The organism is Streptomyces sp. NPDC024687, from assembly GCF_055559055.1.
Genome location: NZ_JBVHLJ010000002.1, coordinates 816406 through 872575 on the forward strand (window position 1 = coordinate 816406; position 56170 = coordinate 872575).

A 56170-nucleotide genomic window follows, 5' to 3' on the forward strand; every position below is an offset into this window, starting at 1 on the left:
GTCAGCACGGTGATGATCGTGACGAGCAGGCCGGTGCTGACGTCGTCCATCCAGTCCAGCTCCTGGAAACCGGAGCCGATCTGGAGGGCGCCGAGGCCCAGGGAGGCCGCGGAGCCGAAGACGGTGGCGATGATCGCGAGGATGTCGATCACCCGGCCGACGGTGCCGTTGGCGTGCTTCTCCCCGATGAGCGGGGTGAACACGGCGCTGATGGTCTGGCGCCGGCGCTTGCGGAAGGTGCTGTAGGCGATGCCGAGGCCGACGACCGCGTAGATCGCCCAGGGGTGCAGGGTCCAGTGGAAGAGGGTGGTGGCCATCGCCGTCTCCATGCGTTCACCGGAGTTGGCGGGGTTCGTGCCCGGGGGCGGGGTCGTGTAGTGCGAGAGGGGCTCGCTGACGCCGTAGAACATCAGGCCGATGCCCATGCCGGCGCTGAACATCATCGCGACCCAGGACACCGTCTTGAACTCGGGCTCCTCGCCCTCGGCGCCCAGGTGGATGCGGCCGTAGCGGCTCATCGCGAGCCACAGGGCGAACACCACGAAGCACGAGGCGGCCAGCATGAAGGCCCAACCGCCGTTGTGGATCAGCCCTTTGAGCAGGGTGGTGGAGACGTCCTCCAGGGAGTCCGTCGCCGCCCAGCCCCAGATCACGAAGGCCAGGGTGATGACGGCGGTGACACCGAACACCACCCGGTCGGTCTCGTGGCCGAGGATGCCCGCGGCACCTTCCCGGCCACCTCTCTTCTTCAGGTCTTCAGTCATCTGCGGCACCTTCCCCTGGAGCGGTGGATACGCCGGTTTTCACACAGTTCCCCAGGACCTACCACAGGTGCCGCAGATCTCGACCGATTCAGCAGCCGGTGTCGGGCTCCCCGGCGGTGACGGATCCGATCACCGGCCCGCCTCCGGGACACGCTGGCTGGCGCGCGGAGCGCGGACACCGTCGAGGGCTCGCGCCGCATCCGGTACGACCGTCTCGGCGCCCTTCGTCGCGTGCGCGAAGGCGGCGGCGCCGCCGACCAGCGGGACGCGGGCCGAGGTGCGGGTCAGGTCGATCGTGAGGGTGGGCTTGGTGGACGGCGGGTCGATGAGGTCCTTGTCGGTGCCCGCGACGATCAGGGCGAGGCGGTGGCCCGCCGGGACGACGTGGTCCGTGGCGCCGAGGTCGAGGGTGATGGTGTACGCCTTGCCCGGGGTGAGCGGGACGCCCTTGCGGGCCGAGGCGTAGTTGCCCAGGTCGGCCCAACCGCGGCTGACCACGGTGTAGTCGACCGCGGTGGTCTTCGCCTGCGTCTGCTTGAAGCAGGCGCTGTCGCCGGTCGTGCTCGCGCCCCAGCAGGTGCGGTCGGTGAGGGTGGTGATGCCCTCGCCGCCGGCCGCGTAGTCGCGGATGGTGTCGGGGCCGAGGTCCACGAGTACGGCGGAGAGGTGGGCCGTGGTGGTGGTCGGGGTCGCCGTGACCGTGACCTTGGAGGATCCGGACAGGCGGAGGTCCTTGGTGAGGGTTCCGGTGGTGAATCCCGCCTTGTCGGGGGTCGACGTGTCGATCCGGGCGGCCCAGTCCGTCTCGCTCAGCGCGGGGTCGTCGGTGAAGGTCTCGGTGCCCTTGGCCTTGGTGAGGCCGAGGGTGCCGACGGCCGGCTGTGCGCCCTTCGCGGGGCGCAGAGTGGTCGCCGAAGTGCCGCGCGGGGGCCAGGACTTGGAGGTGACCCACTGGTCGGGGTGGCGTTCGATGTCGGCCATGGGCTCGCGGTCGATGCCGTTGTCGTAGCCGAGGAGTTCGTGGTCGAACCAGCGGTGCAGGGTGTCGACCCACTCCGCGCGCCGGAAGTCGAAGGGGTCGACGTGGCCGGTCTGGGAGAGCCAGATCTTGCGCTCGACGCCGTTCTTCGCGAGGGCGTCCCACCACGGACCGACGTGCTGGAGACGGACGTTGAGGTCCTGCATCCCGTGGACGAGGAAGACGCTGGCCTTGACCTTGCGCGCGTCCTTCACGTAGTCGCGCTCGGTCCACAGCGGGGTCCGGTCGCCGGTGCGGGGCGCCTGGTCGACGAGTTTCTGCTGGACGGCGGCGCACTTGGTGCGGGCGTCGGGGCTGTCGACGTAGTCGGAGAGCCAGTCGGGCCCGGAGTCGTAGAGCGGGGCGCCCTGGGAGAAGTAGTAGTCGTACCAGGTGGAGATGGCGCTGATCGGGACGATGGTCTTCAGCCCCTTGACGCCGGTGGCGGCGACGCCGTTGGCGATGGTGCCGTCCCAGCTCTTGCCGATCATGCCGGTCCTGCCGTTGGTCCAGCCGGCTCTGGCCTTCGCGGTGCCCGTGCGGCTGGTGTACGCGGTGGCCCGGCCGTTGAGCCAGTCGACCACCGCCTTGGCTGACTGGATGTCGGAGCGGCCGCCGACGTCCACACAGCCGTCGGAGCGGTTGGTGCCGGCGAGGTCGACCCCGACGAAGGCGTAGCCGCGGGGCACGAAGTAGTTGTCGTAGAACAGCGGCATCCGGACGACGTTCCCCTGGGCGTCGTACGTCTTCAGCTGGCTCTCGTTGCCGCGTCCGCAGCAGGAGTAGTACGGGCTGGCGTCCATGATGACCGGGACCTTGCGGCCCCGCTGGGCGGGTTCGCGGGGCCGGACGATGTCGACGGCGACACGGTCGGTCTTTCCGTCACCGTCGCCGTCGAGCCGGGTGTCCACCCAGACGGCCTCGCGGACGGCGTTCTCGTACGAGTAGATCGGTTGGCTCTCGCGCGGGGCCGTACGGGTCTGGGCCTGTGCGGTCGCGGGCGCGAGGAAGGTCGCCAGCAGGGCGGCGGTGGCCGCGGCGGCTGTCGCGAGCGGTCTCCAGGTCGTGAAGCGCGTGCGTATCGACATGGGCGGACGGTACTGCGGTCAACTCCCGTATAAAAGGGGGCCCTTCGAGTCCGTGACGGCCGAATGGCGATCGTGTGACAGGAGGGACCGTGGACACTTCCGGCTCACAGGTGGTGAATAGGCTGCGAACAGACTTCATCTCCCCACGACTTGGAGCTTTCGTGCACCGCAGACTCATCGCACCGGGCGCATTCGCGGCGGCCTCCCTGATGCTGGCGATCCCGGCGTCGGCGGCGGGCTTCTCCCCCGGCGCTCCGGGCATCGGCGACCCCTACTACCCGGACTACGGCAACGGCGGATACGACGTCTCCCACTACGACCTGCGGCTGAAGTACCAGCCGGCGACGGACGAGTTGGAGGGCACGGCCACCCTTCTGGTGCGCACCACGCAGGACCTGTCCCGCTTCGATCTGGACTTTCTCCTCGACGTGAGCGAGGTGCGGGTCAACGGCGCCAAGGCGTCGTTCACCACCTCCGGTGAGCACGAGCTGGAGATCACGCCGCAGTCGCCGCTGGCCAAGGGAACGTCCGTGACGGTGGTGGTCCGCTACAGCGGGGTGCCGTCGTCGAAGCAGGCGTACGGCTTCACGAGCTGGCACCGCACCCCTGACGGCGGGGTCGGGGCGAACGAACCCGAGGCGGCCTGGTGGTGGTTCCCCAGCAACGACCACCCGCTCGACAAGGCCACCTACGACGTGTCGGTCCTCGTGCCCGACGGCAACCAGGCCATCTCCAACGGCACGCTCCAGTCCACGAGTTCACGTCTCGGCTGGACCCGCTGGAACTGGCGCTCCGACAAGCCGCAGGCCACGTATCTCGCGACGCTCGCCGTCGGGAAGTTCGACCTCACCACCGGGACGACAGACGGTGGCATTCCGGTCGTCAACGCCTACAGCAAGGACCTCGGGGCCAACTACGGCGCGGCGCGGGCCAGTGTCGAGCGGACCGGGGAGATCGCCGACTGGCTGAGCGGGTACTTCGGGCCCTACCCCTTCGACGCGCTCGGCGGCTATGTGCCGAACACGAACACCGGGTACGCGCTGGAGACACAGACCCGGCCCTTCTACAGCCCGCGCCAGTTCGCGAACGGGTCCAACACCTCCGTGGTCGTGCACGAGTTGGCCCACCAGTGGTACGGCGACCTGGTGTCCGTGCACGGCTGGAAGGACATCTGGATCAACGAGGGCTTCGCGCGGTACGCGCAGTGGCTGTGGTCCGAGCACGAGGACGAGGGGACCGCGCAGGAACTCGCCGACTACGTGTACGCCTCGCACCCGGCCGACGACGCGTTCTGGACGGTGAAGCCGGGTGACCCCGGGCCGGAGAACCAGTTCGACATCGCCGTCTACGACCGGGGCGCGCTGGCCCTGCAGGCGCTGCGGAACGAGATCGGCGACGACGCGTTCTTCGCGATGCTGAAGGGCTGGCCGCAGAAGTACGCGTACGGCAACGCCTCCGTCGCCGAGTTCCAGAAGTACGCCGAGGAGGTGTCGGGGCAGTCGCTGGCCGCGCTGTTCGACACGTGGCTGTTCCAGCCGTCGAAGCCGGGGGCGCCCGCGGCGCGGGGTGCGTCGATCGCGAGGACCGCGCAGGCTCCTGTGCGGCCCAAGTCGTGGAAGCAGATCGCGGCGACGAACGACGTGCACACCGACTAGGGGTCGGGCGGCCCGTCCTTCGACTCCCGTCGAGGTGCGGGCCGCTCCGACGGCGTCCTCACCCGGTCCGGATGAGCAGTGCGTCCCGGGTGATCGCGTCCGCCCCGGTCGACGGCACCGTGCAGGCGTGGGCGCCGGCCACCGCGCCGTACAGGGCGCACCGGTGCGGGGGCTCGCCGGTCAGGCGGCCGAAGAGGAAGGCGGCGGCGAAGGCGTCCCCCGCGCCGTTGGGGTCGATCACGGGGACGGGCGGGCTGCCCGGCGGGATGTGGGTCAGTTCGTCGTCGGTCAGGAGGTAGGCGCCCTCGGCTCCCGCGGTGGCGACGACCACCTCGGCACGGCCGCGCCCGGCGATGTCGCGCAGGGTGTGCTCGGGGTCGAGGAGGGCGGCCGCGGACAGGAAGACCACGTCGGCGGCGAGGGCGAAGGGCTCCGGTGCCCCGTCAGTCCGTGAGGTCGGTCAGCTCGCGGTCCGATGTCTGGTCGACCCTGCGGCGGACGCCGAACCAGCCGCCCACCAGGAGTACCGCGATCACCGGGATGAGCAGGAGCGTCCTGCGGCCGACCTCGGGGTCGTTCCACATCATGCCCAGGCAGGCCAGGAGGAAGGCGATCGTGGTGATCTCGGTGGCCGGGCTGAAGGGCAGGCGGAAGGAAGGGCGGGTGAGCAGGCCCGACCGCGCGCGGCGGACGAAGACCAGGTGGCAGACCATGATGATCACCCAGGTGCTGATGACGCCGAGGGAGGCGACGTTCAGCACGATCTCGAAGGCCTGGCTCGGCATCAGGTAGTTCAGGCCCACGCCGAGGACGCAGACCGCGCAGGTGAGCAGGATGCCGCCGTAGGGGACCTGGCTGCGGTTCATGCGGGCCGTGAACTTCGGGGCCGAACCCGCCGTCGCCATCGAGCGCAGGATGCGGCCCGTGGAGTACAGGCCCGAGTTCAGCGAGGACATCGCCGCCGTCAGGACCACCAGGTTCATCACGTCACCGGCCGCCGGAACCCCGATCTTCGACAGGACGGTGACGAACGGGCTCTCGTCGGCCGAGTAGACCGAGGCCGGCAGGAGCAGGGCCAGCAGGACGACCGAGCCGACGTAGAACAGGGCCACCCGCCACATGATCGAGTTCACCGCGCGCGGGACGACCTTCTCCGGCTCCGCCGTCTCCCCCGCTGCGACACCGACCAGCTCCAGCGCGGCGTACGCGAAGATCACGCCCTGCATGACGAGGACGACCGGCATCACGCCGTACGGGAAGGCGCCGCCGTTGTCGGTGATCACGCTCGTGCCGGGCGTCCCGCCGCCCACCTCGTGCTGGGTGGCCAGCAGGAAGATGCCGATCAGCATGAAGCCGACGAGGGTGGCGACCTTGATGATCGCGAACCAGAACTCCATCTCGCCGAAGATCTTCACCGAGATCAGGTTCACGGTCAGCACCACCGCGAGGGCGATGAGCGCCAGCGTCCACTGCGGGATGTCGGTGAACAGGCTCCAGTAGTGGGTGTAGAGCGCGATCGCGGTGATGTCGGCGATGCCGGTCGTCGACCAGTTCAGGAAGTACATCCAGCCGGCGACGTAGGCGCCCTTCTCGCCGAGGAACTCGCGCGCGTACGACACGAAGGAACCCGAGGAGGGGCGGTAGAGGACCAGCTCGCCCAGGGCGCGGACGACGAAGAAGGCGAAGATGCCGCAGATCAGGTAGGCCAGCGCCAGCGCCGGGCCCGCGGTGTGCAGTCGTCCTCCGGCGCCCAGGAAGAGGCCGGTGCCGATCGCGCCGCCGATGGCGATCATGTTGACGTGGCGGGCCTTGAGGTCCTTGCTGTAGCCGGCGTCGCCCGCGTCGGCGGGCGCCTGGGCCACGTCGGTGCGGGAGGCGGCCTGTGCCGATTGCACGGCGTCCTTGCTCACAGGTGGTTCCACTCTCTGGTGCGCCCCGGCAGGTCTCGCCCGGGTCTCCGGACGTGCGTCGGCCCCTGCCTCCTGGCACAAGCCGAGGGCTCGCCTTCCCTCGAAACGCCCCCGCACTCGGTGGCGGACATCACAGCGGGAGGCACCTCACATGATCGGAGAGGAGACGCCGAGCGGGTGTCACAGCAGTGGTGAGACAGCGATACTGCTGCACATGACGACCGACCCCTCCCCCGACGCCGATCCCGAGGAGCCGGCCCTCACCGTCGACGAGCTCGCCGCGCGGGCGGGGGTCACGGTCCGCACCATCCGCTTCTACGGCACCCGAGGACTGCTGCCGCCGCCGGTGATCGGTCCGCGCAGGGTCGGTCACTACGGCCGCGAGCACCTCGCGCGCCTCGCACTGATCGAGGAGCTGCAGCACCAGGGGATGACGCTGGCGGCGATCGAGCGGTACATGCAGCAGCTCCCGGCCGACCTGAGCGCCCACGACCTCGCGATCCACCGGGCGGTCGTGGCCTCCTGGGCCCCGGACGTGGTGGAGCGGGTGACGCGCGAGGAACTCCAGCGGCGGGCGGGGCGAGCGCTGAGCGACGACGACCTGGAGCGGCTCGCCGCGATGGACGTCGTACGGCGGGACGGTGACGGCTACCGCGTCGACCTGGGGCTGCTCCGGCTCGGCGTCGGACTGCTCGACGTCCCCCTGTCGCAGGAGGCGATCCTCGCCTCGCGGAAGGTGCTCATCGAGCACTCCCGGGCCGCCGCGCACGAGTTGTCGCAGCTGTTCCGGGGCGAGGTGGCACAGCGGGACGCGCAGGACGTGAGGTCGCTGTCCGCGCACATGGAACCCCTGGTCGTGCAGGCCCTGTTGACGACGTTCCAGCGGTCCCTGAAGGAGGAACTGCGAGAGTGGACGTCAGAGGTGGGCGGGGCCTCCTGAGACGGTGAAGGGTGCCCCGCGCGCCGGGCGAGCCGAGTTCGCCCGCCCGGCGTGCGCGGCGTCCGTCTCACTCGTCCGCGAAACGGCCCCCGTTCTCCGCCTTCTCGACCAGCAGCGCCGGAGGCGTGAAGCGCTCGCCGTACCGGTCCGCCAGTTCACGCGCGCGTGCCACGAAACCCGGCAGGCCGCCCTCGTAGCCGTTGATGTACTGGAGGACACCGCCCGTCCAGCCGGGGAAGCCGATGCCGAAGACGGAGCCGATGTTGGCGTCGGCGACCGAGGTCAGGACGCCCTCCTCCAGGAGCTTGACCGTGTCCAGGGCCTCGGAGAAGAGCATGCGTTCCTGCATGTCCCGGAAGGGGATCTCCGAACCCGCGCGGGTGAAGTGTTCGCGCAGGCCCGGCCACAGGGAGGTGCGCCTGCCGTCGTCGCCGTAGTCGTAGAAGCCGCCGCCTCCGCTGCGGCCGGTGCGGCCGAACTCGTCGACCATGCGGTCGATGACCGCCTCGGCGGGGTGGGGTGTCCAGGTGCCGCCCGCCTCCTCGACCGCCTGCCTGGTCTCCTTGCGGATCTTGCGCGGGAGCGTCAGCGTCAGTTCGTCCATCAGCGACAGGACCTTCGCCGGGTAGCCCGCCTGCGCCGCCGCCTGTTCGACCGACGCGGGCTCGATGCCCTCGCCGACCATGGCCACGCCCTCGTTGAGGAAGTGGCCGATCACGCGGGAGGTGAAGAAGCCGCGGGAGTCGTTGACGACGATCGGGGTCTTCCTGATCTGCCGCACCAGGTCGAAGGCGCGCGCCAGGGCTTCCTCGCCGGTGCGCTCGCCCTTGATGATCTCGACCAACGGCATCTTGTCGACCGGTGAGAAGAAGTGCAGGCCGATGAAGTCGTCCTGGCGCTCCACGCCCTCGGCCAGCGCGGTGATCGGGAGGGTCGAGGTGTTGGAGCAGAGCAGTGCGTCGGGCTCGACGATGTGCTGGATCTCCTGGAAGACCTTGTGCTTCAGCGCCGTGTCCTCGAACACCGCCTCGATGACCGCGTCGCAGCCCGCGAGGTCCTGCGGGTCCGCCGTCGGCGTGATGCGGGCCAGGAGCGCGTCCGCCTTCTCCTGCGTCGTACGGCCGCGGGAGACCGCCTTCGCGCAGAGCTTCTCCGAGTAGGCCTTGCCCTTGGCCGCCGCCTGCGGTGACACGTCCTTGAGGACCACGTCGATGCCCGCGCGGGCGCACGAGTACGCGATGCCCGCGCCCATCATCCCGGCGCCGAGCACGGCCACCTTGCGGACCTGGCGGGGTGAAACGCCCTTGGGGCGGTTGGCGCCGGAGTTCACCGCCTGGAGGTCGAAGAAGAACGCCTGGATCATGTTCTTGGAGGTCTGACCGGCGGCCAGCTCGACGAAGTAGCGCGCCTCGATGACCTGCGCGGTCTCGAAATCGACCTGGGCGCCTTCCACCGCGGCCGCGAGGATGTTGCGCGGGGCCGGGTAGGGCGCGCCGTTGGTCTGCTTGCGCAGGCTCGCCGGGAAGGCGGGCAGGTTCGCCGCGAACTTCGGGTGGGCGGGGGTGCCGCCGGGGATGCGGTAGCCCGGCTTGTCCCAGGGCTGCTGGGACTCGGGGTTGGCCTCGATGAACGCGCGGGCCTTGGCGAGGAGTTCGTCCTGGGTGGTGGCCACGTCGTCGACCAGGCCGTTCTGCAGGGCGCGCTGCGGGGCGTACTGCGTACCCTGGAGCAACACCTTCAGCAGGGCGTCGGCGATGCCCAGGAGACGGACGGTGCGGACCACACCGCCGCCGCCCGGGAGCAGGCCCAGGGTGACCTCGGGGCAGCCGATCTTGGAGCCGGGCGCGTCGAGGGCGATGCGGTGGTGGCAGGCCAGGGCGATCTCGTAACCGCCGCCCAGGGCCGCTCCGTTGATGGCGGCGACGACCGGCTTGCCCAGCGTCTCGATGCGGCGCAGGTTGCGCTTGATCGCGAGGCCGCCGTCGAGGAGTTCCTGCGCGGTCTCGGGTGTGACCCGGATCAGGTCACGCAGGTCGCCGCCGGCGAAGAAGGTCTTCTTGGCGGAGGTGATGATGACACCGCGGATGGTGTCCTTCTCGGCCTCCAGGCGGTCGGTGATCACCGCGAGGGAGTCGCGGAACGCCTGGTTCATGGTGTTGGCGGACTGGTTCGGGTCGTCGAGGACGAGGGTGACGACGCCCGTGCGGTCCTGTTCCCAGCGGATGGTCGTGGGCTGAGTGCTCATGTGGAAGTGCTCCGTGTGATCCGTCGTATCCGTGGGAGGGGGTCAGACGCGCTCGACGATGGTGGCGATGCCCATGCCGCCGCCCACACAGAGCGTCGCGAGGCCGTACTGCTTGTCCTGGCGTTCCAGTTCGTCGATCAGGCTGCCCAGGATCATGGCGCCGGTGGCGCCGAGAGGGTGGCCGAGCGCGATCGCGCCGCCGTTGACGTTGACCTTGTCCAGCGACAGGCCCATGTCCCGCACGAAGCGCAGGACGACCGCCGCGAAGGCCTCGTTGATCTCGACCAGGTCGATGTCGTCGATGCTCAGCCCGGCCTTGGCGAGCGCCTTGCGGGTGGCGGGCGCGGGGCCGGTGAGCATGATGGTGGGCTCGGAGCCGGAGACCGCGGCGGAGACGATCCGCGCGCGCGGGGTGAGGCCGTAGCGCTCGCCGACCTCCCGGGAGCCGATCGCGACCAGCGAGGCGCCGTCCACGATGCCGGAGGAGTTGCCCGCGTGGTGGACGTGGTCGATCTTCTCGACCCAGTGGTACTTCTGCAGGGCCACGGCGTCGAAGCCGCCCAGGTCGCCGATGTCCGCGAAGGACGGCTTGAGCCCCGCGAGGGAGTCGGCGGTGGTGCCGGGGCGCAGGTGCTCGTCGTGGTCGAGGACGGTCAGGCCGGCGCGGTCCCTCACCGGGACGACGGAACGGTCGAAGCGGCCCTCCTTCCAGGCCGTCGCCGCACGCTCCTGGCTCAGAGCGGCATATTCGTCGACGTCACGCCGCGAGAATCCCTCGATCGTGGCGATCAGGTCGGCGCCGATGCCCTGCGGCACGAAGTTGACGGCGAGGTTGGTCATCGGGTCGTTGAACCAGGCGCCGCCGTCGGAGGCCATCGGCACCCGGGACATCGACTCGACACCGCCCGCCAGGATCAGGTCCTCCCAGCCCGAACGCACCTTGGCGGCGGCCAGGTTGACGGCCTCCAGGCCTGAGGCACAGAAGCGGTTCTCCTGCACGCCCGCGACCGTGTCCGGGAGGCCCGCGGCGATCGCGGCGGTGCGGGCGATGTCGGAGCCCTGGTCGCCGACCGGGCTGACGACGCCGAGCACGATGTCGTCGACCGCCGCCGGGTCCAGATCCGGGAAGCGGGCGCGGATCTCGTGGATGAGTCCGACGACCAGGTCGATGGGCTTGGTGCCGTGCAGGGCGCCGTTCGCCTTGCCGCGGCCGCGCGGGGTGCGGATCGCGTCGTACACGTACGCTTCGGTGCTCACGAGGAAGCCTTTCAATGAGGGTCAGCTCAGCAGGGAACGGCCGATGATCTCCTTCATGATCTCGGTCGTGCCGCCGTAGATGGTCTGGATCCGGCCGTCGGTGAAAGCCCGCGCGACCGGGTACTCGCTCATGTAGCCGTAGCCGCCGTGCAGTTGCAGGCAGCGGTCCGCGACCCGCTTCTGGAGCTCGGTCGCCCACCACTTGGCCATGGAGGCGTGGACGGCGTCCAGTCCCCCGTCGTAGTGGTCCTCGACGCAGCGGTCGACGAAGGTCCGCGTGACGGCGCACTCGGTGGCCATCTCGGCTATCTCGAACCGGATGTGCTGCTTGGTGGCGAGCGGCCGCCCGAAGGCCTCGCGCTCCTTGACGTACTCGGTGGTGATCTCCAGGAGGTGCTCGGCGGCGGCGATCGCGGCGACGGCGATGCTCAGGCGTTCCTGCGCGAGGTTGGTCATCAGGTGCCCGAAGGCGCCGTCGCGCTCGCCGAGGAGGTTCTCCTTGGGCACGCGCACGTCATGGAAGAACAGCTCGGCCGTGTCCTGGGCCTTCTGGCCGATCTTGTCGAGGTTGCGGCCGCGCTCGAAGCCGTCCATGCCGCGCTCGACGACCAGCAGCGACAGTCCGCGGGCCCCGCCCTCGGGGGTGGTCTTCGCGACGACGATCACCAGGTCGGCGATGATCCCGTTGGAGATGAACGTCTTGGAGCCGTTCAGCACCCAGTGGTCACCGCGGTCCTCCGCATGCGTGCGGATGCCCTGGAGGTCGGAGCCCGCGCCGGGTTCGGTCATGGCGATGGCGGTGACGAGCGAGCCGTCGCAGAAGCCGGGCAGCCAGCGGCGCTTCTGCTCCTCGGTGGCGAGGCCGGTGAGGTAGGGCCCGATGACGTCGTTGTGCAGGCCCAGGGCGAGCCCGGGAGTGCCCGCGCGCGTGAACTCCTCGGCCAGGACGGTGGCGTAGCGGAAGTCGGTGGTGCCGCCGCCCCCGAACTCCTCGGGCACGGCGAGCCCGAGGAGGCCCTGCTTGCCGGCCGCCCGCCAGACCTCGCGGGAGACGATGCCGTCCGTCTCCCACTGCGCGTAGTACGGCAGGACCTCCCTGGCCAGGAAGGCGCGCACGGTCGCGCGGAACGCGTCGTGCTCGGGCGCGAAGAGCTGCCGCTTCATTCGAGGCCTTTCATTCGGGGCCTTCATCAGGGCCTGCAATCGGGCCTTTCAGAAGATCCGGTACGTCCCAGTCGCGTGCCACGTCCGCGCTGTGGGCGCCGGCCCGGGCGGGCCCGGTGCGGACGGCCGTGGGGGTCGCGGAGAAGCGGGGCGCGGGGGCGGGCTGGGTGATGCCGCCGTGGTCGGTGAAGGTGCCGCGGGCGGCGAGGTGCGGGTGGTGCGGGGCCTCGCGCAGCGACAGCACGGGCGCCACGCACGCGTCGGTGCCCTCGAAGACGGCCGTCCACTCGTCCCTCGTACGGCTGCGGAAGCGGGCCGTGACCGCCTCGCGCAGGTCGCCCCAGCGGGTCCAGTCCTTGCGGGCGTCCGCGAAGTCCGGCAGACCGAGCAGGTCCAGGAAGAGGTCGTAGAACTGCGGCTCCAGCGCGCCCACCGCCATGTACTTGCCGTCGGCGGTCTCGTAGGTGCCGTAGTACGGGCAGCCGCCGTCGAGGAGGTTGGCGCCGCGCCGGTCCTGCCAGCCGCCGGCCGCGGCCATGCCGTGGAGCATCGCGGAGAGGTGGGAGGTGCCGTCGACGATGGCGGTGTCCACGACCTGGCCGGTGCCGGTCGCGCGCGCGTGGTGCAGGGCGGCGAGGACACCGACGACGAGGTAGAGGGAGCCGCCCGCGTAGTCGCCGAGGAGGTTGGCGGGCACGGCCGGAGGACGGCCCGGTTCACCGATCAGGCCGAGGGTGCCGGTGAGGGCGATGTAGGCGATGTCGTGCCCGGCGCGCTGGGCCAGCGGCCCCTCCTGGCCCCAGCCGGTCATGCGGCCGTAGACGAGGGCGGGGTTGCGCGCGTGACAGTCCTCGGGGCCGACGCCGAGGCGTTCCGCCACTCCGGGGCGGTTGCCCTCGATGAGGATGTCGGCACGGGCGACGAGGTCGAGGACGCGGGCGGGGCCGTCCGGGGACTTCAGGTCGACCACCACGGAACGCTTGTTGCGGTTGGTGACGTCGTACTCCGGCTTGATCGCCAGGCCGACTCCGCCGGGTCGGTCGACGCGCACGACGTCGGCGCCCAGGTCGGCCAGGAGCATCGCGGCGAACGGCCCCGGGCCGATCCCGGCCAGCTCGACGACGCGCACGCCGGTGAGCGGCCCCTGTCCTGGCGTCGTCGCCATTCGGCCCCCAAGTCCCACAGGTATGACACAAGTGATGTAACACCAGTGATGCTAAGAACGTGTTCCACCGAGCACAAGAGCTGAGCGAGCAAGCGCTTAGCCAATTGTCGGGGATCGGCGTCCGTCCAGCTCGGCTGTCAGCCGCTTCGGCGCGATCGCGCGGTAGCTCTCCTCCACCCAGTCGCACAGCAGCTCCGCGGCCGGGACGCCCTCGCCCTCCAGCGGGACGCGCACCCAGCCGGCCCTGCCCAGGCCGTACCCGGACGGTGCCGCGCCGGGACAGGCCAGTGCGTGCGCGTGCACGGCCTCGTCGGTGAGCTTCACCGTCATGCCCGGCGGGTGGCTGCCGTCGTCGACGCCGAGGAAGACGAACACCTTCCCCTTGACCTTCGCCACGGACTCACCCCACGGGAACTCCTCGACGGCACCCGGCAGCCCGAGGGCGAATTCACGCACTTTCTCCCTCTTCCTCAGGGCGTTTTCGGGCACGGTCACCTTCCACCTCCGGGCTCGTCGTCGGGCTCCGCACTCCTCACGCTAGCCTCGGCCACCGACAACGGCGCGTGGTGCGGACCGAGGAGTGTCATGAGCAGGCTGAACGGAACGGACCGTCCCTACGACATCGTGCTCTTCGGAGCCACCGGCTTCGTCGGCACGCTGACCGCGGAGTATCTCGCCGCGCACGCCCCCGAGGGGCTGCGCTGGGCCGTCGCGGGCCGCAGCGAGCGAAAGCTGGAACGGCTGCGCGAACGGCTGCCGGGCGGCGAGAGCGTCGGAGTCCTGCGCGCCGACGTGGCCGAGCCGGGCTCCGTGCGTGAACTCGCCGAGCACGCGCGCGTGGTGGCCACGACCGTGGGGCCGTACGTGAACTACGGCGAGGACCTCGTCGCGGCCTGCGCGGACACCGGCGCCGACTACCTGGATCTGACCGGCGAGCCGGAGTTCGTGGACCTGACGTACGTCCGGCACGACGCACGCGCGCGGGAGACCGGCGCACGCCTTGTGCACGCCTGCGGGTTCGACTCGGTCCCGCACGACCTGGGTGCCTACTTCACCGTCCAGCAGCTGCCCGAGGGGGTACCGCTGACGGTCGACGGGTTCGTCACCGCCGACGCCACGTTCTCGGGCGGTACGTTCGCGTCCGCGCTGAACCAGTTCTCGCGGCTGCGGCCGATGCTGGCCGCCGAGCGGGACCGGCGGCGGCACGAGCCGCGCCTGGTGGGCCGGCGTGCCGCCGCGCCGACGGGCGCGCCCCGGTTCGCAAAGGAGATCGGCGCGTGGGCGCTGCCGCTGCCGACGATCGACCCGCAGATCGTGCGCCGGTCGGCGAAGGCGCTCGATCGCTACGGCCCCGACTTCCGCTACCGCCACTACGCGGCCGTACGACGTCTGCCCGTCGCGCTGGGCGGTGTGGCGGCGATGGGCGCGCTCGTCACGGCGGCCCAGCTGCCGCCCGCGCGGCACTGGCTGTCCGACCGGCTCAAGCCGGGGGACGGGCCGAGCGCGGAGAAGCGCGCGAAGAGCTGGTTCTCGGTGCGCTTCGTCGGCGAGGGCGGTGGCCGACGGGTGTTCACGGAGGTCGCGGGCGGCGACCCGGGGTACGACGAGACGGCGAAGATGTTCGCCGAGTCGGCCCTGTCCCTGGCCCTCGACGACCTTCCGGAGACGTCCGGCCAGGTCACCACGGCGGTCGCGATGGGTGACGCCCTGATCGAGCGGCTGCGACGGGCCGGGATCACCTTCCGGGTGGCGTCGAGCCGGTGAGGGCGGACCGTGCACGCGGGCCTCGCACACCGGTGAACCGGGCCTAGAAGGACCAGCCCGCCACCGTGTAGATCATCCCCACGATCCAGCCGAGCCCGGCGAGCACGCCGAGGACCAGCGCGGCGGTCACGGCGCGCTCGACGGGCCGGTTCGGGTCGGCGAGGGGCTTGGGAGAACGGTGGGTCACGCGGTGCGTCGTCATGCGGGACAGCCTGCCGAGCACACCGGGGCACCCACATCCGTACAGATACTCAGACGACGTACTCAGTCCCCCTCAGACCCCCTGCCGGGACGTCGCCTCGCGCAGCGCCCGTCGGCACAGTGCGTCCGCCCTGCGCGTCGTCTCCGGCAGGCGATACGCCGGTGTGAGCGCGAGGGTGTGGGCGCAGGCGTTGTCCAGGCTCACGCGGTGGCCGACCGAGACGAAGACCGGTTTCACCGCCTCGCGCGTGCGCAGGGCCCGGCCGACCTCCTCCGAGGCCGCCAGCAGCGGCGTCCACGCGCCGCGTCGGGCGCCGGGATCGTCGTACGTGAAGGTGAACGGGTTCTTGGCGACCCCGATCGTCGGCAGGCCGGTGAGGACGCCGAGGTGGCTCGCGAGGCCGAAGCGGCGGGGGTGGGCGAGGCCGTAGCCGTCGCAGACGACCAGTCCGGGCGGGCACGGCAGAGCGTCGAGGGCGGCGAGCACCGTGGGGATCTCCCGGAAGGCGAGCAGGCCTGGGACGTACGGGAAGGAGATCCGGCCCACCGCGGTCGCCTCGGCCACGACCTCCGAAGTGGCCGCGTCCAGCACCACGGCCGCCGCCGCGACGACATCCCGTTCGTCGTCGTAGGCCACGTCGACCCCGGTGACATGCCCGGTGCCCGGCGGCGGGCCCGTCTCGTCGAGGACCGTGCTCGCCCTCAACTCGTCCTGGATGGCGCGGGCCTGCTCCTCGGTCGCGGGCCAGCCCGCGGGAATGTCCACTGTCGTCATGGTGGGGACGAGCGTACGGCTCGGCGGCGTAGGCTCGCGATCATGTTCGTACTGGAACTCAGCTACACCGCCGCGCTCGATGCCGTGGACGCCGTTCTGCCGGCGCATGTCCTCTGGCTGGACGAGCAGTACGCGAAGGGCCTGTTCCTGGCGTCCGGGCCCAAGGACCCCCGCGACGGCGGGGTGATCATCGCCGTCGCGGAGGACCGTGCGCGGATCGAGGAGATCGCCGCGGGCGACCCGTTCGTCGCGGCCGGGGTATGCGCGTACCGCGTCACCGAGTTCGCCGCGACGAAGACGGCTCCGGCGTTGGAGCCGTACCGGGAGACGCCCGGCTGACGGGTCAGCCCTTGTTGCCGAGGGCGCGCTGGAGCTGGCTCTTGTTCATGTCCGAGCGGCCCTTGACGCCCTTGCGCTTGGCCTCCTCGTAGAGCTGGTCGTACGTCGGGCCCTGGGAGCCCTTGCCGGACCGCTGGCCGCCCCGCTTGCCGGACGACATGTCCTGGGTCGAGGTGCGGCTGGCGGTCTTGGACTCGCCGGAACGGGCACGCTCCTTGTTGACCGTCCGCGCCGCGATCTCCTTGGCCCGTCCGGTGCTCTCGCCCCGGTCCTGGGCGCTCTCCTTGATGTGCTCGTACTGGCGTTCGCGCTTCGAGCTGGAGCCGGCTGGCATGGGGGATCACTCCTTTCGCCGTCGGCGACCGGGTACCCACATTCCGCCACTCATTTCTCCAGACGAGCCACTCGCCCCTTCTCCCCGGCCGCCCAGCAGCCGCCGTCGACCGTGCAGTCCACGGTGTCGTACGAGCCGGTGTCCACGGTCCGCCAGGTCCTGCCCCCGTCCCCGGTGAGGTCCGTGCCGGTGGGGCCGACCGCGAGGGCTGCGGCGCGGCTGTGCGGGAGCCAGGCCACACCGGAGCGGTAGGCGGTCACCGGGGCCGCGGCGGGCCGCCAGGTCGCGCCGCCGTCGCCGGTGCGGGCGGCGGCCTGCGGAGAGCTCTGGTCGGCCCGGTAGTCGCCGCCGACCGCGAGTCCGTGGGCGCGGTCGCGGAAGGCGAGCGCGAAGACGCCCTTGGCCGGGTCGCCCGCCGGGATCGGCGTGTCGGACGCCGTCCAGGTCAGCCCCCGGTCGGCGGAGTGCAGCACACGCGCGCGTGCGGCGCCGCCGGTGGCCAGCCAGACGTCCCGGGGCCCGGAACTGACCAGGCACTGGCCGCTCGCCGCGAAGCCCGCCTCGCCGTCGAGCGCGGCCGGCATGCCCTTGTCCGGCAGCACCTTCCAGGAGCGGCCGCCGTCGGAGGTCGACAGCACACGGAACTTCCCGTCCACCGGGTCGCTCATGGCGAGACCGTGGCGGCGGTCGAAGAAGGTGAGGCAGTCGTAGAAGGCCTTGGCGTCGGTGTTGCGGAAGGACTCGGTCCAGGTCGCGCCGCCGTCCTCGGTGCGGTAGACGCGGGACGCCTCGCCCTCCCCGATGGCCAGCACCACCGCCCGGTGCGCGTCGAAGGCCTCGATGTCGCGGAACTGAAGCTCGGCGGCACCGGGCGGTGAGACGTTTCGCCAGCTCGCCCCGCCGTCCGTGGTGCGCAGCACGGTGCCCTGGGTGCCGGCCAGCCAGGCGGTGTTGCGGCTGACCGCCGACAGCCCGCGGAACCGCACCTCGGGGGTGCCGCTGTCCTTGAGTGCCCAGTGCGGTGTACGGCCGTCCGGGTCGTGCGCCTCGGCCGGTACGGCGGTCAGGGCGGCCAGCGCCGCCGCCGAGACCGCTCCCGCGGTGATGGTCCGGAACACCGGACCCGTTCGTCTCTTGCCTCGCGTGTTCCCCAAGCGCCTCATGGCGGGCGAAGCTAGCCCACGCTCCCGGCGCCGTCCAGATGCCCTCGGCCGCCCGCCGAGCGGTGCGCGGGGTGTCACAAGTGACTCTCGGGGCACGGGAGAAGGACCGGATCGCAGCGGGGCATGAAGACGGTGACAGAGGTCACTCGCCTTTCGTGTACACGGATTGGCTCATTCCGACGTCTCTTCCAGTGCCCGTCCCACCCCGGAAGCCCAATCAGCCGTCACAAGGGAGCAAGGCGTTGTCCACCGTCATCGAGCAGCCCGTAGAGGCCCGTCTCGTCGCCGCGGCACCGCGGATGCCGAGCATTCCCGCCACCCTGCACTACGACCGCTGTGATCCGTTCGCCGTCCGTATGACCTTCCCCGCCCCGGCCACCCTGGAGGGCGTCGAGGTCTGCTGGACCTTCAGCCGCGAACTGCTCACCACCGGCCTGCACGAGCCCGAGGGCCACGGCGACGTCCGGGTGCGGCCGTACGGCTACGACCGCACCGTTCTCGAGTTCCACGCTCCCGAGGGCACCGCCGTCGTGCATGTGCGCACGGGCGAACTGCGCCGGTTCCTGGAGGCCACGAACGACCTCGTGCCGACCGGTCTGGAGCACCTCCAACTCGACCTCGACCACGACCTGGCCGAGCTGATGCGCGACGCGTACTGACGCGGTCGCCAGGGCGGGCGTTGCGCTCGCTGTGGTCGAGCCCGCCGGCCGGCACGTCGTACGTCCCCGCGCCCAGCAGCTCCCGCGCGGCGCGGCGGACCAGGGCGTGCGCGGCCCGAGTGAGGCGGGATCGGCAACGGACGGGGCGCCGGATCCGGCCATGACGTTCAGCGGACGGTCGGTCCCGTCGACGAGGAACGGAGGCTGCGGGACGCTCCACAGTGGGGTCGGCGGTTCCAACGCGTGTCGATACGGGCGTTGACGAACTTTCGGTGGCGCCCAGGCGTCCGGCGCCTAGCCGCTCTCGATGGCCGCGCCGACTGGCGCGCCCACGATCCGCCCCACGGCGTCCAGGGCCCCCTCACGGCCCAGGCGGGCGCCCTCCACCGCGCCCAGCTCAGGAGAGCCCGGCGCTCGGGTCCCAGGCGTTCGGCAGGACGGGCCGAAGTGCCGGGGACGTGCAGGGAACGGAAGGCGGGAGCGCGCTCGCGGAGTGTCCTGGATCGCCATGCACCTGGGGCCCGACGGCTTCGCCCGCGACAGCGCCGGCAGGACTCCGCCCTCGACGTTCAGGCGCGCGCCGCGACCGAGGCCGCCGCCCCGCGCACCCCGTGGACGAGCTCCCGCAGCACCGGAGCGACCTGCCCGCTGCGCTCGATCAGCTCCTCGACGCGTGTCTCGGGGTGTTCCCCACGGGGCAGCAGGGTGCGCAGACCGGCCGCGGCGGCGAGCGCGACGAGGGCCGCGTCCCGGTCGGAGACGTCCACGCCCGGCACCGGTCCCCGCAGGACCTGCCGGGCCTCCTCCTGGAGCGCCTCCACGACGACCGGGCGGGCCAGGTCGTACTCCACCGTGGGGAACAGCCCGAGGACCCGCCTCTTCCGGGCGCGCAGTTGTCCGCCCGCGGTGAGCTGTTCCCGTACGGCGTCCAGGGTGATCCGGGTGTGCGGTGTCACCCAGCCCCGCCACCGGTGCGGCCGGGATTCACGGACCAGTTCGAGCAGCCCGTCCAGCACGGGGTCCCCGGTCTCGGCGTCCATGTCGACCGGGGTGGCGATGCCGTCCTCGTCGAGGAGCAGACCGCGCCGGGCCAGTTCGGTCAGGGCACCGGCCCGCACCAGCTGGGGGACCTGGCCGACGCCGGCGGTCTCGGCCTTCGAGGTGTCCCAGGCCAGCAGATAGAGGTGGGCCGGCAGAGAGAGCGAGCCGTCGGGCACGGGGCCTCCTAAGGCGCATTAACTCGTTGACAGCCTTATGGCCGCCTCGTACGGTGTAGAACGCTTCTGTTGCCGTCGATCGGAGAAGGACGTTGCTCGTCTGAGGTCCTGAGACACCGTGTCACACACCTGAGGTGTGTGCGCCGCGTGCGACCTCGGCATACGAGCCGTTCCGACGAGCAGGACCTGGTCCGTGCCCTCCGGTTTTCCGTCGTCTCCCGTGGTCGCGGGTGTCTCGATACGCGTTTGCCCCTTCTCGCTTCGAGCAACCGCGGAGACTTGTATGTCTGCTTCCATCACCTGCACCTCGCTCACCTTCTCCTGGCCCGACGGCACCCCTGTCCTCGACGGCCTCGACATCGCCTTCGGCCCCGGCCGGACGGGACTCGTCGGCGTCAACGGTTCGGGTAAATCAACCCTGTTGAAGCTGATCGCCGGTGAACTCACCCCGGCCGACGGCGCCGTGCGCGTCGCGGGCGAGGTCGGATACCTCCCGCAGAACGTCACCCTCGACACCGGCCTGAAGGTCGACGAGGCGCTCGGTATCTCCGCTCAGCGCGCCGCCCTGCACGCCATCGAGGGGGGCGACGTGGCCGAGGAGCACTTCGAGACGGTCGGCGACGACTGGGACGTGGAGGAGCGGGCCCTGGCCACCCTCGGTGAACTCGGGCTCGGGCACGTCGGGTTGGACCGCCGGATCGGCGAGGTCTCGGGCGGCGAGTCGGTGCTGCTGCGACTGGCGGCACTGCTGCTGCGCCGCCCGGACGTCCTGCTCCTCGACGAGCCCACCAACAACCTCGACCTGTACGCCCGCAGGCGGCTGTACACGGCTGTGGCCTCCTGGCCCGGGGTGATGGTCGTGGTCAGCCACGACCGCGAACTCCTCGACCTGGTCGACCAGATCGCCGATCTGCGCGCGGGCGAGGTCACCTGGTACGGCGGCAACTTCTCCGCCTACGAGGAGGCCCTCGCCGTCGAACAGGAGGCGGCCGAGCGGATGGTGCGGGTCGCCGAGTCCGACTTCCGCAAGCAGAAGCGCGAACTGGCGGACGCGCAGGTCAAGTTGGCCCGGCGCAAGCGGTACGGCCAGAAGATGTTCGAGCAGAAGCGCGAGCCGAAGATCGTCATGGGGGCGCGCAAACGCTCGGCGCAGGAGTCCGCGGGCAAGCACCGCATCATGCACGAGGAGAAGCTCGCCGAGGCCAAGGACCGGCTCGACGAGGCGGTGGAGGCCGTACGGGACGACGACGAGATCCGCGTCGACCTGCCGTACACGGCCGTGCCGCCGGGCCGTACGGTGCTGGCCCTCATGGACCTGGAACTCGCCTACGGCGCACGGGTCAAGGGCGGTTTCGATCTGCGGGGCCCCGAGCGGGTCGCGCTGATCGGGCGCAACGGCGCGGGCAAGACGACGCTGTTGCGGACGATCGCCGGTGAACTGTCGCCGGTGTCGGGCGAGGCGACGGCCCATGTGCCGCTGCGCTTCCTGCCCCAGCGCCTCGACGTCCTCGACGGTGAGCTGTCGGTCGCCGAGAACGTGGCCCGGTTCGCGCCGGGCGCCACCAACAACCGGGTACGGGCCCGTCTCGCCCGCTTCCTGTTCCGGGGCGCCCGGGCCGACCAGCAGGCGTCGACGCTGTCCGGCGGCGAACGCTTCCGGGCGACGCTGGCCGCGCTGATGCTGGCGGAGCCCGCACCCCAGCTGCTCATGCTCGACGAGCCGACGAACAACCTCGACATCGCGAGCGTGCGACAGTTGACCTCGGCCCTGGAGTCCTACGAGGGCGCGCTGATCGTGGCCAGTCACGACCTGCCGTTCCTGGAGTCGATCGGCGTCACGCGCTGGCTGATGCTGGACGGGGAGCTGCGGGAGGTCACTCCGGAGACCCTGGAGCTCCCGGGGTAGCGTCCGCGGCGGCGACAACGGCCGCCAGATCGGCGCCCGCCCGGAGCAGCCCCACGCTCCGGGCGGCGAGCCCGTCGAGCCGTTCCCGCAGGATGCGTCGGGCGTCCTCCGGTCCGTCGAGGCCGTCGAGGTTCTCCAGGGCGCCCATCACCTCGCGCACGGCCGGGATGCCGTACCCGCCGGCACGCAGGGCGACGACGACGCGCGCCGCCCTGATCGCCGCGGGACCGTAGCGACGGGCGCGCAGCGTGGTCACCCGCTCCGGGAGGACCAGCCCTTCCTCCTCCCAGAACCGCAGGGTGGAGGACCGCACGCCGAGCGCCTCCGCGAGCTGCGTGATGGTCATGGAGCCGCCGCCCTCGTCCTCCTCGTCACCCTCGCCGCCCCCTTCGGCCCGGATGCCCTGGAGCGCCCGCTGGGCGCGCCATACCTCCGCGCGCTCCCGCGCGAGCCGGGCGTGGACCTCGTCGACCGCCGAGGCCGCCTCGGTGATCGTCGCCGTCCGCAGTTCGGTGAGCAGCCGCCGCGCCTCGACGGGGCCGACTGCGGCGGCGAGCCCTCGATAGGCGCGCAGTGCGTGCACGTGGAGCGCCGTGTAGGAGCGGTAGCCGTTGTCCGACCGTACCGCCGGCGGGATCACCCCCAGCCGCTCCAGGTCGCGCACCTGCTGCACCGAGTACCCGGACTCCCTGGCGACGTCGGCTGTGCGCATCGTTCGGCCAACCCCACATAAGCACTTGAAGGTCACGCTTGAACCATGAGTATGGAACAGATCATCGCGACCGTGCGCGGCTTCGACGGGGCACTCGTGGTCGTCCCGGAGCCCGGTGGGGACTCCCCCGAGATCGCGTGGGGCGACGCGTTCTTCTACTACGCCCCCGACGGTCGGATGCCCCGCAGCACCCAGCCCTACGGGACGATCGTCACCAAGGACTACCCCGAAGACACCGCCTCCGACCTGGACCCGCCGGGCCGCTGGCGCGTCAACGTCCAGGTCGGGCGTACGGCGCTCCCCGGACTCCTCGGGGAGCGGCGCGACCCCGCGGCGGCCGACGTGGTGCTGCCGCACCCGCTCTACGGCGCCCTCGGCTGGATCTGCGTCGTGAATCCCGGCGAGCGGACCACCGGGACGGTCGTACGACTGCTGCGCGAGGCCCACGAGGCGGCACGCGCGCGTGCGGTGCGGCGGTGCTCGTGAGCCGTGGAGCGTCTGCCGTGCGCGTCTCAGGAGGGGCACAGCCCGGGTACGGGGGTTTTGTCGACACGGACCGGCGCTGCATGATGGCTGACCGGCGCCCGTCACGGGAGCCGTCCCTGTCCCGCCGATACGGAGTTCCCTCGTGCCCAGCAAGAAGGCCCTCGTCCGCCGCCCCAGCCCGCGCCTCGCCGAAGGTCTGGTGACGCACGTCGAGCGGGAGAAGGTCGATGTCGAGCTCGCGCTCGAACAGTGGGAGGCGTACGTCGAGGCGCTGCGCGCGCACGACTGGGAGACCGTCGAGGTGGACCCGGAGGACGACTGCCCGGACTCGGTGTTCGTCGAGGACACCGTCGTCATGTACAAGAACGTCGCGCTGATCGCGCGCTCCGGCGCCGAGTCCCGGCGCGAGGAGACCGCCGGCGTCGAGGAGGCCGTGGCGCGTCTGGGCTGCTCGGTGAACTGGGTCTGGGAGCCGGGCACCCTGGACGGCGGCGACGTGCTGAAGATCGGCGACACGATCTACGTCGGCCGGGGCGGGCGTACCAACGCGGCCGGCGTCCAGCAGCTGCGGGCCGCCTTCGAACCGCTCGGGGCGCAGGTCGTCGCCGTACCGGTGAGCAAGGTGCTGCACCTGAAGTCGGCGGTCACCGCGCTGCCCGACGGGACCGTCATCGGGCACATCCCCAAGGTGGACCGGCCCGCCCTCTTCCCGCGCTTCCTGTCCGTGCCGGAGGAGGCCGGCGCCCACGTCGTCCTGCTCGGCGGCCCTAAGCTGCTCATGGCGGCCAGCGCGCCGAAGACGGCGGAGCTGCTCACCGACCTCGGTTTCGAACCGGTCGTGGTGGACATCAGCGAGTTCGAGAAGCTCGAAGGCTGTGTGACGTGCCTCTCAGTACGACTGCGGGACCTGTACGCCTGACCGGCCGGGCCCGTCGCTCCAGCGGCCCGACCTGCGGTTCCGGGACCGCGTGTCATGCCAGGGGAACACGGCTGATCAGGGATCTTTTACGGCACCCTTAACCTACGGTCTCGTAACCTACGGTTTCGTAGCCTACGATTCCGTAAGTTATCGGCACCGCTCGCCGACGACCCCCTCACTTGTTTGCCGCGTCCCCCTGGAGTACCTGTGACGATCACTTCCCCTCACCTCGGCAGCCCGTCCTCGGCCTGGACCGACGCCCGTCTGCTGTACGCGTTGGAGGAAGTCGTCGAGAACGAACTCAACCGGCACCTGAAGGTCACCAAGGACTGGATGCCGCACGAGTACGTGCCGTGGAGCGACGGCCGCAACTTCCCCGGTTTCTTCGAGGACGGCGAGGCCTGGGAGAAGGGGCAGTCCAAGGTCACCGAGATCGGCCGGATCGCCCTGGTCGTGAACCTCCTCACCGAGGACAACCTCCCCAGCTACCACCACGAGATCGCCTCGCTGTTCGGCCGTGACGGCGCCTGGGGCACCTGGGTGCACCGCTGGACCGCCGAGGAGGGCCGGCACGGCATCGTGATGCGGGACTACCTGCTCGCCTCCCGCGCGGTGGACCCGGACGAGCTGGAGCGGTTCCGCATGGTCCACATGAGCGAGGGCTTCGAGTCGGACAACCGCCACTCGATGCTGCACTCGGTGGCCTACGTCTCCTTCCAGGAGCTCGCGACCCGCGTCTCGCACCGCAACACCGGCCACCAGTCCGGGGACCCGGTCTGCGACCGCATGCTGGCGCGCATCGCCACCGACGAGAACCTGCACATGGTCTTCTACCGGAACCTGCTGAAGGCCGCCTTCGAGCTCGCGCCCGACCTCACCATGATGGCCGTGCGCGACGTCATCGTGAACTTCCGGATGCCCGGTCACGGCATGCCCGGCTTCGAGCGGGCCGCCGCGCAGATGGCGATCGGCGAGATCTACAACATGCGCATCCACCACGACGACGTCATCCAGCCGGTCCTGCGCTTCCTCAAGGTCCTCGAGATCGAGGGCCTCGGCCCCGAGGGCCTCAAGGCCCAGGAGGAACTCGGCCTGTACATGAGCGGCCTGGACGCGGAGGCGTCGAAGTTCGACGAGAAGCTGGCGGCGCGCAAGGCGCGGATGGCAGCCCGCGCGGCAGGGGCCTGACGCCGGTCCGGCCGACCGCCGAATCGCCGGTGCGGCCCGCATGCCGAATATCCGGTGCGGGCCGCCCGTCGGCCGGGGCATCATGCGGCCATGCGTGACAACAGCATGGACCAGCGGGCCGTCGGCTTCCTGCTGAACCTGATCGACGCCGACTCCGCCGCACGAATACGGCGGCGGGTCGGCGCGCCGCCGCCGGGCGCGAACGCACACCGGGTCGCCCACGCCGTCCTCAAGCTGACCCCGGTCCCCTCCTCCGTGCTGGTGTGGATCCTGGAGGAGGACGACCCGAAGCTCAACGCGGCCGTCTACGGGCACGCTTCGGCCGACCCGACGATGCGCCGGGCCGTCCTGCGGGGCGTGCCGTTCGGTCCGGGCCGCAAGGACCCCCTGCCCGTGGACCGCGTCCTGCTCAAGCACGGGGACGAGCCGCCGGTGCCGCAGTCCGTCGTGGCGCGGGGGCTCGTGGGGGCGTTGCGGGCCGCCACCGCCATGGGGTCGGCCAGAGACGCGGCGTCCATGGTGCTCGGGCACCGCGACTGGCAGACGGTCACCGCGGCCGACCGCGAGCGGCCGTTGCCCGGTTACTCCCGCTGGGCCCTGTCCGTACGCCCGGACTGCCCACCCGCCCTGCGCGCACAGTTCGGCAGCCACGCCAAGTTCGACCATCGCGTCCGGCAGGCGGGTGTCCTGGCCGGTCCCGCTGCGTACGCGACCGCGCACGGGCCCGCCGCGCAGGTGCTGAGGGTGCTCTCCCTGGGCCCTGCGATGTTCCCCGCGCGCGTACGCGACGCCGAGAACGCGCTGCGCCCCCTCGTGCGCGAGCACCTGGGCGAGCGCGAGGAGGCCTGGGCGGTGCTGGCGCAGCTCCTCGACACGTACCACGGAACGGCGCCGGAGCTGATCATGACGGCGGGCGCGATCGCCTGACCTCGCCGTCAGTCGTCAGGGGGGCGGGGCGGCTGGATTCGAACCAGCGTGTTCTGGTTTTGGAGACCGGTGCGCCTGCCTCTGCGCTACGGCCCCGCCCTTGGTCCCCGAGCGTAATGCGTTGGCCCGTTGTCAGTGGGCGCTGCTACCAATGAGGCACGGGGGATTTCGGTACGGGGGGCTCGGCATGGCGTACGGAGAGCGGGGGCGGCGTGTCCCGGTGGTCGACCTGGCCGACCGCAGGGCGCTGGAGCGGTACCGCCCGGCGGACTCGGGACTGGTCGAGGAGGCTCGGCGGCTGAAGGAGGCCGCGCTGCTGGACTTCGGGCTGACCGAGTCGGCGGTGGCGTCCTGGCTGTACGCCAAGTGCCGGCACCAGATCCCGACGACCGCGATCGACACCGCGGCTGTGGTGGCGTCCGGCGACGGCTCCTGCCTGCTGCTGTACAACCCGGAATTCTTCGTCGGTCTCGGCCTGGACGGCGTCAAGTTCGTGCTGTTCCACGAGGCACGGCACCTCGTGCAGAGGCATCTGTTCACCGACCCGGAGCTGCGCGCGGACCCGGTGTTCGAGCTGGCCTGCGAGGTGTCCGTCAACCATGTGGCGCTGGTCCGGCTGGGGCGGCCGCAGCTCCCTCTGCTGGACGGGCGCCCGACGGGAGTCGACCCGCGCGGGATCTACGACCTCTACGTCCTGGACCTGACGGAACACGGCCTGGAGCCGGTCGGGTACGACACGTTCACCGAGACGGACATGCGGGTGTACGGCGAGCTCAAGCGCATGCACGCCCCGCCCGTCCCCGAGCGGCGGCTGTGCGTGCACCTGCGGGAGGGAGGCGTTCCGGCCGACCAGGAGACCGTGGACGCGGTCGCCTCCTCGGCGCTGCTCAACTCCCTGCTGGCGGCCCGGCGCGGGCACGCGGGCGCGGAGCGGGAGCTGCTCGACCTCATGGGCCGCACCGAGGACGGCAACAGCCGGGCCTCGCGGATCTGGGGCAGCCTGGGTGCGGGCGCCCTGCGCGGCGAGACCACGCGCACGCGTACGGTCGACTGGTGGCAGCGCTGGCTGGTCGACGTGCTCGGCTCCAGACTGCGCGACGGCGAGCGGCTGGTGTACCCCAAGAAGCGGGGCGCGCTGCTCGCCGCCCTGGGCCAGGACCCGATGCTCTCGCGGCGGGGTCCGGTGCGGGAGAAGGTGCTCGTCGTCGCGTACGACACCTCGGGCTCCATGCCGGACCACGTCGTCGAGTGGCTCACCCGGCTCGTGGGGCGCATCGACGGGGTCGAGGCGCACTGGCTCTCCTTCGACGCCGAGGTGATGCCGTTCAGGCCCGGCGAGCGGGTCTATGGCGGAGGCGGCACGAGCTTCCAGGTGGTCGCCGACTACGTGGAGGGCCGCACGGAGGTCGACGGGCGGCGGTTCGACGTCACCCCGGACGCCGTCGTGATGCTCACCGACGGATACGCCCCGCCCATCACGCCCGCCGAGCCGGACAAATGGATCTGGCTGATCACGGCGGGGGGCAACGACTGGCCGGAGACGCACACCCCCGCGATGGACTGCCATCGCGTCATCACAGGATCGCGGTAATGACCACGAAAACCGAGCAGTTGACCACCTCGCGCCTGGAGTCCTTCATCGACGCGATGATCGACATGGGGCAGACGGGGCAGATCTTCGGCGAGCACGGCATCGGCAAGACGGCGACGTTCTTCTCGCACATCGCCCGGGCGTATCCGGACGCCGAGCTGGTGTACGTCCCCGCCGCGAACCTCACGCCGGACGACCTGCTCGTCAACGCTCCGGTGCGCGACCCGCGCACCGGTGAACTGGTCCTGCGTCAGCTGGTGATGAGCCAGCTGAAGCCGGGGCGGCCGTTCGTGCTGCTCATCGACGACTCCCTGCAGGCGGGCGAGACGATCCAGTCACAGCTGATGCAGATCGCCTGCGACTGGACGCTCGGGGAGCACGATCTGCGCGCCCTGGGCTGCGTCGGCGTCTTCCTCACGGACAACGAGTCGCTGGCCGAGACCTCGGCCCGGCGCAGCGACCTCGCACTCCTCGACCGCATGGTGACGCTGCGGATCACGGCGAACGACACCGCGTGGCGGCCGCACCTGGCCGCCAAGTACCACCCATGGGACCTGCGTCCGGTGTTCTCGCTGTGGGCGTCGCTCTCCCCCGCCCTGCGCGAGCTGCTGTCCCCGCGCACCCTCGACCACGTCCTGGCGAACGCGCGGGAGGGCTTCCCGCTGCGGTGGGGGCTCCCGCTGGTCGACGGGGAGCGGCTGCGGCTGGCCGAGCCGGGCCGGGACGGCAGCCCCGGGCAGAACCGCACCGCCGAGATCCTGGACCGGGTCGCGGAGTCGCTCGGCGTACCCAACCCCGCGACGATCCCCGACCCGGTACGCCAGGTCGTGCGGGCGGCGCTGCGGGGCCGCTGGACGGTGCTGCTCCAGGGCCCGCCGGGCTGCGGCAAGACGCAACTGGTGCGGGAGACGGTGCGGGCGGGACTGGGCCGCGAGCCGCTGTACTTCTCGCTGCCGGTGACGAACGTCGAGGACCTGTGCGCACCCATCCCCTCGGCGGACGGCACCCTGGACAACCTGCTGGCCGCGAAGTTCACCGGGCCGGAGCCCAAGGCGATCGTGTGGGACGAGTACAACCGGCCCAAGGACAAGGCCGCGTTCGCCAAGCTCATGGAGATCACCCAGGAGTGGTCGCTGGCAGGGCGCCGGATCGAGAACCTCCGGGCGCAGATCGCCGTGCAGAATCCGCCGTACCACCTGGGGCGCAAGATGCTGGTGGCGCGGAACAACATCGCGCAGGCGACCCGGTTCACGGCCTCGCTGCAGGTCGAGCCCGAGGACATCCCGGCCAACGAGTGGCTGCTGGCCCGGTACGGCTCGGACGCCGAGACGGTTCTGGAGTGGTGGAAGCACGACATCGACGACGACGGGCGGGCCTGGATCACCAAGCGCACGCTGGAGCGGCTGATCAAGCTGCACCGGCGCGGGCTGCCGCTGGAGATGGGCACGGTCTACCTGGGCGACGGCGAGTACGCGCCCGTGCCGCTCACCGCGCTGATCGACCGCTTCAGGGGCCGCCAGGTCACCGGTCTGCGCGAAGTCGCGCGGGACGTCGAGGCCTGGGAGGCCCGGCTGAGCCGCGCCGCGGGACATTCCTCGGAGGGTGGCGACGACAGCGACGTCGTCCACCAGATCCTCGCCAACGCGGAGCTGTCCCAGCTCAGAAAGCAGCGCGCCGCCGTCACCCGCCTCGTCGCCCTGCTGCCGGCGAAGCTGCGGGCGACCTATCTGGTGGGCGCGTCCGCGCAGCACCAGCGGTTCTGGACGGAGGTGTTCATGGCGATGCGCCGGTGACGCGGTGCCGGGAGCGGCGCCGCTCCCGGCCCCTGCCTGCTCACCACGCCGCCTCCCGGTAGTCCTTCAGGAACACCCCGGACACGGGGTCGCCCGCCTCGCCGCGCACGATCGGGTCGTACACCCGCGCCGCCCCGTCCACGACGTCCAGCGGTGTGCGGAACCCGGCTCGGGCCATCCGCTCCTTCTTCGGCGCCGGGTTCTCGTCGGTGATCCAGCCGGTGTCGACGGCGCACATGTGCACGCCCTGTGCGGCGAGTTCCGCGGCGCTCGTGCGGGTGAGCATGTTGAGGGCGGCCTTGGCCATATTGGTGTGCGGGTGCCCGGCCATCTTGTTGCGGACGGCGAAGCGGCCCTCCACGGCTGTCACGTTGACGACGTACCGGCGGGGGTGCGGGGAGGCGAGCAGCAGAGGCAGCAGGCGGTCGCACAGGAGCGCCGGGGCGAGCGCGTTGACGAGCTGGGTCTCCAGGACCTCGGCCGGGTCGAGCGCGCCGAGCCGGGCCGACCAGGAGTTCTCCGGGGACGGGTCGGGCAGGAGCCCCGCCTCGTCGGCCTCGCGCAGCGCGACGGGCAACGCCGCGGCGCCGCCCTCCAGCATCCGCATCGAGGTGAAGCCCGGCGCCCGCCGTGCCCCTTCGGGCAGTTCGTCGCGCTCGCCGGCGGCGAGGAGGGCGTACGACTCGGGCGGCCGGCGTACCGTCTGGGCGGCGTTGTTGACGAGGATGTCCAGGGGGGCGCCCTCCTGGCTCAGCTCCTCGCACAGGCCCAGTACCTGGCGCGGGTCGCGCAGGTCGACCGCGATGACGGTCAGCCGGTGGAGCCACTGATCGCTGCCCGGCGCGGACCGGAAGCGGCGCACGGTGTCGTGCGGGAAACGGCTGGTCACCAGCAGTTCCGCGCCGTCCCGGAGCATCATCAGGGCCAGCTGGAAGCCGATCTTCACGCGGCCGCCGGTGAGCAGCGCGCGGCGCCCCTCGAGGTCGGTGGTCAGGGACCGGCGGGCCGCGTTGTCGGCGGCACAGCGCGGGCAGAGGCGGTGGTAGAAGGCGTCCACCTGTCGATAGGACGACTTGCAGACATAGCAATTGCGGGGCTTGCGGTACACGCCCGCGCCGCCGGACTCCGTCAGCGGCGCGTCCTCGCGCCGGTCGTGGGCGCCGGTCGCGGTGGCCGCCATCGCCCCCGCGTCGGCGGCCACCGTCTCGGCGCTCCGTACCTTGCGCCGCCGCAGCCGTCCGTCGCGGGCGAAGGACGCGGCGACCTGCTCGGCACGCAGCCGCACGGGGTCGTCGACGGGCAGCTCGCGCAGCCTGCCGACCGTGCGGTGGAAGGCGGCCAGCTCGCCCTCGTCGATCGTGTCCCCCATGCGTCCCCGCCCCGTTCGTGCCCTGTCGTGGACCGGGTCGGATTCGAACCGACGTTCCCTTCATGCGGTGAAGGTGCGCCTGCCTCTGCGCTACCGAGCCCGTGCCATGGGCGCCGGCCGGATTCGAACCGGCGTATCCGCCCTGAGAAGGCGGCGAGTCTGCCTCTGCTCCACAGGGCCCGCGTACGCAGCCCGGGGATCGGATTCGAACCGATGTATTTCGCCTTGGCAAGGCAGTGCGCCTGCCTCTGCGCTACGCCCGGGTGCGCTCCGGGATCCTAACCGCACTCTCGGCCCGTCGGCTCACGGTTTTCCAGCCGCCTGATGGCCAGCCGTTCCTTCTCGGAGAGGCCGCCCCAGACGCCGAAGCGTTCGTCGTTGGCCAGGGCGTACTCGAGACAGGCCGGGCGCATCTCGCACATGCCGCAGATGCGCTTCGCCTCTCGCACCGAGCTGCCCGGCTCGGGAAAGAAGAAGTCCGCCCCGGTCTGCGCGCACAACGCCTGCGCCTGCCAGGCGGGGTCGGTCGGGGTGATGGTGTCGATGTGCATGGCCGAGATCGTGCCGGGCAGCGAAAAACGTTCGATCAACGCGGGATCAACGGTGGCGTTCACGTCCCCGGCCACCTTGATGCTCCTCCGCCCGGTGCGGGGGCGCACGGCGGCGCGCGGAAACGGTTCGCACGGTGTGTGCCGGCGTCCACCGGCTGCATGGTTGCCGGTCGCCTCGGCCTGCCCTCCGCCCCGGTCGGCCGCAGACTCACCGCGCAGCGCCTCTTCGGCCCGGCCCGGCTCGACACGGTTCAGCCCGCTTCGGCCGGCCCGGCCCGGCCCGGTTCCGGCGACACCTACGCGTCCGCCGAAAACACAGCCCCCTCCCCCACGGCCACCGCGACTGCCGACCGGCCCGCATCGGCGTACCGGCGGCGATTGTCAGTGGACGGTGCAAGACTCGGCGGTACAGGCAGCGGGACCCCTCAGAGGAGGGCAGAGATGCTCACGACCCGTTACGTCACCGGCGCTCCCAACTGGCTCGACCTCGGCACCCCCGACATCGACGGCGCCACCACCTTCTACGGCGGCCTGTTCGGCTGGGAGTTCCAGCCGGGTCCGCCCGAAGCCGGCGGTTACGGCTTCTTCCAGCTCGCCGGCAGGACCGCCGCGGGCGGTATGCAGACCACACCGGAACAGGGCCCGCCGTCCTGGACCGTCTACTTCCAGACCCCGGACGCGGACGCCACCGCGAAGGCGGCCGAGGAGGCGCACGGCTCGGTGCTGATGCAGCCCATGGACGTGATGGACCAGGGCCGCATGGCGATCCTCGCCGACAAGGCGGGCGTGTCCTTCGGCATCTGGCAGCCCGGGCGGAACAAGGGGCTCGACGTCACCCAGGAGCCGGGCTCGCTGTGCTGGGTCGAGCTGTACACGGCCGACCTGCCGATGGCCGCGTACTTCTACCGCGCGGCGCTCGGCCTGGAGACCTACGGGGTCGAGTTCCCCGGCGGCACGTACACCACCGTGCTGCCGGACGGGCAGAGCGAGGACGGCATGTTCGGCGGCATCGTCCCGCTCGCCGACGACCCGCTGGAGGCGCGGGACGGGGCGTACTGGATGCCGTACTTCGAGGTCACGGACACGGACGAGACGGTGGCCAAGGCACAGCAGCTGGGCGGCGGCGTCCGGCTGCCCGCCACGGACGTGCCCGGCGTCGGCCGGGTGGCCAAGCTGGCCGACCCGTACGGCGCCCGCTTCGCGGTGATCAAGAGCGCGCCGCAGCAGACGTCATAGGGGGCGACAGGGTTCACGCCGAGGCGCGCCGTACCAGTGTGGTGGGCAGCACGACACCAGCCGGTGCGGCCCCCGCGTCCCCGGGGTCGAGACCTCCCAGGAGCAGGCGGGCCATCAGCCGGCCCATCTCCTCGATGTCCTGACGGACCGTCGTCAGCGGCGGTTCGGTCTGCTCGGCGACCGGCAGCATGTCGTCGAAGCCGATCACCGCCACGTCCTCGGGCACCCGGCGCCCGCGCTCGCGCAGCACACGCAGGGCGCCGGACGCGGTGAGGTCGTTGGCGGCGAAGACCGCGTCCACGTCCTCGAACGTGTCGAGGAGTGTCCGCATGGCCCGCTCCCCGCCGGCCGGGGTGAAGTCGCCGGAGACGACGAGCCGCGGGTCGGCGTCGCCCATGACGTCCCTGTAGCCGTCGAGCCGGTCGGCCGCGGAGGTCTGGTCGAGGGGGCCGGTGATGTGGGCGACGCGGGTGCGCCCGAGCCCTGTGAGATGCCGTACGGCCTCGCGGGCACCGCCCCGGTTGTCGCTGTCGACGTACAGGACGTCCGTCGTGCCGTCGCTCCAGCCGGGCCGTCCGCCGAACACCGTGGGGACCCCGGCCCGTTGGATCAGTCCGGGCAGCGGGTCGTCGAGGTGCAGGGAGAAGACGAGCGCGCCGTCGACGTGTCCTCCGGCGAGGTAGCGTCCGACGCGGGCGTGGTCGTCGCGGCCCTCGGTGAGCAGCAGCACCAGTTGATTGTCGTGGGCGGTCAACTCCTTGCTGATTCCGCGGAGTTGCAGTGCGAAGAAGGGGTCGGCGAAGACCCGGGTCTCCGGCTCGGCCACGACCACGGCGACGGCGTCGTGGCGCCGGGTGACAAGACTGCGGGCGGCCTGGTTGGGCACGTAACCGAGCTCTTCGACGGCCCTGCGCACCCGCTCGACGAGCGGTTCCCTGACCCCGTCCCCGCCGTTCACCACCCGCGACACGGTGGCCCGCGACACCCCGGCCCGGGCCGCCACCGCCTCCAGCGTGGGGCGCGGCGCTGTCTCGGTCACTTCGGGGCTCCTCGTCGGCGGGTGCGGATCAGGATAGCCCCGGACGAGGTCACCGGTGAGAGCGCTCTCGGGGTGGGCGGAAGGGACGTACGGCCCAGGTACCCCGACCGGCAGCGCACTCGGCCGCCGACCGGTCCGTGCCGGCCATCTCGTGACCGGGTTCAGGCCAGCAGATCCACGCGCCGCCCGACTCCCTCCCGCTCGGCCCGCTCGTACGCCGTCCAGGCCAGGGCGAGGTCCTGCCAGGGCAGGCCCACGGGTGCGTAGACCGTGCGGTCCGTGTCGTTCGTGCGGCCGGGGTGTTCCGAGCGCAGGAGCTCGCCGAGGGTGGCGTCAGCGGGCCTCAACACGCCGACACGTGAGACCAGTTCACGGTCGTCGACGACCAGCAGCGCCTCGTCCAAAAGATCCGCCGCCAGTTCCGCCTTGCCCGGCTCGTCCGCGCCCAGGCTCGTGAAGTGCTGGCCCGGCCTGGTGTCCCGCAGGTGCAGCAGCGGCTGCCTCGACCAGGTCGCCGACAGGACGAGGTCGGCTGCCATGGCCACCTCCGCGGCGGAGGACAGCAGACGGCCACCGTGCCGCGCGGCGAACTCCGCGGCGCGGTCGGCGGACGTGTCGTGGACGACCAGGGCACTGCGGGGCCGTAGCGCCGCAAGTCCCCGCACCATCAACTCGGCCTGCGCTCCCGCCCCGACCACTCCGACCACGCCTCCCGGGCCGGCGAGCAGATCGGTGCCCAGGGCGGCCGCGAGCCCCGTCCGCCACGCCGTGACCGTCGCGGAGTCGAGCAGCACCAGCAGCTCGCCGTCGGTGCCGCTGTGCAGGCAGATCACCCCGCGCAGGGCGGGCCGGGCTGCGGGGAACTTGGCGTTGACCTTCACCGTGTAGGCAGGGACGCCGGGGAGCAGGCCCGGGATCAGAGCGGTGGCCGTACCGGGGAACGGGAGGTCCGTGCGCACCCGTTGTCCCACGATCGACTCGCTGTCCGCGGCGCGGAAGCCGTCCCGCAGTGCGTCGAGGCAGGCCGCCGGCTCCAGCACCGCCTCCAGATCACCACGTGTGAGAAGAAGAGTCACCCGTCCATGATCCGTCAGTGCGCGTGCCCGGCCCGGTGCTCCATGTGCTCGTGCGGCTCGTATCCCGGAATCGTCCCGTCCGCCTTCTTCACCAGGAACAGCCCCACCATCCCCATGTCGGAGTGGCTCTGCACATGGCAGTGGTACATCCACGCGCCCGCCCCGACCCCCTCCCCCGCGATCACCTGGAAGCCGAAGGAGTCCGCCGGGCCCACGATCTTGTTGTCGATGACCTGGCTCGGGTCGTCGGGGCCGGTGAGCATGCCCGTGCGGTTGTCCGCCCAGCGGTGACCGTGCATGTGGAAGGTGTGGTAGTACTCGCCGTGCGTGATCATCACGAACTCGACCCGATCACCCACCGTGGCCTCGAAGTCGGGCCCCGAATGCGCCGGCTTGTTGTTGATGAGCATGTCGTTGAAGACGATCGTGTGGGTCGCGTTCGGGAGGACGTCGCCCTTGCGGCGGACGATCACCGGGCCGTAGAGGCCCTTGCGGATACCGCCCGTGCCGTGTTCCGTGCCGACCACGTGGTCGTGGTAGTGCCAGTAGCCCGCGCTGCCCGCCCGCCAGGTGCCGTCGCTCCGGCGGCCCGGCACATGGGTGCGCCAGGTGTAGGTGCGGGTGCCGCCCGGCTCGACGTCGCTGTGGTTCAACTTCGTGCCGTCGCTGGAGATTTCGTAGTCCAGGCCGTGGACGTGCAGGCTCGCCCTGACGTCCATGGTGTTCTCGAACTCGATGTGCAGGATGTCGCCCTCGTTGAGCTCGATCAGCGGACCGGGGATCGTCGCCCTGCCCTTCTCGAGGCCGTAGCCCATCTGCCCGTCGGCGAGCTTCTCGGCGTACAGCTTGATGCGCTTGACCTCGCCGCCGCCCGGGGCCGCCCTGGCCGGACCTGTGTCGCTCCGGGCCTCCGGCGCGAGGGACAACGATGTCGCGACGGCGGCACCGCCGAGCAGCACCCGCCGGTTGAAGCCACGTCTGTCCAGTGCACCCACGCAGAACTCCCCACCGTGATACGGATTTTGCGGAGACGTACCTGTGATGAACCTGTGAGACGGTACCGGCCTCCGAGCCGTTTATCCACACTCAGGACAAAGTTCGCGCGATCCCGGTCATAGGTATTGGCGAGCGACGCAAAGGGGTCTAGCTTCCATGGCGCTGTTGCTGTGACCGAGGAGGTGCCCATGCACTTACGAGGGTTGAGCGCGAGAAGCGGAGGAAGCGCGAGGAGACGGGTCTGGACGGCCACCGTGACCGCGGGGGTCGTCGCCGCCGGGCTGATGTCCGGACCGGCCGCGCGGGCGCTGCCGGTTCCCGATCCGTCCGCGACAACGATGTCCGTCAAGTCGCCGCCGGGCGGCGCCGATGTACGGGTGCTGGTCTTCTACGGGTCCGCGGCGGCCGGGGACGAGTCACCGGTCGTCAACGCCGGGATCGCCGCCGTCGAGCAGATCGGGCTGTCCGGTCCGGTGAACCAGCGGTTCGAGACCGAGGCCACGGACGACGCCAGGGTCTTCACCGACGAGAGGGCGCTGGGGAGTTACAACGCGATCGTCTTCCTGACCGGCGGCGGCGATGTCCTCGATGCCGAGCAGGAGGCCGGTCTGGAGGCCTACATGGAGGCGGGCGGCGGTTTCGTCGGCGTCCATGACGCGGCTCGCGCCGAGCCGTACTCCGACTGGTTCACGGGGCTGGTGGGCGCCCGCCCGGCCGCATCCAGCCCAACGGCCGTACAGCGTGCCACCGTTGAGGTCGGCGACCGGCAGCATCCGGCGACCAGGGAACTGCCGGTGCAGTGGAAGCGCCCCGACCAGTGGTTCAACTGGACGAAGAACCCGTCCGGTGACGTGCACACCGTGGCCCGGGTGCGCGAGTCGACGTACCGGCCGGGAGCGAGCGCCAACGGCTGGGACCACCCGGTGAGCTGGTGCCGGGACTACGACGGCGGCCGGTCCTTCTACACCGGTATGGGCGGCACGGTGTCCTCGTACGACGAGACCGACTTCCGGACCCATCTGCGCGGGGCACTCCTGTGGACCTCGCGGCTCGTGCAGGCCGACTGCAAGGCGACCATCAACGGCAACTACAAGGCCGAGCGGCTCACCCAGCCCAACCAGGCGGGGCAGAACGACCAGATCGGCGAACCGCACGGGCTGGTCACCGCCCCCGACGGACGGGTCCTGTACATCGGGCGGGGCGGCGCCGACTCCTCCCAGCCCGTGATCACCGACTGGAACAACCCGGACGTCGGCAAGGGCAAGGGCCAGATCCACGTCTACGACCCGGCGACCAAGAAGGTCACCCTGGCCGGCGAGTTGACCGTCTTCGGCAACAAGGGCGGCGGCGACGAGCTGGTGAAGGTCGAGGAGGGACTGCTCGGCATCGAGCTCGACCCGCGCTTCGAGCAGAACGGCTGGGTGTATCTGCACTACACCCCGCACTCCCGGCTCAACCGCGACACCCGGATCGCCGAGCGGCGGGTCTCCCGCTTCACCCTCGACCTCGCCACGAACAAGCTGGACCTGAGCAGCGAGAAGGTCCTGCTCAAGTGGCCGGTCCAGGTGCACAGTTGCTGCCACGCGGGTGGCGGGATGTCCTGGGACTCCAAGGGCAACCTGTACATCGCGACCGGTGACAACAACTCCAGTGGCTTCAGCGGCGGTTACTCCGGCAACAACCCGCAGCCGAACTACGAGGGCGTCTCCTTCGCGGACGCGCGCCGCACCGCCGGCAACACCAACAACCTCAACGGCAAGATCCTGCGCATCCACCCGGAGCCGGACGGGACGTACACGCTGCCCGAGGGGAACCTCTTCACGGGCAAGGAGACCGCCGAGGGCGGCGGCAAGACCCGCGGCGAGATCTATGTGATGGGCGTCAGGAACCCGGCCCGCATCTTCGTCGACAAGAAGACCGACATCCTGTACGCGGGGTGGGTCGGCCCGGACGCGGGCGAGCCCTCGACGACCTGGGGCCCGGCCAAGTACGACACCTTCGCGGTCATCACGAAGGCGAGCAACCGGGGCTGGCCGTACTGCATGGGCAACAAGCAGCCCTACCGGGACCGCAACCTGCCGAACCCCGACCAGCCGCTGGGCTGGTACGACTGCGTCCACCCGAAGAACGAGTCGCCCAACAACGACGGTCTGGTCAATCTCCCGCCGGTCACCGGCAACAACATCTGGTACTCCCCGCAGGGCGGCGCCCCGGACTACCCGCGGGACGCGAACGGCATCCCCTCCTACAAGCAGGCGGACGCCACGTACCTGCTGCCGTGGCTCAAGGGCGGCGGCCAGGCCGCGATGAACGGGCCGGTCTACCGCTACGACGCCGCCTCGGCCACCAGCACCGTCAAGTGGCCCTCCTACTGGGACGGCAAGTGGTTCATCGGCGACTTCTACGACGCCGACCAGCCGCGCAACGCGGTCATCACCGACCCGAAGACCCACGGGGAGGGCGGACTGCCCGTCCACTCGGAGTCGCTCAAGAAGATCGTGCCGATCGGCAACGACGGCATCAAGAACCTCATGGACTGGAAGTTCGGCCCGGACGGCGCGCTGTACGTCCTCGACTACGGGCGCGGCTTCTTCACCTCGGACGCCAAGTCGGCGCTGTGGCGCGTCACTTACACGGGCGGCGGTCCGACGCCGGCCGCCGGACAACTGGTGGGAGGAGGGCAGTGATGCGCCCCCGAGGAGCTCTGACCGTCCTGGTGGCCGCCCTGCTGATGGTGCTCGGCCTCCAGTCGGCGTCCCAGGCACGGCCCGACACGGTCCCGGCGGCGGCCCAGACGCTCACCTGGACCGCCGGCGACGACATCACCAAGTACACTTCCGCCCCGACGACGGCCGTCGCGGGCACGGCCACGATCGTCTTCGAGAACAGCGCGGCCACCGGCAACACGACCGGTATGCCGCACACGTTGACCTTCGTGACCAGTGACCCCGAGTTCAACAACGACGTGCAGCTCAACATCCTCGCCAACCCCAACGACGACATGGGCGGCCGCCACACCGCCGAGGTCACGCTCACGCCGGGCCGGTACTTCTACCACTGCACGATCCCGGGCCACGGGCAGATGCAGGGCATCCTCGTGGTGACCGAGGGCACCGGCGAGGACACCACGGCGCCGACGACCCAGGCGCAGGTGACGGGCACGCAGAACGCACAGGGCCAGTACGTCGGCTCCGCGAGCGTGGCCCTCACGGCGACCGACGAGGCCGGCGGCTCCGGCGTCGACCGGATCGAGTACGCGATCGGGGACACGGGCGCCTGGCAGCCGTACACCGCGCCGGTCGTCGTCGACCAGGTGGGCAGCCACACGGTGCGCTACCGGGCCGTCGACAAGGCGGGCAATGTCTCCGCCGAGAAGAGTGTCGACTTCACGGTCGTCCCGCCGCCCTCCGACGACACCGCCCCGCCGGACACCTCGGCGACGGTGAGCGGCGAGCAGAACCCGGACGGCACGTACATCGACATGGTGACGGTGACCGTGTCGGCCTCGGACACCGGATCCGGGGTCAACACCATCGAGTACGCGGTGAACGACGGGAGTTGGCAGCCGTACACCATGCCCGTGATGGTGCACCAGGTCGGCAGCCACACCGTGCGCTACCGGGCAACCGACAAGGCGGGCAACGTGGCCGCCGAGAAGAGCGTCCGGTTCACGGTGGTCGCGGCGGCCCCGCAGGACACCACCCCGCCGGTGACCGGAGTGACCGTGGACGGCACCCGGAACTCGGACGGGGCCTACGTGGGCAACGCCAAGGTGACCGTGAGCGCCACGGACGCGGGCGGTTCGGGTGTCGCGGGTGTCGAGTACTCGATCGACGCCGGGCCCTACCTGGCGTACACCGCTCCGGTGATCGTCGACCGGGCGGGCACCCACACGCTGGCGTACCGGGCGACGGACAAGGCGGGCAACACCTCGGCCGCGCGCACGGTGACCTTCACGGTGGTCGCCGGTCAGGTTCCGGCGCCCAACTGCGCCGAGTTCGACGAGCGGTTGACGGTGATCGTCGGCACGGTCGACAGCGGGGTGCCGAACCGGATCACCAACAGCCGGTGCCGGATCAACGAGTTGATCGAGGACGAGAAGGAGTGGACGTCCCACGCGCTGTTCCTCAAGCACGTGAAGACGGTCCTGGACAAGCTCTTCCGGGAGGGAGTCGTCGACGAGCGCGAGTACGACGCGATCGACGCGGCGGCCCGTGAGTCCGGGATCGGCAGGCCCGGGCAGACCGAGGGCTACCGCACGATCCTCGACGGCAGCGCGGCCTCCTTCGCCAAGTGGCAGCAGGTGGGCGGCGGTTCGTTCGCGCCGAACGGCGACGGGTCCATCACGTCCGGCACCACGAAGGACGGCCTCGGCATGCTCTGGTTCCCGGAGCGCAAGTACGGCGACTTCTCGCTCAAGCTCCAGTGGCGGGACGAGGCCCCGGGCACCGGGAACGCCAACTCCGGGGTGTTCGTGCGGTTCCCGTGGGTCCACGACCACCCGGAGGAGTCCCGCCCCGAGTGGGTCGCCATCAAGTACGGCCATGAGGTGCAGGTGCTCGACCGGCCGGACGGCGACATGTACAAGACGGGGTCGGTCTACGGCTTCGACCGGGTGGGGCTCGCCGGTGCCGGCGTCACCCAGAAGGGCACGTGGAACGACTACGAGATCCGGGTGGTCGACCAGCACTACTCGGTCTACCGCAACGGCGTGCTGATCAACGAGTTCGACAACCTCGGCGGCCAGGACTTCTACCCCGCCCGATCGGACGACCCGGGCACGGACGGACGGCGGTTCTCCTCCGGGTACATCGGACTCCAGGTGCACAGCACGACGGATGTGGTCTCGTACCGGGACATCAGGATCAAGGAACTGTAGGAGGCGCCTTCCTCGACGTGTCCCGGCTCGGCTGTACCCGCTTGGGCTCGCCCGGCATCTTCGGATACTCGGGCGGGTACGGCAGATCACCGAGTCCGTGGTCGTGCTCGTCACGGCGGGCCAGGTCCAGGAGGGCATCCAGCGAGAAGGCGTGATCGTCCATGTCCGCGTGCACATCGCCGAGTTCGGCGAAGCGCGCGGGCATGGTCGCGATGTCGAAGTCCTGGGGGTGCGCCTGGCCGACCTCCTCCCAGCGCAGGGGTGCGGAGACGGGGGCGTGCGGGCGGGGCCGTACCGAGTAGGCGGAGGCGATCGTACGGTCGCGGGCCGTCTGGTTGTAGTCGATGAAGATGCGCTCGCCCCGCTCCTCCTTCCACCATTTGATGGTCACGTGGTCCGGCATCCGGCGCTCCATCTCCCGCCCGACCGCGATCGCGGCCCGCCGCACCTGGGTGAAGGTCCAGCGCGGTTCGATCGGCACGAACACGTGCAGGCCGCGACCGCCGGAGGTCTTGGGCCAGCCGCGCAGGCCGCCGAACTCCTCCAGTACCGACCGCAGTTCATGCGCCGCGCGCACGGCATCGTCGTAGTCAGTGCCGGGTTGCGGGTCGAGGTCGATGCGGAGTTCGTCGGGGCGGTCGACGTCGTCGCGGCGGACCGGCCAGGGATGGAAGGTGAGGGTGCCGTACTGGGCGGCCCACAGGACGGCGGCCTCCTCGGTCGGGCACATCTCGTCGGCGCTGCGGCCGCTGGGGAAGGTGATGTGGGCGGTCGGGATCCAGTCGGGCATGTTCTTGGGCGCCCGCTTCTGGAAGAAGTTCTCGCCGGTCACGCCGTCCGGGTAGCGCTCCAGGGTGGTGGGGCGGTTGCGCAGGGCGCGCAGGATGCCGGGGGCGACGGCCTGGTAGTAGCGGGCGAGGTCCAGCTTGGTGAACCCGCGCTCGGGGAAGAAGATCTTGTCCGGGCTGGACAGCCGTACGGTCCGGCCGCCCGCCTCCAGTTCCACCGCGTCACCCATGCGAGCCACGGTAAGCGAGCCCGGCATATCAGGCATTTCGGGGCATGCGCGTGCAGAATCGGACCATGGATCTGCCCGTGATGCCCCCTGTGAAGCCCATGCTCGCCAAGTCGGTGGCGAAGATCCCGCCGGGCATGCACTACGAGGCGAAGTGGGACGGGTTTCGGGCCATCGTCTTCAGGGACAGGGCGGAGGTCGAGCTGGGCAGCCGTACCGGCAAGACGCTGACCAGGTACTTTCCCGAGCTGGTGGAGGCACTCGCGGCGCGTCTGCCCGAGCGGTGCGTGATGGACGGCGAGATCGTGATCGCGCGGGACGGCCGGCTGGACTTCGACGCGCTGACCGAGCGGATCCATCCGGCGGCCTCCCGGGTGCGCACGCTGGCCGAGCGGACGCCGGCCTCCTTCGTGGCCTTCGACCTGCTGGCACTCCAGGACGAATCACTGCTGAACGTCCCGCTGACCGACCGCAGGAAGCTGCTCACGGCGGCTCTGTCCGGGGTCACGGCCCCGGTGCACCTCGCACCGGCGACCACGGACATCGAGGTGGCCCTGCAGTGGTTCGAGGAGTACGAGGGAGCGGGCCTGGACGGTGTCATCGCCAAGCCGCTCACCCTGCGCTATCTCCAGGACGAGCGCGCCATGTTCAAGATCAAGCACGAGCGCACCGCGGACGTGGTGGTGGCGGGCTACCGGCTCCACAAGAGCGGCCCTGTCGTGGGCTCGCTGCTGCTGGGGCTCCACGACGACCGGGGCGTCCTCCAGCATGTCGGCGTGTCCGCGGCCTTCCCCATGAAGCGGCGCGCCGAGCTGATCGACGAACTGGAACCGCTCCGGATGGAGGACGCCTCCGGACACCCGTGGGCGGCCTGGGCGGAGGAGGCCGCGCACGAGAGCGCCCGGCTGCCCGGGGCGCCGAGCCGCTGGTCGGGAAAGAAGGACCTGTCCTGGGTGCCGCTCAGGCCTGAGCGGGTGGCGGAGGTGGCGTACGACCACATGGAGAACGGCGCACGATTCCGCCACACCGCCCGCTTCCGCCGCTGGCGCCCCGACCGAACCCCCGAGAGCTGCACCTACGCACAACTGGAGGAACCGGTGCACTACGACCTCGACGAAATCCTGGGCTGAGCCGCCAGGTCAGGGCCGCCGCAACTGCACGCGGTGTCCTGCGTGCCGCCCAGACCCGAGCGGGTGGCGGAGGTGGCGTACGACCACATGGAGAACGGCGCACGATTCCGCCACACCGCCCGCTTCCGCCGCAGGCGACGCGAGGTCAGGGCCGCATCAGTACCTTGACCGCGCCCTCCTGCTTCTTCTGGAACATCTCGTAGGCGTGCGGGGCGTCCGACAGCGGCACGTGATGGGTCGCGAAGTCGTCGACGCCGAGCGGGTCCTCGTCGGTCAGATACGGGATGATCTCGTCGATCCAGCGCCGGACATTGGCCTGGCCCATCCGGATCTGGATCTGCTTGTCGAACATCGTGAGCATGGGCAGCGGGTCGGCCATGCCGCCGTAGACGCCGGTGAGGGAGAGCGTGCCGCCGCGGCGCACCAGTTCGATGGCGGTGTGCAGGGCGGCGAGCCGGTCGACGCTGAAGCGTTCGGCGAACGGTCCGCTGATCTTCCTCGGCAACAGGGCCGAGGCGTTCTGGGCGAGGCGGGCGACCGCGCTGCCGTGGGCCTCGGTGCCGACGGCGTCGATCACGGCGTCCGGTCCGCGTCCGTCGGTCTCGTCGCGGATCGCCTGGACCAGTTCCTTCTCGCTGTCGAAGCTCCTGAGGTCGTACGTCTCCACGCCCCGCGTGCGGGCCCGGCGCAGCCGCTCGGACACGAGGTCCACGCCGAAGACGCGCCCGGCGCCGCGCACCTGGGCGACCCGGCAGGCCATGTCGCCGATGGGCCCGAGTCCGAGCACCGCCACGCTGCCGCCCTCGGGGACGTCCGCGTAGGCGACGGCCTGCCAGGCGGTGGGCAGCACGTCGGAGAGGTAGACGAACCGGTCGTCCGGCGGGCCCTCGGGGACCTTGATGGGTCCGAACTGGGCCTGCGGAACGCGCAGGTACTCGGCCTGGGCGCCCGGTACGGCGCCGTACAGGCGGGTGTAGCCGAACAAGGCGGCGCCCATGCCCTCGCTGGTGACCTGAGTGGTCTCGCACTGGGTCGGCAGCCCGGTCATGCACATCCAGCACTTGCCGCAGGCGATCTGGAAGGGCACGACGACCCGGTCGCCCACCGAGAGGTCGGGCACCCCGGCGCCGACCTCCTCGACGATGCCCATGGGTTCATGGCCGAGGATGTCGCCCGGCGTCATGAACGGGGTGAGCACCTCGTAGAGATGCAGGTCGGAGCCGCACAGCCCGGACGAGGTGATCCTGATGATCGCGTCCGTCGGTTCCTTGATCTTCGGATCGGGCACTTCCTCCACCCGTACGTCCCGCTTGCCCTGCCAGGTCACAGCCTTCATCGCCCGGCTCTCCCTCCGTCACGTCGTGTGTCGGTCCTGGGGTGAGGCGCCCCGGGTACCCGGGCGGACTCCTGCCGAACCGCGATCCAGGGCCGATCGGCCTAGTCGACGCGACGAATCAGAAACGGACGGGTATGGCCATCAATGAACTTATAAGCGCACAATCAAAGACACGAGACGGGCGGGCACTGTGGGCATGGCGGGCATGGTGGGCAGGGAGCAAGGGACGCGCTCGCGGCGCGCCCGTACGGCGGCGGCGCTGCTGACCGTCACGGGCCTCTTCGTCGCGGGCTGTACGGGACACGGCACACCCCGGGACCCGGCCGACGACGGACGCGGACAGTTCCGCACGGATCAACCGAGCACGTCACCACCGAACACATCGGAACCGAGCAAGGAGGCCCACCGTCCCTCCGTGCTCGCCGTGAAGATCGACAACGTGCGGGAGGCGCGCCCGCAGACCGGCATCGACTCCGCCGACGTCGTCTACGCCGAGCAGGTCGAGGGCGGACTCAGCCGCCTCATGGCGGTGTACGCGACGAAACTGCCGAAGGCCGTGGGCCCCGTGCGCAGCGCCCGCGAGTCGGACCTGGAGCTGCTGCGGCAGTTCGACGACCCGACGCTCGCCTTCTCCGGCGCCCAGAGCAAACTGATGCCCCTGATCAACGGGGCGCCGCTGGTCGCCCGGACTCCCGAGAAGGCAACCGGCGCCTACTTCCGCGGCGCCGACAAGGTCTCCCCGCACAACCTCTTCCTGCGCCCCAAGAGCCTGGTGCCCGCCACGCCGGGCGCCGCCGCGCTGACGACCGGCTTCCACTACGGCCCCGCGCCCGCCGGCGGCACCAAGGACACCTCGGAGACGGTCCGCTTCCCGGCCGCCCGCTTCTCCTTCACCTGGTCACAGAGCCGGGAGCGCTGGCTGGTCTCCATGGACGGCGCCCCCGACGTCACGGCCGACGGGAAGCGGCTGGCCCCGGCCACGGTCGTCGTGCAGTACGTGAAGGTCCGCAAGTCCGCCTTCCACGACTTCCTCGGCAACTACACGCCCTACACGGTGACCGTGGGCTCGGGCAAGGCGAAGGTGCTGCGCGACGGCCGCTCCTACGACGTGAACTGGAAGCGGGCGAAGGCCACGGACGGCACGGAGTTCACCACGAAGGACGGCTCCGCGGTGAACTTCGCCGAGGGCCAGGTGTGGGTCGTCTTCGCGAAGGCGTCCTGATCAGCGCTGGGTGAGAAGGGGTTCCGCGGGATTGCGGAGCCCCTCCGCCGCGTCCGCGACCCGGCGGATCAGCTCGAAGAAGCGGCCCTGCTCGTCGGCGGAGAGCGGGGCCAGGAAGACCTGGTTCATCCGGGCGGTGCGCACGGTCAGCTTGCGGTGGGTGCGCACCCCGTCCTCGGTCAGGCGCAGCAGGAAGCGGCGGCCGTCCTGGGGGTCGCGGACCTTGTCGAGCAGTCCGCGCCGGCCGAGCCGGCTGATCACCTCGGCAATGGTGGACCGGTCGAGCCCCACCCGCTCCCCCACCGTGCGCTGGTCGAGCCCCGGCTCGGCGACGAGCGCGTTCAGGACCGCGAACTGGGGCGAGGTGATCTCCTCGGAGACCATCGTGTTCCACAGCAGGTAGTGCGCCTGCTGGAGCCGCCGGGCGAGGTGCCCGGGGTGGGTGGTGAGATCCACCGCGGCCATGTGCGCTCCCGAGTCAGGTTGGTGGGCGTTTTGGTCGGTGCACTGAAGAGTAGTGAGCCTTGACGCCAGGCTGCCACAGTGGCAGCTTAAGAAAAACCTCGCTGAAATACTCAGTGCACTGAGCAGTTGGAGAGATGAGGCTACGCGGATGGACAAGGTGGTCGCCACAGCCGCCGAGGCGGTGGCCGATGTGCCGGAGGGCGCGTCGCTCGCGGTCGGCGGTTTCGGACTGAGCGGTGTTCCGAACGTACTCATCCAGGCCCTGTACGAGCAGGGCACCGGCTCGCTGTCGGTGGTCTCCAACAACTGCGGGGCGATGGAGTCGGGCCTCGCGGTCCTGCTCGCCGCCGGGCGGATCGCCCGCGTGACCGGCTCCTACATCGGTGCCAACAAGGAGTTCGCCCGCCAGTACCTGGCTGGCGAACTGGAGGTCGAGATGATCCCGCAGGGCACGCTGGCCGAGCGGTTGCGGGCGGGCGGCGCCGGGATCCCCGCCTTCTTCACGCCGGCCGGTGTGGGCACCCAGGTCGCCGACGGCGGGCTGCCCTGGCGCTACGACGGCTCCGGCGGCGTCGCGGTGGCCTCCCCGCCGAAGGAGGTCCGCGAGTTCGACGGCACCGAGTACGTCCTGGAGCGCGGGATCCGCACCGACTTCGCCCTGGTGAGGGCGGCGAGGGGCGACCGGCACGGCAACCTGGTCTTCAACAGGTCCACCCGGAACTTCAACCCCCTCGCGGCCATGGCGGGCAAGGTCACGATCGCCGAGGTGGAGGAACTCGTGGAGCCCGGCGAGATCGATCCGGACGCGGTGCACCTGCCGGGCATCTTCGTGCAGCGGGTCGTCGCGCTGACGCCGGAGCAGGCGAGGGACAAGCGGATCGAGCAGCGGACGGTCTCCACGCCCGCGGCACGAGGGACGGTGAACGGCTGATGGCCTGGACACGGGAACAGATGGCCGCGCGGGCCGCGCGCGAACTCCGGGACGGCCAGTACGTCAACCTCGGCATCGGACTGCCGACGCTGATCCCGAACTACCTCCCCGAGGACGTCGAGGTGATCCTCGAATCCGAGAACGGCATCCTGGGCACCGGCCCCTACCCCACCGAGGACCAGGTCGACCCCGACCTGATCAACGCGGGCAAGGAGACCGTCACCGTGCTGCCGGGGGCGTCCTTCTTCGACTCGGCGCTCTCCTTCGGGATGATCCGGGGCGGGCACATCGACGTGGCCGTGCTCGGCGCCATGCAGGTGTCCGCGACCGGCGACCTGGCCAACTGGGCCATCCCCGGCAAGCTGATCACCGGGATCGGCGGGGCGATGGACCTGGTCCACGGCGCCCGCACGGTCATCGTGGTGATGACGCACACCGCCAAGGACGGCTCGCCCAAGATCCTCACCGAGTGCGCGCTGCCGCTGACCGGCAAGGCGTGTGTGAACCGGATCATCACCGACCTCGGCGTCCTCGACGTCACCGAGGACGGCCTGGTGCTGGTCGAGACGGCACCCGGGGTGGGCGTCGAGGAGATCACCGCCAGGACCGACGCCGAGCTGACCGTCGCGAAGGGCCTGCAGTGAAGAACGTCTACATCGTCGACGCGGTCCGTACTCCGGTCGGCCGCTACAACGGAGCTCTCTCCTCGGTACGCCCGGACGACCTGGGCGCGCACGCGATCCGTGAACTGCTCGGCCGTACGCCCGATCTGGACCCGTCACGCATCGAGGACGTCTACTTCGGCAACGCCAACGGCGCCGGTGAGGAGAACCGCAACGTGGGCCGTATGGCCGCGCTGCTGGCGGGCCTGCCGACCAGCGTGCCCGGCGTGACCGTCAACCGCCTGTGCGCCTCGGGCCTCGAAGCCGTGATCCAGGCGGCCCGGGCCATCGCCCTCGGGGACGCCTCCATCGCGGTGGCCGGTGGCGTGGAGTCGATGACCCGGGCGCCGTACGTGCTGCCCAAGTCCGACAAGCCGTTCCCGGCCGGGCACACCGAGCTGTACTCGACCACGCTGGGCTGGCGCATGGTCAACCCGCGGATGGAGCCGCAGTGGACGATCCCGCTGGGCGAGTCGGCCGAACTGATCGCCGACAAGCACAAGATCGGCCGCGAGCAGCAGGACGAGTTCGCCCTGGCCTCGCACCAGAAGGCGGCCGCGGCACAGGCGGCAGGATTGTTCGACGCCGAGCTCGCGCCGGTGTCGATCCCGCGGCGCAAGGGTGAGCCGGTCGTCTTCGGCGCCGACGAGTGCGTACGGCCGGACGCGTCGCTGGAGGCGATGGCGAAGCTCAAGCCGTCGTTCCGCGAGGACGGCGGGACGGTCACCGCGGGCAACGCGTCACCTTTGAACGACGGTGCCGCCGCGCTGCTACTGGTGGACGACGAGGGCCTTGCGGCGACCGGTCGCGAGCCGCTGGCCCGGATCTCCGCGACCGGCGTCAACGCGCTCGACCCGCACTACTTCGGGCTCGCCCCCGTCGAGGCGGTCAACCGGGCACTCGCCAAGGCGGGCAAGGGGTTTGACGACCTGTCAGTACTGGAGCTGAACGAGGCCTTCGCCGCTCAGGTGCTGGGCTGTGTCGCCGAGTGGCCCGAGTTCGACCCGGCGGTCCTCAACCCGCAGGGCGGGGCGATCGCGCTGGGCCATCCGCTGGGTGCCTCCGGCGCGCGTCTGGCCGGCACGGTCGCCCATCAACTCGCCCGCAGGGGCAGCGGAGTCGGCGTCGCCACCCTGTGCATCGGCGTCGGCCAGGGTCTCGCTCTCGTCCTCGAACGTTAACGGAACGCAGGAATCGTCATGACTCTCACCCAGCACGACATCGACCGGGAAATCGCCGCCGAGCACGCCGCCTACGAGAAGCGGCTCGCCGACGGCGCTCCCGTCGAGCACCAGCCGCGCCGCGACTACGCGCCCTACCGCTCCTCGGTGCTGCGGCACCCGAAACAGCCGCCGATCGGCATCGACGTGTCCCAGGACCCGGAGCTGGTGGAGCTGCACTCGCCCGCCTTCGGGGAGCGGGACATCACCGAGATCGACAACGACCTGACCCGGCAGCACACCGGGGAGCCGATCGGCGAGCGGATCACCGTCGAGGGGCGGCTCCTGGACCGCAACGGCCGTCCGCTGCGCGGTCAGCTGGTGGAGATCTGGCAGGCGAACTCGGCCGGCCGCTACGCCCACCAGCGCGAGCAGCACGACGCCCCGCTGGACCCGAACTTCACCGGCGTCGGCCGCACCCTGACCGACGACAGCGGCTGCTACCGGTTCACCACCGTCCAGCCGGGCCCCTACCCCTGGCGCCAGCACGTCAACGCCTGGCGGCCGGCCCACATCCACTTCTCGATCTTCGGCACGGCGTTCACCCAGCGGCTCGTGACGCAGATGTACTTTCCGAGCGACCCGCTGTTCCCCTACGACCCGATCATCCAGTCGGTGACCGACGACGCGGCCCGTCAGCGGCTCGTGGCCACCTACGACCACAGCCTGTCCGTACCGGAGTTCTCGATGGGCTACCACTGGGACATCGTGCTCGACGGACCGCAGGCCACCTGGATCGAAGAAGGACGCTGACCCAGCCATGACGAAGATCGACACCAGTCGTCCGGAGACCGTGCTGCCGACCCCGTCGCACACGGTCGGCCCCTTCTACGGCCATGCCCTGCCCTTCCCCGGCGGTGGCGACATCGCGCCCGTCGGCCACCCGGACACCATCACCCTCCAGGGCTACATCACCGACGGCGAGGGCAACCCGCTGCCGGACGCCTTCGTGGAGCTGTGGAGCGCCGACTCGGACGGCAACATCCCGCAGGCCGACGGTTCCATCCGGCGCGACCCCGCGAGCGGCGGCTACCTGGGCCGCAACGGCGTGGAGTTCACCGGCTGGGGCCGCATCCAGACCGACGCCAACGGCCACTGGACCGCGCGGACCCTGCGGCCGGGCGCGCGCGGGCGGAGCGCCCCGTACATCAGCGTGTGCGTCTTCGCGCGCGGGCTGCTGGTGCACCTGTACACCCGGATCTACCTGCCGGACGACGAGACGGTCCTCGCCGCCGACCCGCTGCTGGCCCGGGTGCCGGCCGAGCGGCGCGACACGCTGATCGCACGCCGGCAGGGCGATGGCACCTACCGTTTCGACATCCGCCTTCAGGGCGAAGGCGAGACGGTCTTCCTGGAGTACCAGTGACTTCTCCCGATCCCGACACCGGACTGCTCGCCCCCGGGTGGGCAGGCTCCCCCGCCGCCGCCGCGACCGCCGACGGCGCCTACCTCCAGGCGCTGCTCGACGTGGAAGCCGCACTGACCCGGGTACAGGCCCGGCTGGGTCTCGCCCCGGACGGTGCGGCCGACGCGGTGACCGAGGCGGCCCAGGCGGACCGCTTCGACGTACGGTCCCTCGCCGGGCGTGCGCGCGGCGGCGGCAACCCGGTCATCCCCCTGGTCGCCGACCTCACCGAGGCGGTCGGCGAGGAGTACGGCCCGTATGTGCACCGGGGGGCGACCAGCCAGGACATCCTGGACACCGCGACGATGCTGGTGGCGGCGCGCACGCTCGACCTCGTGCTGGCGGACCTCCACCGCGTCCAGCAGACCCTGGCCCGGTTGGCCGCGGAGCACCGGGACACCGCGATGCCGGGGCGAACGCTCACCCAGCACGCCGTACCGACGACGTTCGGGCTGAAGGCGGCCGGGTGGCGGTCCCTGGCGCTGGACGCGCGGGACCGGGTCGCGGCCGTACGGGACTCCCTCCCCGCCCAACTCGGCGGCGCCGCCGGGACCTTGGCGGCCTTCACGGCGTACGGCAGCGAGGACACCCAGGCGCTTACGGCGGCCTTCGCCGCGGAGCTGGGACTCCGGACGCCGCTGCTTCCCTGGCACACCCTCCGTACCCCCGTCGCCGACCTCGCCGGATGTCTCGCCTTCACCGCCGGCGCGCTGGGCAAGATCGCCGCGGATGTCCTCGTGCTCGGCCGTACCGAGATCGCCGAGCTCGCGGAAGGCAGCGGGGGCGGCTCCTCGGCCATGCCGCACAAGGCGAATCCCGTACGGTCCACGCTGATCGCCGCCGCCGCCCGGCGCGCGCCGCAGCTCGCCGCCACGCTGTACGGCTCCCTCGCCGCCGAGGACGAGCGGCCGGCCGGCGCCTGGCACGCCGAGTGGGAGCCGCTCAGGGACCTGCTGCGGCTGGTCGGCGGAGCCGCCCGGGACACCGCCGAACTGACCGAGGGGCTGCGGGTCCACCCGGACACCATGCGGGAACACCTCGACCTCACCCACGGATTGATCGTCTCCGAGCGGCTCTCCGCCGAGCTGGCGTCCGTGCTGGGCCGCACACGCGCCAAGGCCCTGCTCACGCAGCTCGCCGAGCGGACCTACGCCGAAAGCCGGTCACTGGGGGAACTCCTCTCCCAGGAGCCCGAGTTGAAGGACGTCGACCTCGACGAGCTCACCGACCCCGCCCGCTACACCGGCTCCGCCGGTGCCCTCACCGACCGTGCTCTGGAGCGACGTTGACCGAGAAACTCCTCAACCACCGCGCCGAGGGCCCCGCTTCCGTTCCCCCGCTGCTGCTCGGGCCCTCGCTCGGGACCTCGTACGCCCTGTGGGACAAGGTGGCGCCCGAGCTGTCCATCAGCCACCGGGTGATCCGCTGGGACCTGCCCGGACACGGCGGTTCGGCGGCCGAACTGATCGGTCCCGGCGCCACCGTGGGTGACCTCGCCGATCTGGTGCTGGCGCTCGCCGACTCGCTCGGCGTGGAGCAGTTCGCGTATGCCGGGGTGTCGCTGGGCGGTGCGGTCGGTCTACACCTTGCCGTGCATCACCCGGACCGTGTCCGGTCGCTGGCCGTGATCTGTTCGAGTGCCCACTTCAACGGGCGGGGTCCCTGGGAGGAGCGGGCCGAGCGGGTCCGCCGGGAGGGGCTGGAGTGGCTGTTGGAGAGCGCGAACTCCCGTTGGTTCGCGGGTGACTTCACCGTGCCGCAGCTCGTACGGGACCACGCCGAGGCCGATCCGTCCGCGTACGCCGCCTGCTGTGACGCCCTGGCCTCCTTCGACCTGCGCGACCGGCTCACCCGGATCTCCGCACCGACCCTGCTGATCGCCGGCCGCCAGGACCCGGCGACCCCGCCGCCCCATCTGCGGGAGATCGCCGACGCGGTCCCGCGCGCCACGCTCGTCGAACTCCCAGGGACCTCGCATCTGGCACCGGCGCAGTGCCCGGAAGCCGTCCTCACCGCGCTGCGCGCCCACCTCGACGGGGGTGCCAAGCGGGGCATGGAGGTGCGGCGCGAGGTGCTCGGGGACACGCACGTGGACCGGGCACAGGCGCGGCAGACACCGTTCACCGCCCGCTTCCAGGACTTCATCTCCCGCTACGCGTGGGGCGAGATCTGGACCGACCCCACGCTCAGCCGCCGCGAGCGCAGCATGATCACGCTGACGGCGCTGGTCGCGCACGGCCACTACGACGAGCTGGCCATGCATGTGCGGGCGGCGCGGCGCAACGGCCTCACGCCGGAGGAGATCGGTGCCGTACTGCTCCAGACAGCCGTCTACTGCGGGGTGCCGGCGGCGAACTCGGCGTTCGCCACGGCGCAGCGGGTGCTGGCGGAGGAGACGGAAGGGTGACCCCGGCAGGGACAGGCGCCGGCTGTGCGGATGTGCCTACGGTAGGGGCATGTCGACCATTCTGATCACCGGTGCCACCTCCGGTCTCGGCCGCTACGTCGCCTTCGAACTGGTCCGCTCCGGTCACACCGTCCTCGCCCACGGCCGGGACCCGGGCCGTACCGGGACCCTGGTGGAGGAGCTGCGGTCCGAGGGGGCGGCCGAGGGTTTCGTGGCCGACCTCACCTCCCTGGCCCAGGTGCGCGAGCTGGGCGCGCGGGTCGCAGAGTCCCACCCCGGGCTCGATGTCCTGATCAACAACGCGGGCGTGGGCGCGGGTTCGCCCGGCTCGGGGCGGGAGGTGAGCGCGGACGGGCATGAACTGCGGCTGGCGGTGAACTACTTGGCGCCGGTCGCGCTGACCAGAGCACTGTTGCCGACGCGGCCGGCGCGGATCGTCAACGTCGGGTCGGTCGGCCAGGAGCCGGTCGACTTCGACGACGTCGAGTTCACCCGCGGCTACGACGGCTTCGCCGCGTACCGCCGCGCCAAGTTCGCCCTGGCGGCCCACACCTTCGCCCTGGCCGAGGAGTTGGCGGGAACGGAGGTCGCGGTCAACGTCGTGCACCCGGCGACCTTCATGGACACGGCGATGGTCCGCGAGGGCGGGGTGGCCCCGTGGTCGACGGTGGCGGACGGGGCTCCGGGTGTGCTGGCCCTGGCGACCCAGGACCTGGGCACGGGCCGCTTCTTCGACGGGACGAATCCGGCGCGGGCGCACGAGGGGACGTACGACAGGGAGGTGCAGAAGCGCCTGTCGGCCGTCACCGACCGGCTACTGGTGTCCTGAGGAGGCGAGAACGCCGGTCACCGCAGGCCCCAACCCGTCTCCAGCACCTCCCTGGCCTGCGTCACCAGCCCGTCCGCCCCGCACGAACGCGCCAGCCCCAGGCCCCGGTTGAGCTCCGCCACGGACCGTGCCGCGATCCCGTACTCCACCCGCGCCGCCGCATGCTCGTACTGACAGGGCGACGCCTCCAGGTAGGCGACCGCCTGCGCGGCGAGCCGTACCGCCCGCTGCCCGGTCTCCAGCGCGGCAGCGCACCTGAGCGCCTCACCGATCGCCGTGTCCGTGCCGAGCCGCTCGGCATGCCGGCGCACCTCCGTGGCCAACTGGGCGGCCCGCACCGGGTCCTCGACGGCGAGAGCGCGCGCGAGATCGACGGCCCACGGCACCAGCACCGGATTGTGGTGTCCCCGGACCGCCGCCGCCTTCTCCGCGGCCTCCAGTTCGTTGATCCCGTCCTTGGTCCTGCCGACGGCCAGCAGCAGCCGCCCCCGCACGGACCGCGGATCGGGCAGCACGATCGTGGACGGATACGGCGGCGCGAACCCGTACTGCTCGGCGATCGCCCACGCCTCCTCGACATGCCCGCGCGCGAGCAGCGTGTCGACGAGGTTGCAGGTCGCCGACCAGTACAGGGGCAGTCCTCGCCCCACCCGCTCGGCGAGCCGCAGTGACTCGCGCAGGGAGGTCTCCGCCTCCCTGAGCCGCCCGCGCCGCCGGTGGCCCAGGCCGACGTAGGCATGGGCGAGCGCGAGGTGGCCGCCGCTCCAGCCGGCCGACTCGTAGGTGCGCAGGGCGTCGGTGTAGAGGGCCTCGGCGCGGTCCAGCCGGTCCGTGAAGGCGTAGGCGCTGGCCAGCATCAGCGGCAGTTCGAGGCCCCACTCGGTGTCGGTCCAGCCGAGTCCGGGCGCGAGGCGGCCGTTGACCAGGGCGCGGTCGCACATTTCGGCGATCTCCTCGGCGCTCTCGCCGTGGGCCATCGCGTCGAATCCGCGCAGGATGAGCAGGGCCCGCTCGGAGTTGTCCCGGCCGGTGCAGGTGGCGGCCAGCGCGGCGAGCCGCTCGGAACGCGCCGGGGAGGTGGCCTCGCCCGGGTAGAGCCCTTCCCAGGTGTACTGCACGGCCTGGAGGCGCAGTCGGGCAGGGCCTTCGTCGTGCCGGGCGGCCTCCGTCTCGACCGTGCGGACCGCCTCCTCCAGCTGGTTGTTGTGCATGAGTGCCTGGGACAGGCGGACGACGGCGTCCACCCGCGCGGAGCCCTCCAGGCCCGGCATGGCGAGCGCGGTCTGGAGGTGGCCGATGGTCTTGGCGGGGGCGGTCAGGAGGGTGGCGCAGCCGAGTTCGAAGAGCACGCGGGCGTGGACCTCGGGCGGCGGGGGTTCCAGCAGCGCGCGCTCCAGGCAGCGGCGGGCGGCGTCGGGGGCGCCGACGAGGAGGTGTTCGCGGGCGGCCTCGCGCAGCTGCTCGACGAGTTCCTCGTCGTCGTCCGGGTGGACCTGGAGCAGGTGCCGGGAGGCGGCCGCGGCGCCGAGCCCGGAGTCGGTGACCAGTTGGGCGGCGATGCCGTGCATGGCCTTGCGCAGGGCGTCGGGGATGGACTCGTAGACGGCGGTGGCGATCAGCGGGTGTACGAACTCCAGCTCGTCGTTCGCGCCTGAATCGGTCAGGATGCGGGCGTTGCGCAGGAGTTCGGCGCAGAGCGCGGCCTGGTCCGGCTTGAGGGTGGCGAGACTGGCCACCAGGCCGACGGAGATGTCGGTGCCGAGGATCGCGGCCGCCCAGGCGAACCGGGTGGCGTCGATGCCGAGTTCCTCCAGGCGGGCGACGAGTCCGCCGCCGCGGGCGGAGCGGTTCAGTTCGCGCAGTTCGTTCGCCGAGCCCTCGCTGGGCTCGATGTCGCTGTCCCGGACCTTGGCGAGGAGTTCGACGGTCTCGTACGGGTTGCCGCCGGTGACGGCCCACACCTCGCGGCAGAACGGGGCGTCGGCGTGTTCGCCCAGGGTGGCGCGGGTGAGCCCCGCGGTGGCCTCCGGGGTGAGGGCGCTCAGGCTGGTGACGGGGCAGCCCGCGGCGCCGGCCACGGTCTCCAGGAGGCGGGCGCGCTCACCGTCGGCCTCACCGGGGCGACGGGCCACCACGACCAGGACGGACAGGTCGTCCAGGCGCTCGGCGAAGGCGGCGAGCCAGCGCAGGGTCTCCTGGTCGGCCCAGTGGGCGTCGTCGACCATCAGCACGAGCGGCCAGTCCCGGCGGGCCAGCCGGCGCACCGCGGCGACCAGTCCGTCGCACACGCCCTGCGGGTCGGCCTGCCGCTCCCCCGGGTCCGCGATGCCGAGGGCGGGGCCTGCGATGTCGTACCAGTCGCCGAGGTACTCGCGGGCCTCCTCCGGCATCAGGGACAGGAGGGCGGGCTGCAGCAGTTGTCGCACGACGTTGAAGGGGACCGACCTGAGGGTCTCGCCGCCGCGGGCCGACCAGACCGTGCAGCCGCGGGCCTCGGCGATGCGGCGGGTCTCGGCGAGCAGGGCGGTCTTGCCGAAGCCCGCCTCACCGCGGATCACCAGCACGCTGCCCGAGGACGCGCGGTCCGCGCACAGGGAGTCAATCACCCTTTCGACGGCGGCGAGTTCCTCGTCACGCTCCCACAGCGAGGCCGGGGCGGCCGCAATGGGCCGTACCTCCGTCATCCCGCTACCTCCCCAAGTCGCCCGAACGACGTGCAGATCTCGAGCGTAGCCGTCCCGGTGCGGAAGCGGAGGACGGTCGGGGTACCTGTTGCCTTGACGGGTGACCTGCGGTACGGGCAGGCGACGCGCCCTGCCCGCGACCTGCCGCCGACGAACCTGACCGACAGTCAGCCATGGGCGCCGCCGCGCGTTCCGGCAGCGAACTGTGCTTCGTCCGAGCCGAGTTGATCACCTCGTACGGCAGCGGCGGGCGCGGGGCACCGAGGCCCGGGGTCGTGCTCGCGCCGAAGGCCGCGCGCAAACCGCGCGCACCGAGGCCGACACCTTTGTCGAACTCGAGCCGGCCGAACTGCGGGAAGCCACCCGTCGCCGTCGGCCTCTACGGGCAAGCGCACCACCCGCTCCACCTGAGACCTCTGCGTCAGGCGCCGGCCGGGCTCGACACGCTGTCGGTCGAGGGCGTCGTCGCCACCCTCACCTTCCGCACGGCGCACGCGCGCCCGCGCACGCGCCGCCCTGGGTGTTCCCGCGCGGGTCG

General features: G+C 71.3%; 48 protein-coding genes, 4 tRNA genes and 2 pseudogenes (1 of these 54 cut by a window edge). 26 read left to right on the forward strand and 28 right to left on the reverse strand.

What is annotated here, in order from left to right; genetic code table 11:
- Both ACZ39I_RS10450 and ACZ39I_RS10455 read right to left on the reverse strand, forming a co-directional pair.
- Window positions 1-764, reverse strand: the 5' end (the start) of a protein-coding gene (locus tag ACZ39I_RS10450; RefSeq protein WP_467244061.1) for a BCCT family transporter. It extends 937 nt beyond the left edge of the window; 764 of the gene's 1701 nt are visible here — the first part of the coding sequence; its start codon is at window positions 762-764; the stop codon falls past the left edge of the window.
- 129 nt (window positions 765-893) lie between these two features.
- Window positions 894-2870: a Xaa-Pro dipeptidyl-peptidase gene (locus ACZ39I_RS10455; protein ID WP_467244062.1), complete on the reverse strand. Its 1977-nt coding sequence runs from the start codon at window positions 2868-2870 to the stop codon at window positions 894-896.
- Window positions 2871-3031: 161 nt separating this feature from the next.
- Between ACZ39I_RS10455 and ACZ39I_RS10460 the strand changes: the two genes are divergently transcribed.
- A complete protein-coding gene (locus ACZ39I_RS10460; protein ID WP_467244063.1) occupies window positions 3032-4525 on the forward strand; it encodes a M1 family metallopeptidase in 1494 nt (497 codons plus the stop codon).
- Window positions 4526-4583: 58 nt separating this feature from the next.
- Here ACZ39I_RS10460 and ACZ39I_RS10465 read toward each other — a convergent pair.
- Window positions 4584-4958, reverse strand: a pseudogene (locus tag ACZ39I_RS10465) (PfkB family carbohydrate kinase); the annotation flags it as partial.
- 10 nt (window positions 4959-4968) lie between these two features.
- Window positions 4969-6435: an amino acid permease gene (locus ACZ39I_RS10470; protein WP_467244064.1), complete on the reverse strand. Its 1467-nt coding sequence runs from the start codon at window positions 6433-6435 to the stop codon at window positions 4969-4971.
- A 214-nt stretch (window positions 6436-6649) separates the two neighbouring features.
- Here ACZ39I_RS10470 and ACZ39I_RS10475 point away from each other — a divergent pair, with 214 nt between their 5' ends.
- A complete protein-coding gene (locus tag ACZ39I_RS10475) occupies window positions 6650-7375 on the forward strand; it encodes a MerR family transcriptional regulator (RefSeq protein WP_467244065.1) in 726 nt (241 codons plus the stop codon).
- Between the two features lie 67 nt (window positions 7376-7442).
- Here ACZ39I_RS10475 and ACZ39I_RS10480 read toward each other — a convergent pair whose 3' ends face one another.
- The 5 genes from ACZ39I_RS10480 to ACZ39I_RS10500 form a co-directional block, all read right to left on the reverse strand.
- Window positions 7443-9620 (reverse strand): 3-hydroxyacyl-CoA dehydrogenase NAD-binding domain-containing protein, encoded by a 2178-nt coding sequence (locus ACZ39I_RS10480; RefSeq protein WP_467244066.1) that lies wholly within the window; start codon window positions 9618-9620, stop codon window positions 7443-7445.
- 42 nt (window positions 9621-9662) lie between these two features.
- Window positions 9663-10877 (reverse strand): acetyl-CoA C-acetyltransferase, encoded by a 1215-nt coding sequence (locus ACZ39I_RS10485; RefSeq protein WP_467244068.1) that lies wholly within the window; start codon window positions 10875-10877, stop codon window positions 9663-9665.
- A 21-nt stretch (window positions 10878-10898) separates the two neighbouring features.
- The gene (locus ACZ39I_RS10490; RefSeq protein ID WP_467244070.1) at window positions 10899-12041 is read right to left on the reverse strand and encodes an acyl-CoA dehydrogenase family protein; all 1143 of its coding nucleotides are present in this window, start codon (window positions 12039-12041) and stop codon (window positions 10899-10901) included.
- 10 nt (window positions 12042-12051) lie between these two features.
- On the reverse strand, window positions 12052-13206 hold the full coding sequence (locus tag ACZ39I_RS10495) for a CaiB/BaiF CoA transferase family protein (RefSeq protein WP_467244071.1): 1155 nt from the start codon (window positions 13204-13206) through the stop codon (window positions 12052-12054).
- A gap of 96 nt (window positions 13207-13302) precedes the next feature.
- Window positions 13303-13701, reverse strand: a complete 399-nt coding sequence (locus ACZ39I_RS10500; RefSeq protein ID WP_467244073.1) for an MmcQ/YjbR family DNA-binding protein — start codon at window positions 13699-13701, stop codon at window positions 13303-13305.
- 90 nt (window positions 13702-13791) lie between these two features.
- Here ACZ39I_RS10500 and ACZ39I_RS10505 point away from each other — a divergent pair, with 90 nt between their 5' ends.
- The gene (locus ACZ39I_RS10505; protein WP_467244074.1) at window positions 13792-14970 is read left to right on the forward strand and encodes a saccharopine dehydrogenase family protein; all 1179 of its coding nucleotides are present in this window, start codon (window positions 13792-13794) and stop codon (window positions 14968-14970) included.
- A gap of 43 nt (window positions 14971-15013) precedes the next feature.
- On the opposite strand, the gene mmpA is transcribed toward ACZ39I_RS10505, so the two are convergent.
- Both mmpA and ACZ39I_RS10515 read right to left on the reverse strand, forming a co-directional pair.
- Complete coding sequence (mmpA, locus tag ACZ39I_RS10510; protein WP_352380771.1) at window positions 15014-15172, reverse strand: morphogenic membrane protein MmpA; 159 nt, start codon at window positions 15170-15172, stop codon at window positions 15014-15016.
- Window positions 15173-15244: 72 nt separating this feature from the next.
- The gene (locus ACZ39I_RS10515) at window positions 15245-15946 is read right to left on the reverse strand and encodes an endonuclease V (RefSeq protein ID WP_467244075.1); all 702 of its coding nucleotides are present in this window, start codon (window positions 15944-15946) and stop codon (window positions 15245-15247) included.
- A gap of 42 nt (window positions 15947-15988) precedes the next feature.
- Between ACZ39I_RS10515 and ACZ39I_RS10520 the strand changes: the two genes are divergently transcribed.
- On the forward strand, window positions 15989-16285 hold the full coding sequence (locus tag ACZ39I_RS10520; RefSeq protein WP_467244077.1) for a YciI family protein: 297 nt from the start codon (window positions 15989-15991) through the stop codon (window positions 16283-16285).
- Window positions 16286-16289: 4 nt separating this feature from the next.
- On the opposite strand, the gene ACZ39I_RS10525 is transcribed toward ACZ39I_RS10520, so the two are convergent.
- Both ACZ39I_RS10525 and ACZ39I_RS10530 read right to left on the reverse strand, forming a co-directional pair.
- Window positions 16290-16619, reverse strand: coding sequence for a plasmid stabilization protein (locus tag ACZ39I_RS10525; RefSeq protein WP_467244078.1), 330 nt, complete (start codon window positions 16617-16619; stop codon window positions 16290-16292).
- Between the two features lie 50 nt (window positions 16620-16669).
- Entirely contained in the window at window positions 16670-17782 is a 1113-nt protein-coding gene (locus tag ACZ39I_RS10530) for a WD40/YVTN/BNR-like repeat-containing protein (RefSeq protein WP_467244079.1), read from the reverse strand.
- A gap of 242 nt (window positions 17783-18024) precedes the next feature.
- Here ACZ39I_RS10530 and ssgD point away from each other — a divergent pair, with 242 nt between their 5' ends.
- Window positions 18025-18441, forward strand: a complete 417-nt coding sequence (gene ssgD, locus ACZ39I_RS10535) for a spore wall synthesis regulator SsgD (protein ID WP_280848220.1) — start codon at window positions 18025-18027, stop codon at window positions 18439-18441.
- A 569-nt stretch (window positions 18442-19010) separates the two neighbouring features.
- On the opposite strand, the gene ACZ39I_RS10540 is transcribed toward ssgD, so the two are convergent.
- A complete protein-coding gene (locus ACZ39I_RS10540; protein WP_467244081.1) occupies window positions 19011-19658 on the reverse strand; it encodes a GOLPH3/VPS74 family protein in 648 nt (215 codons plus the stop codon).
- A 283-nt stretch (window positions 19659-19941) separates the two neighbouring features.
- Here ACZ39I_RS10540 and ACZ39I_RS10545 point away from each other — a divergent pair, with 283 nt between their 5' ends.
- Window positions 19942-21564, forward strand: coding sequence for an ABC-F family ATP-binding cassette domain-containing protein (locus ACZ39I_RS10545; protein ID WP_467244083.1), 1623 nt, complete (start codon window positions 19942-19944; stop codon window positions 21562-21564).
- Here ACZ39I_RS10545 and ACZ39I_RS10550 read toward each other — a convergent pair.
- Entirely contained in the window at window positions 21533-22276 is a 744-nt protein-coding gene (locus ACZ39I_RS10550) for a MerR family transcriptional regulator (protein ID WP_467244084.1), read from the reverse strand. The genes ACZ39I_RS10545 and ACZ39I_RS10550 overlap by 32 nt on opposite strands.
- A gap of 51 nt (window positions 22277-22327) precedes the next feature.
- On the opposite strand from ACZ39I_RS10550, the gene ACZ39I_RS10555 reads away from it, so the two are divergent.
- From ACZ39I_RS10555 to ACZ39I_RS10570, 4 genes are all read left to right on the forward strand, one after another.
- Window positions 22328-22762 (forward strand): DUF6194 family protein, encoded by a 435-nt coding sequence (locus ACZ39I_RS10555; protein ID WP_467244372.1) that lies wholly within the window; start codon window positions 22328-22330, stop codon window positions 22760-22762.
- Between the two features lie 142 nt (window positions 22763-22904).
- Window positions 22905-23681 carry a dimethylargininase gene (gene ddaH / locus ACZ39I_RS10560; RefSeq protein ID WP_467244085.1) on the forward strand — a complete coding sequence of 259 codons (777 nt, stop codon included), beginning with the start codon at window positions 22905-22907 and terminating at the stop codon, window positions 23679-23681.
- 207 nt (window positions 23682-23888) lie between these two features.
- Window positions 23889-24869 (forward strand): acyl-ACP desaturase, encoded by a 981-nt coding sequence (locus ACZ39I_RS10565; protein WP_467244086.1) that lies wholly within the window; start codon window positions 23889-23891, stop codon window positions 24867-24869.
- A 90-nt stretch (window positions 24870-24959) separates the two neighbouring features.
- A complete protein-coding gene (locus ACZ39I_RS10570) occupies window positions 24960-25796 on the forward strand; it encodes a hypothetical protein (protein ID WP_467244087.1) in 837 nt (278 codons plus the stop codon).
- A gap of 22 nt (window positions 25797-25818) precedes the next feature.
- Here ACZ39I_RS10570 and ACZ39I_RS10575 read toward each other — a convergent pair.
- Window positions 25819-25894, reverse strand: a tRNA-Trp gene (locus ACZ39I_RS10575).
- An 89-nt stretch (window positions 25895-25983) separates the two neighbouring features.
- On the opposite strand from ACZ39I_RS10575, the gene ACZ39I_RS10580 reads away from it, so the two are divergent.
- Entirely contained in the window at window positions 25984-27387 is a 1404-nt protein-coding gene (locus tag ACZ39I_RS10580; RefSeq protein ID WP_467244088.1) for a DUF2201 family putative metallopeptidase, read from the forward strand.
- The gene (locus ACZ39I_RS10585) at window positions 27387-29180 is read left to right on the forward strand and encodes an AAA family ATPase (RefSeq protein ID WP_467244089.1); all 1794 of its coding nucleotides are present in this window, start codon (window positions 27387-27389) and stop codon (window positions 29178-29180) included. Before ACZ39I_RS10580 ends, ACZ39I_RS10585 begins: the two co-directional genes overlap by 1 nt.
- Before the next feature lie 40 nt (window positions 29181-29220).
- Here ACZ39I_RS10585 and ACZ39I_RS10590 read toward each other — a convergent pair whose 3' ends face one another.
- The 5 genes from ACZ39I_RS10590 to ACZ39I_RS10610 all read right to left on the reverse strand — a co-directional run bounded on the left by ACZ39I_RS10590 (window position 29221) and on the right by ACZ39I_RS10610 (window position 31100).
- On the reverse strand, window positions 29221-30549 hold the full coding sequence (locus ACZ39I_RS10590; protein WP_467244091.1) for an SDR family oxidoreductase: 1329 nt from the start codon (window positions 30547-30549) through the stop codon (window positions 29221-29223).
- A gap of 28 nt (window positions 30550-30577) precedes the next feature.
- A tRNA-Ala gene (locus ACZ39I_RS10595) sits at window positions 30578-30650 on the reverse strand.
- Between the two features lie 6 nt (window positions 30651-30656).
- Window positions 30657-30730, reverse strand: a tRNA-Glu gene (locus ACZ39I_RS10600).
- A gap of 9 nt (window positions 30731-30739) precedes the next feature.
- A tRNA-Gly gene (locus ACZ39I_RS10605) sits at window positions 30740-30813 on the reverse strand.
- Window positions 30814-30827: 14 nt separating this feature from the next.
- Entirely contained in the window at window positions 30828-31100 is a 273-nt protein-coding gene (locus tag ACZ39I_RS10610) for a WhiB family transcriptional regulator (RefSeq protein WP_451475481.1), read from the reverse strand.
- A gap of 441 nt (window positions 31101-31541) precedes the next feature.
- Between ACZ39I_RS10610 and ACZ39I_RS10615 the strand changes: the two genes are divergently transcribed.
- Entirely contained in the window at window positions 31542-32336 is a 795-nt protein-coding gene (locus ACZ39I_RS10615; protein WP_467244092.1) for a VOC family protein, read from the forward strand.
- Window positions 32337-32349: 13 nt separating this feature from the next.
- Here ACZ39I_RS10615 and ACZ39I_RS10620 read toward each other — a convergent pair whose 3' ends face one another.
- The 3 genes from ACZ39I_RS10620 to ACZ39I_RS10630 form a co-directional block, all read right to left on the reverse strand.
- On the reverse strand, window positions 32350-33375 hold the full coding sequence (locus ACZ39I_RS10620; protein WP_467244093.1) for a LacI family DNA-binding transcriptional regulator: 1026 nt from the start codon (window positions 33373-33375) through the stop codon (window positions 32350-32352).
- A gap of 161 nt (window positions 33376-33536) precedes the next feature.
- Window positions 33537-34451, reverse strand: a complete 915-nt coding sequence (locus ACZ39I_RS10625) for an ornithine cyclodeaminase family protein (RefSeq protein WP_467244094.1) — start codon at window positions 34449-34451, stop codon at window positions 33537-33539.
- A gap of 14 nt (window positions 34452-34465) precedes the next feature.
- Window positions 34466-35437 (reverse strand): multicopper oxidase domain-containing protein, encoded by a 972-nt coding sequence (locus tag ACZ39I_RS10630; RefSeq protein ID WP_467244373.1) that lies wholly within the window; start codon window positions 35435-35437, stop codon window positions 34466-34468.
- Window positions 35438-35635: 198 nt separating this feature from the next.
- On the opposite strand from ACZ39I_RS10630, the gene ACZ39I_RS10635 reads away from it, so the two are divergent.
- Together ACZ39I_RS10635 and ACZ39I_RS10640 are read left to right on the forward strand one after the other, a co-directional pair.
- The gene (locus ACZ39I_RS10635; RefSeq protein ID WP_467244095.1) at window positions 35636-38134 is read left to right on the forward strand and encodes a ThuA domain-containing protein; all 2499 of its coding nucleotides are present in this window, start codon (window positions 35636-35638) and stop codon (window positions 38132-38134) included.
- Window positions 38134-40326, forward strand: a complete 2193-nt coding sequence (locus tag ACZ39I_RS10640; protein WP_467244096.1) for an OmpL47-type beta-barrel domain-containing protein — start codon at window positions 38134-38136, stop codon at window positions 40324-40326. The genes ACZ39I_RS10635 and ACZ39I_RS10640 overlap by 1 nt, the downstream gene beginning before the upstream one ends.
- On the opposite strand, the gene ligD is transcribed toward ACZ39I_RS10640, so the two are convergent.
- Window positions 40313-41344, reverse strand: coding sequence for a non-homologous end-joining DNA ligase (ligD, locus tag ACZ39I_RS10645; protein ID WP_467244098.1), 1032 nt, complete (start codon window positions 41342-41344; stop codon window positions 40313-40315). The two genes, ACZ39I_RS10640 and ligD, sit on opposite strands and share 14 nt — an antisense overlap.
- Window positions 41345-41409: 65 nt before the next feature.
- Here ligD and ACZ39I_RS10650 point away from each other — a divergent pair, with 65 nt between their 5' ends.
- Together ACZ39I_RS10650 and ACZ39I_RS10655 are read left to right on the forward strand one after the other, a co-directional pair.
- The gene (locus ACZ39I_RS10650; protein ID WP_467244099.1) at window positions 41410-42471 is read left to right on the forward strand and encodes an ATP-dependent DNA ligase; all 1062 of its coding nucleotides are present in this window, start codon (window positions 41410-41412) and stop codon (window positions 42469-42471) included.
- 33 nt (window positions 42472-42504) lie between these two features.
- Window positions 42505-42639 (forward strand): annotated as a pseudogene (locus ACZ39I_RS10655) (ATP-dependent DNA ligase); the annotation flags it as partial.
- On the opposite strand, the gene ACZ39I_RS10660 reads toward ACZ39I_RS10655, so the two are convergent.
- Window positions 42617-43807 (reverse strand): zinc-dependent alcohol dehydrogenase, encoded by a 1191-nt coding sequence (locus tag ACZ39I_RS10660; protein ID WP_467244100.1) that lies wholly within the window; start codon window positions 43805-43807, stop codon window positions 42617-42619. The pseudogene ACZ39I_RS10655 and the gene ACZ39I_RS10660 overlap by 23 nt on opposite strands.
- Window positions 43808-44003: 196 nt before the next feature.
- On the opposite strand from ACZ39I_RS10660, the gene ACZ39I_RS10665 reads away from it, so the two are divergent.
- Window positions 44004-45029, forward strand: a complete 1026-nt coding sequence (locus ACZ39I_RS10665; protein WP_467244101.1) for a DUF3048 domain-containing protein — start codon at window positions 44004-44006, stop codon at window positions 45027-45029.
- Here the strand turns inward: ACZ39I_RS10665 and ACZ39I_RS10670 are convergent, their stop codons facing one another.
- Entirely contained in the window at window positions 45030-45494 is a 465-nt protein-coding gene (locus tag ACZ39I_RS10670) for a MarR family winged helix-turn-helix transcriptional regulator (protein ID WP_467244102.1), read from the reverse strand.
- A 148-nt stretch (window positions 45495-45642) separates the two neighbouring features.
- Here ACZ39I_RS10670 and ACZ39I_RS10675 point away from each other — a divergent pair, with 148 nt between their 5' ends.
- From ACZ39I_RS10675 to ACZ39I_RS10710, 8 genes are read left to right on the forward strand one after another with little or no spacing between them, the layout of a single operon-like run.
- Window positions 45643-46425 carry a CoA transferase subunit A gene (locus ACZ39I_RS10675; protein WP_467244103.1) on the forward strand — a complete coding sequence of 261 codons (783 nt, stop codon included), beginning with the start codon at window positions 45643-45645 and terminating at the stop codon, window positions 46423-46425.
- Window positions 46425-47069 (forward strand): CoA transferase subunit B, encoded by a 645-nt coding sequence (locus ACZ39I_RS10680; protein WP_467244104.1) that lies wholly within the window; start codon window positions 46425-46427, stop codon window positions 47067-47069. Before ACZ39I_RS10675 ends, ACZ39I_RS10680 begins: the two co-directional genes overlap by 1 nt.
- Entirely contained in the window at window positions 47066-48268 is a 1203-nt protein-coding gene (locus ACZ39I_RS10685; RefSeq protein ID WP_467244105.1) for a thiolase family protein, read from the forward strand. Before ACZ39I_RS10680 ends, ACZ39I_RS10685 begins: the two co-directional genes overlap by 4 nt.
- Window positions 48269-48286: 18 nt before the next feature.
- Window positions 48287-49060: a protocatechuate 3,4-dioxygenase subunit beta gene (gene pcaH / locus ACZ39I_RS10690; protein WP_467244107.1), complete on the forward strand. Its 774-nt coding sequence runs from the start codon at window positions 48287-48289 to the stop codon at window positions 49058-49060.
- A 7-nt stretch (window positions 49061-49067) separates the two neighbouring features.
- Entirely contained in the window at window positions 49068-49673 is a 606-nt protein-coding gene (gene pcaG, locus ACZ39I_RS10695) for a protocatechuate 3,4-dioxygenase subunit alpha (RefSeq protein WP_467244108.1), read from the forward strand.
- Window positions 49670-51001 (forward strand): 3-carboxy-cis,cis-muconate cycloisomerase, encoded by a 1332-nt coding sequence (gene pcaB, locus ACZ39I_RS10700; RefSeq protein WP_467244110.1) that lies wholly within the window; start codon window positions 49670-49672, stop codon window positions 50999-51001. Before pcaG ends, pcaB begins: the two co-directional genes overlap by 4 nt.
- Complete coding sequence (pcaDC, locus tag ACZ39I_RS10705; RefSeq protein WP_467244111.1) at window positions 50998-52119, forward strand: bifunctional 3-oxoadipate enol-lactonase/4-carboxymuconolactone decarboxylase PcaDC; 1122 nt, start codon at window positions 50998-51000, stop codon at window positions 52117-52119. Before pcaB ends, pcaDC begins: the two co-directional genes overlap by 4 nt.
- Before the next feature lie 49 nt (window positions 52120-52168).
- Window positions 52169-52948: an SDR family NAD(P)-dependent oxidoreductase gene (locus tag ACZ39I_RS10710; protein ID WP_467244112.1), complete on the forward strand. Its 780-nt coding sequence runs from the start codon at window positions 52169-52171 to the stop codon at window positions 52946-52948.
- 17 nt (window positions 52949-52965) lie between these two features.
- On the opposite strand, the gene ACZ39I_RS10715 is transcribed toward ACZ39I_RS10710, so the two are convergent.
- Window positions 52966-55632 carry an ATP-binding protein gene (locus tag ACZ39I_RS10715; protein ID WP_467244114.1) on the reverse strand — a complete coding sequence of 889 codons (2667 nt, stop codon included), beginning with the start codon at window positions 55630-55632 and terminating at the stop codon, window positions 52966-52968.
- Window positions 55633-56170 lie beyond the last annotated feature (538 nt).

Excerpts from the sequence above, each read along its gene's own strand:
- ACZ39I_RS10455 (WP_467244062.1), bottom strand. The coding sequence starts at position 2,870 with ATGTCGATACGCACGCGCTTCACGACCTGGAGACCGCTCGCGACAGCC.
- ACZ39I_RS10475 (WP_467244065.1), top strand. The coding sequence starts at position 6,650 with ATGACGACCGACCCCTCCCCCGACGCCGATCCCGAGGAGCCGGCCCTC.
- ACZ39I_RS10480 (WP_467244066.1), bottom strand. The coding sequence starts at position 9,620 with ATGAGCACTCAGCCCACGACCATCCGCTGGGAACAGGACCGCACGGGC.
- ACZ39I_RS10490 (WP_467244070.1), bottom strand. The coding sequence starts at position 12,041 with ATGAAGCGGCAGCTCTTCGCGCCCGAGCACGACGCGTTCCGCGCGACC.
- ACZ39I_RS10495 (WP_467244071.1), bottom strand. The coding sequence starts at position 13,206 with ATGGCGACGACGCCAGGACAGGGGCCGCTCACCGGCGTGCGCGTCGTC.
- ACZ39I_RS10505 (WP_467244074.1), top strand. The coding sequence starts at position 13,792 with ATGAGCAGGCTGAACGGAACGGACCGTCCCTACGACATCGTGCTCTTC.
- mmpA (WP_352380771.1), bottom strand. The coding sequence starts at position 15,172 with ATGACGACGCACCGCGTGACCCACCGTTCTCCCAAGCCCCTCGCCGAC.
- ACZ39I_RS10515 (WP_467244075.1), bottom strand. The coding sequence starts at position 15,946 with ATGACGACAGTGGACATTCCCGCGGGCTGGCCCGCGACCGAGGAGCAG.
- ACZ39I_RS10520 (WP_467244077.1), top strand. The coding sequence starts at position 15,989 with ATGTTCGTACTGGAACTCAGCTACACCGCCGCGCTCGATGCCGTGGAC.
- ACZ39I_RS10525 (WP_467244078.1), bottom strand. The coding sequence starts at position 16,619 with ATGCCAGCCGGCTCCAGCTCGAAGCGCGAACGCCAGTACGAGCACATC.
- ACZ39I_RS10530 (WP_467244079.1), bottom strand. The coding sequence starts at position 17,782 with ATGAGGCGCTTGGGGAACACGCGAGGCAAGAGACGAACGGGTCCGGTG.
- ACZ39I_RS10545 (WP_467244083.1), top strand. The coding sequence starts at position 19,942 with ATGTCTGCTTCCATCACCTGCACCTCGCTCACCTTCTCCTGGCCCGAC.
- ACZ39I_RS10550 (WP_467244084.1), bottom strand. The coding sequence starts at position 22,276 with ATGCGCACAGCCGACGTCGCCAGGGAGTCCGGGTACTCGGTGCAGCAG.
- ACZ39I_RS10555 (WP_467244372.1), top strand. The coding sequence starts at position 22,328 with ATGGAACAGATCATCGCGACCGTGCGCGGCTTCGACGGGGCACTCGTG.
- ACZ39I_RS10570 (WP_467244087.1), top strand. The coding sequence starts at position 24,960 with ATGCGTGACAACAGCATGGACCAGCGGGCCGTCGGCTTCCTGCTGAAC.
- ACZ39I_RS10580 (WP_467244088.1), top strand. The coding sequence starts at position 25,984 with ATGGCGTACGGAGAGCGGGGGCGGCGTGTCCCGGTGGTCGACCTGGCC.
- ACZ39I_RS10585 (WP_467244089.1), top strand. The coding sequence starts at position 27,387 with ATGACCACGAAAACCGAGCAGTTGACCACCTCGCGCCTGGAGTCCTTC.
- ACZ39I_RS10590 (WP_467244091.1), bottom strand. The coding sequence starts at position 30,549 with ATGGGGGACACGATCGACGAGGGCGAGCTGGCCGCCTTCCACCGCACG.
- ACZ39I_RS10610 (WP_451475481.1), bottom strand. The coding sequence starts at position 31,100 with ATGCACATCGACACCATCACCCCGACCGACCCCGCCTGGCAGGCGCAG.
- ACZ39I_RS10615 (WP_467244092.1), top strand. The coding sequence starts at position 31,542 with ATGCTCACGACCCGTTACGTCACCGGCGCTCCCAACTGGCTCGACCTC.
- ACZ39I_RS10635 (WP_467244095.1), top strand. The coding sequence starts at position 35,636 with ATGCACTTACGAGGGTTGAGCGCGAGAAGCGGAGGAAGCGCGAGGAGA.
- ACZ39I_RS10640 (WP_467244096.1), top strand. The coding sequence starts at position 38,134 with ATGCGCCCCCGAGGAGCTCTGACCGTCCTGGTGGCCGCCCTGCTGATG.
- ligD (WP_467244098.1), bottom strand. The coding sequence starts at position 41,344 with ATGGGTGACGCGGTGGAACTGGAGGCGGGCGGCCGGACCGTACGGCTG.
- ACZ39I_RS10650 (WP_467244099.1), top strand. The coding sequence starts at position 41,410 with ATGGATCTGCCCGTGATGCCCCCTGTGAAGCCCATGCTCGCCAAGTCG.
- ACZ39I_RS10660 (WP_467244100.1), bottom strand. The coding sequence starts at position 43,807 with ATGAAGGCTGTGACCTGGCAGGGCAAGCGGGACGTACGGGTGGAGGAA.
- ACZ39I_RS10665 (WP_467244101.1), top strand. The coding sequence starts at position 44,004 with ATGGCGGGCATGGTGGGCAGGGAGCAAGGGACGCGCTCGCGGCGCGCC.
- ACZ39I_RS10670 (WP_467244102.1), bottom strand. The coding sequence starts at position 45,494 with ATGGCCGCGGTGGATCTCACCACCCACCCCGGGCACCTCGCCCGGCGG.
- ACZ39I_RS10675 (WP_467244103.1), top strand. The coding sequence starts at position 45,643 with ATGGACAAGGTGGTCGCCACAGCCGCCGAGGCGGTGGCCGATGTGCCG.
- ACZ39I_RS10680 (WP_467244104.1), top strand. The coding sequence starts at position 46,425 with ATGGCCTGGACACGGGAACAGATGGCCGCGCGGGCCGCGCGCGAACTC.
- pcaH (WP_467244107.1), top strand. The coding sequence starts at position 48,287 with ATGACTCTCACCCAGCACGACATCGACCGGGAAATCGCCGCCGAGCAC.
- pcaG (WP_467244108.1), top strand. The coding sequence starts at position 49,068 with ATGACGAAGATCGACACCAGTCGTCCGGAGACCGTGCTGCCGACCCCG.
- ACZ39I_RS10710 (WP_467244112.1), top strand. The coding sequence starts at position 52,169 with ATGTCGACCATTCTGATCACCGGTGCCACCTCCGGTCTCGGCCGCTAC.
- ACZ39I_RS10715 (WP_467244114.1), bottom strand. The coding sequence starts at position 55,632 with ATGACGGAGGTACGGCCCATTGCGGCCGCCCCGGCCTCGCTGTGGGAG.